Here is a 54,043-nt window from a genome sequence, read left to right as displayed (position 1 = left end):
CCACGACCTGGAATTCGCCCAGCTCCAGCCATTCGCCGACGGCGCGGGCAGCGCGCTCGGCCATGGCGGGCAGGCCGGCATCCTCCCAGCGATCGTCCTCCAGCACGATGTCGACCACCTGCTGCGCCGCGTGGCGGGCATCCGCGGCCTCAGCCATCGCCCTGCCCCCGGCCGGCCAGCCGCGGTTCGCGACGCGGGATGCGCTGGCCGCGTTCGTCGAAGGGCTCGCCGCGGGCCAGCGCCGCCTCGGCCTCGGCGTCATAGGCCTCGATGATGCGGGCGACCAGGTGGTGGCGCACCACGTCCTTGGCGGTGAAATAACTGAAGCTGATGCCTTTGATATCCTTGAGGATCTTCTCGGCGTCGGTCAGGCCGGAATGGACGCCGCGCGGCAGGTCGATCTGGGTGCGGTCGCCGGTCACGACCATGCGTGAGCCCTCGCCCAGACGGGTCAGGAACATCTTCATCTGCATGGTGGTGGCGTTCTGCGCCTCGTCCAGCACCACGAAGGCATTGGCCAGCGTGCGGCCGCGCATGAAGGCCAGGGGCGCGATCTCGATGCGCTTTTCCTCCATCAGCTTCTGCAGCTGCTTGGCCGGCAGAAAGTCGTTCAGCGCGTCGTAGAGCGGCTGCATGTAGGGGTCGACCTTCTCCTTCATGTCGCCGGGCAGAAAGCCCAGCCGCTCGCCCGCCTCGACGGCGGGACGCGACAGGATGATCTTGTCGACATGGCCGCCGATCAGCATGGTGACACCGACCGCGACGGCCAGATAGGTCTTGCCGGTGCCCGCCGGGCCGATGCCGAAGGCCAGCTCATTGGCGAAAAGATTGCGGACATAGTCCTTTTGCGCGTCGGTGCGCGGCTCGACGGTCTTTTTCCGGGTGCGCAGCTCGATGGGGCCGGTCTGGAACATTTCCAGCTGCTCGGCCGGACTGGGCCCTTCGGGCGCGGTCTCGACGCCCATGCGCAGCGCGGCCTCGACCTCGGCCGCCTCGACGGGGCGGCCCTGCTCCAGCCGCGCGTAAAGCCCGCGCAGCACCTGCGCCGCCTCGGCCTGGGCATCGGTGGGGCCGACGATGGACAGAAGGTTGCCGCGGCGCAGGATATGCACCTTCAGCGCCTCTTCGATGCGGGCAAGGTGGCGATCATGGGGGCCGCAAAGATCGATCAGCAGCCTGTTGTCGTGGAATTCCAGCAAGGTTTCGCCGGGTTGCGTGGTCGCGGGGGGCGGCGGGTTCAGACCCAAATCTCACTCCGGGTTCGGGGTTGTCGTAACCCATGGTTGCAACTGCGCGGGATTCGCACAAGGGGGGCCGTCCCGATATCGGCCATTTGCCAAGGCTTGGGCGGAAAAACGGGTATCACGCCTCCGGCACCCGCGCCATCGGCCGGGGCCGGCCGGCGATGAAATCGCGCAGGTAGTCGTCGGCGGCCGTGTCCATTTCGGCCACGCCGCCCTGCCAGCGCAGCCGGCCCTGGTCCAGCAGCGCCACCCGGTCGGCGATGGCGCGGACCGAGCTCATGTCATGGGTGATGGTGATCGCCGTCGCGCCGGTCTCATCGACGATGTCGCGGATCAGCGCGTTGATGGTCGCGGCGCGGATCGGGTCCAGACCGGTCGTCGGCTCGTCGAAGAAGATCACCCGCGGGTCGGCGGCGATGGCGCGGGCCAGCCCCGCGCGCTTCCTCATGCCGCCCGACAGCGCGGCGGGGTAAAGGTCGGCGACCTCGGGGCCCAGGCCGACGCGGGCGAGCTTTTCGACGGCGATGGCGCGGGCCTGGGCTTTCGGCATGGTGCGCAGCAGCCGAAAGGCGACATTGCGCCAGACCGGCAGGCTGTCGAACAGCGCCGCATTCTGGAAGAGCATGCCGAAGGCGTCCATGAAACCCGGGCCGATCGGCGCGCCATTCCACATGATGGAACCGGCATCCGGCACCTCGAGCCCGAGGATGCAGCGCAAGAGCACCGATTTCCCGGTGCCCGAGCCGCCGATCACCACCAGGCTTTCGCCGGAGCTCAGGTCCAGGTCCACGCGGTCCAGCACCCGCTTGGCGCCGAAACTCTTGCACAGGCCGCGCACCGCCAGCATCAGAAGAACAGCCCCGTCAGCGCGAAATTCGCGGCCAGGATCCCGACCGAGGCCGCGACCACGGCGCTGGTCGTCGCCCGGCCCACCCCTGCCGCGCCGCCGCCGGCGGTCATGCCGAACCAGCAGCCCGACAGCGCCACGATCAGCCCGAATACCGCGCCTTTCAGCAGCCCGGAGACCACGTCCCAGCTTTCCAGATAGGCCCAGGAATTCGCCAGATAGGTGGTCGAGTTGAACCCCAGCGCGTTCACCCCGATCAGCCAGCCGCCCATGATGCCGATGACGTCGCCCACCCCCACCAGCAGCGGCACGCACAGCACCCCCGCCCAGAGCCGGGGCGAGACCAGCCAGGCCACCGGGTCGGTCGAGAGCGTGACCAGCGCGTCGATCTGCTCGGTCACGCGCATGGTGCCGAGTTCCGCCGCGATGGCGCCGGCGACGCGGGCCGCGACCATCAGCCCGCCCAGCACCGGGCCAAGCTCGCGCGCCATGCCGATGGCGACGATGGCGGGGACCACGTCTCCGGCCTGGAACCGCTCGCCGCCGGAATGGATCTGCAGGGCCAGCGCCGCGCCGGTAAACAGCGCGGTCAGGCCGACGACCGGCAGCGACAGCCAGCCCAGATGCAGAAGCTGCCGCGCCAGTTCCGCCGGGTGCCGGCCGCCGCAGGCCAGGCCGCGCGCCGCGAACAGCGTGACCCCGCCGATGGCGCGGGTCAGCCCCAAGGCGGCACGGCCGGTCAGTCGGACTGGGTTCACCGATACGTCCGCGCGTAGCGCCGGCCGAGCGAGGTCAGGATCTCGTATCCGATGGTGCCCGAAAGTGCCGCCACCGCGTCGACGCCCTGGCGGGCGTTCAGGATCTCCAGCGCCTCGGGGACGAAGGGCAGCCCGGTCACGTCGGCGGTGATCAGGTCCATCGAGATGCGGCCGACCACCGGCACCGCATGCTCGCCGGCCCAGAGCGTCAGCTTGCCCTCGCGCGCCAGCGCCCGCGCCAGCCCGTCGGCATAGCCCGCCGCCAGCGTAGCGATGCGCGCGGGCCGCTCGGCGGTCCAGCTGTAGCCATAGCCGACCGACTCGCCGGGGCGAACCTCGCGGGTCTGGATCACCGGCAGCGCCAGCGTCACCACCGGCTGCGCATCCAGGAACGGCTCGCCGCCATAAAGCCCGATGCCGGGCCGCACCAGGTCGAAATGATAATCCGGCCCCAGCAGGATGCCGCCCGTCGCCGCCAGCGAACGCGGCACGCCGCAGCCGTCGGTCATGGCGCGGAAGGCCGCCAGTTGCTGGGCATTGGCCGGGTGATCCGGTTCATCGGCGCAGGCCAGATGCGACATGATCAGTTGCGGGCCGGCGGCCAGCGCCTCGGCGCGCACGGCGGCCCATTCGCCGGGCTCGAAGCCCAGCCGGTTCATGCCGCTGTCGACCTGGATGCCGAAAGCCCCGCCCGGCCGCAGCGCGCGATCGCGAAAGAATTGCTCGGGGCTGTTCAGCAGCGGGATCAGGCCCGCCAGATCCTCGCCCTCCATATGACCCGAGAGCACGAAGATACGCGCATCGTCGGGCAAGAGCGGCCGGATCTCGCGCCCCTCGCCGGCCAGCGCTACGAAGAAATCCCGCGTGCCCGCGTCGTAAAGCGCCGGCGCGACCCGCGCCGCGCCCAGGCCATAGGCATCCGCCTTGACGACGGCCGCAGCACCCGCGCCGGGGGCCTTGGCCGCCAGCGCCTTCCAGTTGGCCACGATGGCCGGAATGTCGATCACGAGTCCCATGGCAGCGGCATGGCGCCTGCATGGCCGCGCGTCAAGAGCCTTGCGGCCGGACGCATTTTGCATGTTTTCTATTTGCAGCTGATTTGCCTTGCATATTTTGCAAATATTCGCCTTTCCGCTTTTCCCTGCCGAGCCGAACCGATAGTTTGCCGCAAACCGAAAGGGAGACGGCTGATGAAGGATATCCTTGGCGAGCTGGAATCGCGCCGCCGCGACGCGCGGCTGGGCGGCGGGCAGCGGCGCATCGACGCCCAGCACGCCCGCGGCAAGCTGACCGCGCGCGAGCGGCTGGAGCTGCTTCTGGACGAGGGTTCCTTCGAGGAATTCGACATGTTCGTCCGCCACCGCTCGACCGATTTCGGCATGGAGGACGACCGGCCCTATGGCGACGGCGTCGTTACCGGCTGGGGCACGATCAACGGCCGCATGGTCTATGTCTTTTCGCAGGACTTCACCGTCTTCGGCGGCTCGCTGTCGGAAACCCATGCGCAAAAGATCTGCAAGATCATGGACATGGCGGTGCAGAACGGCGCCCCGGTGATCGGGTTGAACGATTCCGGCGGCGCGCGGATTCAGGAAGGCGTCGCCAGCCTCGCCGGTTACGCGGACGTGTTCCAGCGCAACATCATGGCAAGCGGCGTGGTGCCGCAGATCAGCGTCATCATGGGCCCCTGCGCCGGCGGCGCGGTCTATTCACCGGCGATGACCGACTTCATCTTCATGGTCAAGGACACCTCCTATATGTTCGTGACCGGCCCGGACGTGGTCAAGACGGTGACGAACGAGGTGGTGACCGCCGAGCAACTGGGCGGCGCCTCGACCCATACCAAGAAGTCCTCGGTCGCCGACGGCGCCTTTGAAAACGACGTCGAGGCGATGACCGAGATCCGCCGGCTGGTGGACCTGCTGCCGCTGAACAACCGCGAAAAGGCACCGACCCGGCCCTTCTTCGACGATCCGAACCGCGTCGAGCCCAGCCTCGACACGCTGATCCCCGACAACCCGAACCAGCCCTACGACATGAAGGAGCTGATCCTGAAGGTCGCGGACGAAGGCGATTTCTACGAGATTCAAAAGGATTACGCCGCCAATATCATCACCGGTTTCATCCGCATCGAGGGCCAGACCGTCGGCGTGGTCGCCAACCAGCCGATGGTGCTGGCGGGGTGCCTGGACATCGACAGCTCGCGCAAGGCGGCGCGTTTCGTGCGCTTCTGCGACGCCTTCGAGATCCCGATCCTGACCTTCGTCGACGTGCCGGGCTTCCTGCCGGGCACCGGCCAGGAATATGGCGGCGTCATCAAGCACGGCGCGAAGCTGCTGTTCGCCTATGGCGAGGCGACCGTGCCCAAGGTCACCGTCATCACCCGCAAGGCCTATGGCGGCGCCTATGACGTCATGGCCTCGAAGCACCTGCGCGGCGACTTCAACTATGCCTGGCCCACGGCCGAGATCGCGGTGATGGGCGCCAAGGGCGCGGTCGAGATCCTGTATCGCAGCGAGTTGGGCGATGCCGGCAAGATCGGCGCCCGGACCAAGGATTACGAGGACCGTTTCGCCAATCCCTTCGTCGCCGCCGAAAAGGGCTTCATCGACGAGGTGATCCAGCCGCGCTCGACCCGGCGCCGGGTGGCGCGGGCATTCGCCAGCCTGCGCGGCAAGAAGCTGTCGAACCCCTGGAAGAAGCACGACAACATCCCGCTGTGACGGCGGGGTGTCGGGAGGAACCATGTCGAGACTTGCCGCGATCGGCCTTGCGCTTTTCTCTCCGGCCCTTGCGGCCGGGGGGCCGGTGGCCGGCGGCAAGCCGGCCGGGATCAGGCTGCCCTCGGGCGCCACGGCCACCTGGCAGGAAACCCGGCACGACAGCTCCGGCGGCCTGGGGCTGATCTATCGCTTTCGCTTCGTCATGCCCGACTTGGCGGCACGGATGCCGGCAAACGACGGCCCAGGCCCGGATTTCGCGCCGGCCGAGGCCGGTCGCGGCCCCATCGACATCGATACCGAAACCGGCGAGGTCCTGGGCGCCGAGGCCGAGGCCGAACCCGCGCCGCCCCCCGAAACCGGCGAGGAGATGCCCGACGAGGCCGCCGAACAAGAGGCCGATGCGCTGGTCGAGGGCGCCGTGGCGCCGCCCGCGCCCGACGAACTGGCGCAGGACCCGATCCACGCGGACATCGTCTGGCTTTGCGAGAACTGGGTCCTGCCCCGCATCGCCAGCCCGGCGCCGCGCCCCAGCCAGATCGTCATCAGCCTGGCCAGCAAGGAGATCGCCTTCGGCGCCTACGACCCCGAAGCGGTGCAGCTTTTCGAGGCCTTCCGCCTGCCGCCCGACCGCGACGCCTGCGAATGGGAGCCGTGGTGATGGCCCATTTCAACACCTTGCGCCCTGATGCAAGCCTGCCACAGGACCCGATGCGCGCGCCTCTGGCCGAATCGCGTCCCTGTCGGGCCTCGGCGGTGCTGGCTATCATGCCGGCGCGGCCGCGCCACGCGGCCGAATCTCAACCGAGCAGTCGGGACGCCCGCGTCCCGCGAAACAGGAGCACGACCCCATGTCGAAGAAAGTTGCCCTCGCCCTCGTCCTGGTTGGCCTGGCCGCCGCTTGCGCCAAGAAAGAGCCGGAAGTCATCACCCCGGTCGCCGTTCAGCCCGAGCCGGTCTATCAAGGCAAATACGGCGCCAACTAAGCCATTCGCCGCGCGCGGGCTGCCAGGCGGCCCGCGCCAACCGCGCCCCTGCCCGCCCCCGCGCGTCACCACCGACAAAGGGGGCACATGACATGCTGAAGCACCGCGGCTTTCCGGGCCGCCTTCCCGGCACCGATTTCCAGTTCACCATCCGCCGCGCCAACAAGAAGGGCGCCAGGCCCCTGGTCCGGCGCGAGCGGTTCCGCGACCGCAAGGCACCCGACCGCCGCGCCGACACCGCCTTCCTGGCCGCGCTGATCGTCCATTTCGGCGACGAGCCCTTCGAGCGCGGCAACCTGGACGCCGGGCGCCTGTCCTGGCTTCTGGGCCGCGAGGTGGTGGCCGTCGGCAAGCTGGACCCCACCGACTATCACCAGCTGCTGCGCGTCGACATGAAGCGCGCCGAAGCCGGCTTCCCCGAGCTTTTCGCCGAGGAGCCGCCGGAATTCGACTGGGAGGACGCCGACTGGGACGACGAGGACCCCGAGGACGGGGACGCGTCCTGATGCCTTGCCAAGCCATGGGCGGATTGCCGCGTAGCCTTGTTTTTTCACACCCTTGTCAGTTTCTTCCGGCAAGGGCGCGTGCGATATTGCGCGCACCTCTATCAGCAACGGCCCGCGAACGGGCCCACAATACAGGCAAAGAGTTATGCAAAATTCCGTCATCCTCCGTCTCTCGGCTGCGGCGCTTCTGGTCGGCGGCCTGGCCGCCTGCGACCAGGGCTATGGCAGCGGCCTTTCGCCCGACGCGCAGCGCGCGGCGGGTGGTGCGCTGGCCGGTGCTGCGGTCGCCAAGATCGTCGACGGCAATGTCGGCACCGGCGCGCTCATCGGGGCGGCGGGTGGCGCGCTTTGCGACGACGTGGGCGTCTGCCAGTCGCGCGGCTACTAATTCCAACCGGACCGCGCAGGCCGGATTCGGCCTGTGCGCCGCCCCCCTCACGGAGCTTTCGACATGTCGAAGAAACTCGTCCTTGCGCTGGGCCTTGGCCTGTTGGGCCTTGCCGGCTGCACCCAGAACATCAACCCGACCGATCTGGATCGCGGCCTCATCGGCGCGGGCGTCGGCGCGACCGTCGCCCATGTCGGCGGCCATGACGTCGCCAAGGGCGCGGCGATCGGCGCCGCTGCCGGCGCGCTCTGCGACGACGTGCGGCTGTGCCAGCCGACCCAGCCGCGCTATCGCGGCTACTGATACGCCGCATCGCGGCACCGCCGTCCTTTCAAGCCGTCCCGGCAGCCTGCCGGGACGGCTTTTCCACGTCCGGGATCTGCCCCAGGGGAAACAAGCATGTTCAAGAAAATCCTGATCGCCAACCGGGGCGAGATCGCCTGCCGGGTCATCAAGACCGCGAAAAAGATGGGCATCGCCACCGTCGCCGTCTATTCCGACGCCGACCGCAACGCGCTGCATGTCAAGATGGCTGACGAGGCCGTCCATATCGGCCCGCCGCCGGCGAACCAGTCCTATATCGTCATCGACAGGATCATGGACGCGATCCGCCAGACCGGCGCCGAGGCGGTGCATCCGGGCTATGGCTTCCTGTCCGAAAACATGAAATTCGCCGAGGCGCTGGAGAAGGAGGGCGTCACCTTCGTCGGCCCGCCCAGCCCGGCCATCGAGGCCATGGGCGACAAGATCACCTCGAAGAAGCTGGCGCAGGAAGCCGGCGTCAGCACGGTTCCGGGCTACATGGGCCTGATCGCCGATGCCGAAGAGGCGGTGAAGATCTCGAACGAGATCGGCTATCCGGTGATGATCAAGGCCAGCGCCGGCGGCGGCGGCAAGGGCATGCGCATCGCCTGGAACGACCAGGAGGCGCGCGAGGGCTTCGAATCCTCGAAGAACGAGGCCGCGAACAGTTTCGGCGACGACCGCATCTTCATCGAGAAATTCGTCACCCAGCCGCGCCATATCGAGATCCAGGTGCTGGCCGACAAGCACGGCAATTGCGTCTATCTGCACGAGCGCGAATGCTCGATCCAGCGCCGCAACCAGAAGGTCATCGAAGAGGCGCCCTCGCCCTTCCTGGACGCGGCGACGCGCAAGGCCATGGGCGAGCAGGCCTGCGCGCTGGCCAAGGCCGTCGGCTATACCAGCGCCGGCACGGTCGAATTCATCGTCGATGCCGACAAGAACTTCTATTTCCTGGAAATGAACACCCGGCTGCAGGTGGAACATCCGGTGACCGAACTGATCACCGGCGTCGACCTGGTCGAGCAGATGATCCGCGTCGCGAATGGCGAACCGCTGCCCTTCACCCAGGACGACCTGACGATCAACGGCTGGGCCATCGAAAGCCGGCTCTACGCCGAGGACCCCTATCGCAACTTCCTGCCCTCGATCGGCCGGCTGACCCGCTATCGCCCGCCGGCCGAGACGGCGGCCGGGCCGCTGCTCGACGCCGACCGCTGGGTGCCGGCGCGCCCGGGCGATCATCCGCCGGCCGCCGCTGCGGGGGTCAGGAACGATACCGGCGTCTATGAGGGCGGCGAGATCAGCATGTATTACGACCCGATGATCGCCAAGCTCTGCACCTGGGCGCCGACCCGCGAGGCCGCCATCGAGCAGATGCGCCTGGCGCTGGACGAGTTCGAGGTCGAGGGCATCGGCCACAACCTGCCGTTCCTCTCGGCGGTGATGGACCATCCGAAATTCGTCTCGGGCGATATTTCCACCGCCTTCATCGCCGAGGAATATCCCGAGGGCTTCCTGGGCGCGACGCTGCCCGAGGCCGAGATCCAACGCATCGCCGCCTCGGTCGCGGCCATGCATCGGGTGGCCGAGATCCGGCGCACCCGCATCTCGGGCCGGCTCGACAACCACGAGCGCCATGTCGGCGAGCGTTGGGTGGTGACGGTCGCGGGCCAGGAATTCCCGGTCCGCATCACCGCCGACAAGCAGGGCTCGACGGTCGAGATCGCCGGCCGCAAGCTGCGCGTCGAAAGCGACTGGCTGCCCGGGCAATCGCTGGCGCGGCTGTCGGTCGACGGCAGCCCGCTGGTGCTGAAGGTGGACCGCCTGCCCTCGGGCTTCCGGCTGCGGGTGCGCGGCGCGGACCTGAAAACCTATGTCCGCCGTCCGCGTGCCGCCGAACTGGCGCGGCTGATGCCCGAGAAGCTGCCGCCGGACACCTCGAAATTCCTGCTCTGCCCGATGCCCGGGCTGGTGGTCAAGGTGAACGTGGCCGCCGGCGACGAGGTGCAGGAAGGCCAAGCGCTGGCCACCGTCGAGGCGATGAAGATGGAAAACATCCTGCGCGCCGAGCGGCGCGGCGTAGTGAAATCCGTCAACGCCTCGGCCGGCGAAAGCCTCAAGGTCGACGACGTGATCATGGAATTCGAGTGATCCATGTTCCAGGGCACGGGCAGCATCCTCAATCCCACGGTGGTGGCGGCGCTGGTCGCCGCCGTCGTGGCGATGCTGGCCCGGCCCGTCGATGACTGGCTGAACCGCCGCCGCGCCCGCATCCTGCGGGTCGAGCGGGTCAGCGACGTGCAGCGCGCCCTGCTGGCCGAGATCCGCGCCCATGTCGTGGCGCTGGAAAGCCAGCGGCTGGACGCCGAGGGCGCCGCCGCCCTGCTGGCCCGGCTGCGCGAAAGCGGCCGGTTCCCCTTCATCCCGACCCAAGCAAACGACCGCATCTTCACCGCGATCATCGAAGAGGTGCATATCCTGCCGGCCGATGTCATCGACCCGGTGGTGACCTATTACCGGCAGCTGTCGATCATGGCCTCATTCGCCGAGGCGATGCGGGACGAGGCCGAAAAGGATCAGGCGCGCGCCGTCGAGATGTTCGCGGATTACCTGGAACTGACCGAATCGGCGCTGGAAAGCGGGCAGGAAGCCGTGCGCCTGCTGATGACCAGCGTGTTCTTCGGCGAGGCTGCCCTGCGGCAGATGCTGGAGCGGGAAAGCGCCGCGGCTCTGGCCGCGCGTCAGGCCCAGATCGCCGGCCTGGCCCGCAGCCTTCCGGGCGAGCTGGTCGAGCTGCGCCAGCGGCTCAATAAGCGATCTTCGGACCGGAGCGACCTTTGATGGGCTTCAATCCGACGATCTCGGCCATTTCATTCGCGGTGCGGGCGCTGCGCAGCCGTTCGACCAGCTGTTCGGTGGCCGAGTCCAGCCGGGGCGGTTTGGGCGCGGCCGGACGTTCCGTCACGCGCGGCAGGGGCGGATTCGACATGGCGGGCCTCCTTGGCAGCGGGCAGCGGGGCTGCCCTGTTCCCAAGATAATGGCTCGGGGGCCGGCCCGCAACGAAGTCGTTGCGATTTTCGCAACAAGGCTGGGCGCGATTCCCTATGGCAGCGCGGCGCGGCCGATCTCGCGCTGGCGCAGCGGGAACTTGTCGATGGCGCGGGAAATCTCGCGCACCGACCAGGGCGCGGGCTTGCGCTGCTTGACCTGGCCGTCCTTGTCCAGAAGCACCAGCGAGAACCCCTCGGGGCGCAGCTGCCGGCGCCAGCTGCTTTCGACCGCGGGATCGGTGTCGGTGATCACCACCACGTCGCGCACCAGCAAGGGCACCGGATCGCGCTGCAGTTCGGCCAATTGCCGCATGAAGGCCGGGTCGGCGGGGGTATCGGCAAAGATCACCACCGGTCGCGCCTGCCAGAGATACTGCGCCGGATCGGCCTCGGCCGCCGGCAGCACCGTCAGTTCGCGGGGCGCCTCTGCCGCAGGCCCGGCCGGCGCGGCGGCGCCCTGGTCGCGGGCCGCCGGCACTTCGCCCCGGACATATGGCCGGTGGCCCTCGGCCTCGCCCTGGGGCTTGGGCCCCATCGCCGCCAGCAAAAGCGGCGCCACCATCAGAAAGATCAACCGTTTCAGTTTCATCGTGCCCCCGTCCTTTCTTTCATATAGGGCACGGCGGGCCATGGGAAAGGATGCAAGATGAGCGAAAGCACCAAAGCCGAACTGGAGACATGGCGCAAGCTCGCCAGCAAGGAGTTGAAGGGCGCCGATCCCGACAGCCTGAACTGGCACACGCTGGAAGGGATCGAGGTCAAGCCGCTTTACACCGAGACCGACCTCGACGGCCTGCCGCATCTGGGCAGCCTGCCCGGGATCGAGCCCTTCACCCGCGGCCCGCGCGCGACCATGTATGCCGGCCGGCCCTGGACGATCCGGCAATACGCGGGCTTTTCCACCGCCGAGGAATCGAACGCCTTCTATCGCCGCAACCTAGCGGCCGGGCAGCAGGGCGTCTCGGTCGCCTTTGACCTGGCCACGCACCGGGGCTATGACAGCGACCATCCGCGCGTCGAGGGCGATGTGGGCAAGGCCGGCGTCGCCATCGATTCGGTCGAGGACATGAAGATCCTGTTCGACGGTATCCCGCTGGACAAGGTCTCGGTCTCGATGACCATGAACGGCGCGGTGATCCCGGTGCTGGCCAGCTTCATCGTCGCGGGCGAGGAACAGGGCCATCCGCGTTCCGCGCTGTCGGGCACGATCCAGAACGACATCCTGAAGGAATTCATGGTGCGGAACACCTATATCTATCCGCCCGAGCCTTCGATGCGCATCGTCGCCGACATCATCGAATACACCTCGAACGAGATGCCGCGGTTCAACTCGATCTCGATCTCCGGCTATCACATGCAGGAGGCGGGCGCGAACCTGGTGCAGGAGCTGGCCTATACCCTGGCCGACGGCCGCGAATATGTCCGCGCCGCGCTGAAGACCGGCATGGACGTGGACCAGTTCGCCGGACGGCTGAGCTTCTTTTTCGCCATCGGCATGAACTTCTTCATGGAGGTCGCCAAGCTGCGCGCCGCGCGGCTCTTGTGGACGCGGATCATGAAGGAATTCGAGCCCAAGAAGGATTCGAGCCTGATGCTGCGCACGCATTGCCAGACCTCGGGCGTTTCGTTGCAGGAACAGGACCCCTACAACAACGTCATCCGCACCGCATACGAGGCGATGGCGGCGGTGCTGGGCGGCACGCAGTCGCTGCACACCAACGCGCTGGACGAGGCCATCGCGCTGCCGACCGAGTTTTCGGCCCGCATCGCGCGCAACACCCAGCTGATCCTGCAGGAGGAAACCGGCATCACCCATGTCGTCGATCCGCTGGCCGGTTCCTATTACATCGAGAACCTGACGGCCGAACTGGCCGAGAAGGCCTGGGCGCTGATCGAAGAGGTCGAGGCCATGGGCGGCATGACCAAGGCGGTGGCCTCGGGCATGCCCAAGCTGCGCATCGAGGAAAGCGCCGCCCGCCGGCAGGCGATGATCGACCGCGGCGAAGAGGTGGTCGTCGGCGTGAACAAGTACCGGCTGGCCAAGGAGGAGCCGCTGGATATTCTCGACATCGACAACATGAAGGTGCGCGAGTCCCAGATCGCCCGGCTGGAGCGCATCCGCGCCACCCGCGACCAGGCGGCCTGCGACGCGGCACTGCTGGAACTGGGCCGGCGCACGGTCGAGGGCGGCAACCTGCTGGAGGCTGCGGTCGAATGCGCCCGCGCCCGCGCCAGCGTGGGCGAGATCAGTCTGGCGATGGAAGGCACGTTCGGGCGCCACAGGGCGGAGGTGAAGACTTTGGCAGGGGTTTACGGAGCGGCCTATGAGGGCGACGAGGATTTCGCCCGCATCCAGCAGGATGTCGAGCAATTCGCCGAGGAAGAGGGCCGGCGCCCGCGGATGCTGGTGGTGAAGATGGGCCAGGACGGCCACGACCGCGGCGCCAAGGTCATCGCCACCGCCTTTGCCGACATCGGCTTCGACGTGGACGTGGGGCCGCTGTTCCAGACCCCCGAGGAAGCCGCGCAGGACGCCATCGACAACGACGTGCACGTGATCGGGATTTCCTCGCAGGCGGCGGGCCACAAGACGCTGGCGCCGAAGCTGATCGCGGCGCTGAAGGACCAGGGCGCCGGCGACATCATCGTGATCTGCGGCGGCGTGATCCCGCAGCAGGATTACGATTTCCTGAAGGGCAGCGGCGTCAAGGCGATCTTCGGCCCGGGGACCAATATCCCGGCGGCGGCGCGCGACATCCTGTCGCTGATCCGCCAGGCCCGGGCGGCGGCCTAGCGGCGGCCGGGACGGCCGTTCTGCGACGGCGGGGCTTGCCGGCGCGGCCGCATGGGTATTTGTAAAACGGAAAAAGGCTAGTCGCCGCGCGAGGGATCGGGCGGCGGCCTTAACCGGAGCAAGCCCATGGACATCCGCCCTGCCGAAGATCGCGATCTCTCCGCCATCCTGGCCTTCTGGAACCCGATCATCCGCGAGACCACGATCGTCTTTTCCAGCGAGGAGCGCACGCCGGAGAGTCTGGGTACGATGATTTCGGCCCGGCGCGCCGCCGGGCGCGAGATGCTGGTCGCCGAGGACGCGGGCGAGGTGCTGGGCATCGCCACCTATGACCAGTTCCGTGGCGGCCTGGGCTATGTCCATGCGATGGAGCACACCGTCATGCTGGCCCCGGACGCGCGGGGGCGCGGCGTCGGGCGGGCGCTGATGGCGGCGATCGAGGACCATGCCCGCGCGCGCGGCGGCCATACCATGGTCGCGGCCGTGGATGCGGCCAATGCCGAGGGCATCGGCTTTCACGAGGCCATCGGCTATGCCCGCGTCGGCTATCTGCCCGAGTCCGGCCGCAAGTTCGGGCGCTGGCTGGACCTGGTGCTGCTGCAGAAGATCCTGTGAGTTCTTGCCGCGATGCGGTGCGCGTGCGAATGTCGCCGCAAAACGCGAGGCGGCGATGGACGACGGGCGCAACGGCACGGTCAAGCAGATCATCTGCATCAAATGGGGCACGAAATTCGGGCCGGAGTTCGTGAACCGGCTGCACGCCATGGTGGCGCGCAACATCACGCCGCCGTTCCGGCTGTATTGCTTTACCGATGACGGCGCCGGCCTGCATCCCGACATCGCCGTGCGGCCCCTGCCCGAGTTCGAATACCAGGCTCCGGTCAACACCAAGGGCAAATGGCCGAAGTCGCGGCTGTGGGGCGACCTGGGCGACGTGCAGGGCGTGGTGCTGTTCCTGGACCTCGACGTCATCGTGACCGGCAGCCTCGACGATTTCTTCGCCTTTGGCGATCCCGACGACACCGTGCTGGGGCTGAACCCGAACACGCCCTTCGAGAAGATGGGCCAGACCTCGGTCTATCGCATGCGGGTCGGCAAGCTGAAGCCCCTGCAGGACATCTTTCGCGCCGATCCGCAGGCCGCCGCCGACAAGTTCCGCTATGAGCAGCGCTTCGTCACCCGCAATGCGCCGGGTGGGGTGAAGTTCTGGCCCAAGGGCTGGCTCGCGCATTTCCGCATGCATTGCGTGCCGAATTTCCCGCTGAACTATTTCCGCGAGGCGCAGGTGCCGGCGGGGACGCGCATCGTGATCTTTCCGGGCGACCTGAACCCGCCCGACGCCATTCTGGGCCGCTGGAGCGAGAAGGACCGGCACCGTGCGCCGCTGGACCATCTGCGCGCCGCCTTCGACGGCCGCCGGCGCGAGAGCCTGTCGAAGCATCTGCGCCACTACCTGCGTCCCGTCGGCTGGGTGGGCGCGCTATGGCGCGAATAGGCGCCCCGCCCGAAACGCATTACGACCTGCCCGCCGAACTGGCGGCGGCGCTGGGGCAATGCGTGGCCAGCTTCGGCTGGCTCGAGGAAATCATCAAGCGCACCATCTATGCGCTGGACCGCGCCCGGCTGGCCGACGACCTGACCGAGGAAGAGCTGCAGGCCTGGCTGGCCCGCATCGGCGGCATCGCCGACGATTCCATGGGCACGCTGATCGAGCAGCTGGACGCCGCCATGCGCCGCCACCCCGGCTTGCGCGACCGCAACAAGATCACCGACCGGCTGGGCGAGATCCGGCTGGAGCGCAACCTGCTGTGCCATGCCTCGTGGCGGCCGACCGAGCGCAAGACGCATTGGCACCCGGCCTTCGTCAGCTCCAGGGGCGAGGTGCAGCGCCAGCCGCTGAGCATCGAGGATCTGGAGCGCATCCGCGAGGCCACGGTCGAGGTCGGCACCCGGGTGCTGCGGGTCATGCGCGCCACCGGCGAAGAGGGTTACTGGGCCGGCGACGACGAGCCGTGAAGCCTTGCGTTGCAAGCCCGCGCCGCATCCGCTAACACCGGCTCGTCCATAGATAAGAGTTTCGCATGTCCGCCCAGAACCAGGGGCAAAACGCCTCTCCGCTTCGTCTTGGCATCGCAGGTCTGGGGACGGTCGGCATCGGCACCGTCAAGATCATCCAGAAGCACGCCGCGCTGCTGTCCCAGCGCGCCGGCCGGCCCATCGCCATCACCGCCGTCAGCGCCCGCGACCGGATGAAGAACCGCGACGCGGACCTCTCCGGCTATGGCTGGGAGGAGGACGCCCGCGCCCTGGCGCAGCGCGAGGACGTGGACGTTTTCGTCGAGCTGATCGGCGGCGACGAGGGCGTCGCCCGCGAGGCGGTGACCGCCGCGCTGAAGGCCGGCAAGGACGTGGTGACCGCGAACAAGGCGCTGCTGGCGATCCATGGCCAGGAGCTCGCGGAACTGGCCGAGGCGCATGGCCGGGTGATCCGCTTCGAGGCAGCCGTCGCCGGCGGCATCCCGGTGATCAAGGCGATGACCGAGTCCTTGGCCGGCAACGAGATCCGCCGCGTCATGGGGGTGATGAACGGCACCTGCAACTATATCCTGACCCGGATGGAGAATGCCGGCCTGCCCTATGAGGAGGTGTTCGAGGAGGCCCGGCAGCTGGGCTATCTGGAGGCCGATCCGACGCTGGACGTGGGCGGCATCGACGCCAGCCACAAGCTGGCGATCCTGGCCGCCATCGCCTTCGGCACCCGACCCAGCTTCGACGCGGTCGAGATCGAGGGCATCGAGCGCGTCAGCATCGACGACATCCGCCGCGCCGCCGACATGGGCTATCGCATCAAGCTGCTGGGCGTAGCGCAGATGACCGGGCGCGGGCTGGAACAGCGCATGTCGCCCTGCCTGGTGCCGGCCGACAGCCCCTTGGGACAATTGCAGGGCGGCACCAACATGGTGGTGATCGAGGGCGACTCGGTCGGCCAGATCGTGCTGCGCGGTGCCGGTGCCGGCGAGGGCCCGACCGCCAGCGCGGTCATGTCCGACGTGGTCGAGATCGCACGCGGCGTGCGCATGCCGAGCTTCGGCCAGCCGGCCTTGGCACTGGCCCGGCCGCAGCCGGCGCGGACCGCCGTGCCCGCCGCCTATTACATCCGGCTGGCGCTGACCGACAAGCCGGGGGCGCTGGCCAAGGTCGCCTCGGTGCTGGGCGACAGCGGCATCTCGATCGACCGGATGCGGCAATACGGCCATCAGCAGACCGCGGGCGTCGCCCCGGTGCTGATCGTGACCCACAAGACCACGCCCGAGGCCATCGACCATGCCATCGAGGCGCTGCCGAAGACCGGCGTCATCGCCGGCGAGCCGGTGGAGCTGCGGATCGAGGAAGTCTGAACCGTCCACGCCCGCCCGCGCCGCCGGGTTGGGTATTTGGAAAACGGAAAGGGACTGGCGCCGTGCCCTCTGGGGTGCGGCGTTTGTCTTTGCCGGCGAGAGATCGGCCGCGGCGGCGGCTTGGGTCGCGGCCGGGTCCGGGTATTCGGGCAACGGAGAAAGCCGGAGGCCGGTGCTTCTCGGGCAGCGTCAGGCCGTCGAGAGGTGGCGCAGCCCGTGGGTCACGTCGGCGCGGACGGCCAGGCGCAGGCTGGGCTCGTCTCCGGCGCGCAGCGAGGCCAGGATCATGCGGTGGTGGCGCGGCGGCTCGTTGCGCTTGACCCGGCCGTAGAGCGCCCGCATCGTCGGGCCGAGTTGCAGCCAGATGGTCTCGGCGATGGCCAGCATCGCCGGCGCCTGCGCCCGCAGGTAGAGGATGCGGTGAAACTCGAGATTGGTGCGGATGTAGCCGATGGCGTCATGGCCCTCGGCCACCTCGCCGATGGCGGCGTTGATCACCGCCATGCGTTCGATCAGCGCCTGGTGCGCCCGGGGCAGCGCGCGGGCGGCCAGTTCCGGCTCGATCAACCCGCGCAGGGCGGCGAGTTCCTCGATGCGCTCGACCGACAGTTCCGGCGTGGTGATCCGCCCCGAGGAAGAGAGCGACAGCGCGCCCTCGGCCACCAGCCGCCGGACCGCCTCGCGCGCCGGGGTCATCGAGACGCGATGCTCGGCCGCGATGCCGCGCAGGGTCATCGGCAGGCCCGGCGGCAGTTCGCCCAGCATGATGCGCTGGCGGAGGCTGCGATAGAGCCGCTCATGCGCGGCGGTTTCGGAATTGCGCGACATCGTCATGCGCAAGCTGTGATCACAAAATTCGCCGGCGTCAATCCGTCAGTTGCGGAAACGCCAGGCCAGCAACTCGTGGCCGTGGCTGCGCAGCCAGGCGCGATGGCGGGCATGGTCGGGCATCAGCCGCGCCGTGGCGGCCCAGAAGGCGGGGGAGTGGTCCATATGCGCCAGATGCGCGACTTCGTGCGCGGCGACATAGTCCAGCACCTCGGGCGGCGCCATGGCGAGGCGCCAGGAGAACATCAGCCGGCCGTCATGGGTGCAGCTGCCCCAGCGCGAACGGGTGTCGCGCAGCGCCAGCGCGCGAAAGCGGCGTCCCAGCGCCGCCGCATGGCGATCGCAGGCGGCAATCAGTCGGGCCTGGGCCAGATGCTTGAGCCAGGCCTCGACCACCACCCCTGCCGGCCGGTTCTGCGGCACCATCAGCCGGTCGCCGGCCAGTTCGACCCGGCGGGCGTCTGTGGGCACGATCAGCCGCGGCAGCCCCTCGACCGGCAGGGCGGCGCCGGGCGCGACCGCCTGCAGCAGGGTCATGCCGGCGCGGGTCTGGCGCAGCCATTCGGCCCGCGATTCGGCAAAGGCCTGGCCGTCGCGCAGGCTGGCGCGGCTGGGCAGCGTCAGCACCACCTCGCCCCCGGCCCGCGCCACGCGCAACGTCATCCGCCGCGCCCGGGCCGAGCGGCGCAGCGTCACCGGGATGTCGCCCCCGACCAGAATCCTGTCCATCTTCTCCTGCATCTTGCGACGGCCTGCCTTGGGGGCCATGTTTCCATCGCCCGGCCGCCCCTGCGCAAGGGGAAAAGCCTTTGACAGCCCCGCGCGGCTATGGCAGGGGACAGCGGATTTACCTGAACGCGGCAGAAAGAGAATACCATGCCCAAAGAGGAATGGGGCACGAAACGCCTTTGCCCCCATTGCGCCACGCGCTTCTACGACCTGACCAACGACCCGATGACCTGCCCCGCCTGCGGCGCCACCTTCACGGCGGAAAGCCTGACCAGCGGCCGCTCGCGCTCGCTCATCTCGGAAAAGACCGCCGCGCGCGACCAAGAGCAGAACGATCTGGTCGATGAAGAGGATCTGGACGACGACGCCGATTCCGGCGATCTGGACGACGATCTGCTGGACGACGACGACGACGACGGCGACGTGTCGCTGGACGACATCGCCGACGTGCCGGATTCGGACGACGAATAGGCCGGCGCCGCCCAAGGCACCGCCCGCGCGCCCCGGACGGCACCCGCCGTGCCGGGGCTTTTTCATGGCGAGGACAGCATGCGGATCATCGACCGCCAGGCCATGCGGGCCATCCTGCTGACGCCCCAGGACCGGGTGCTGCTGATGCGGGTCGATTACGGCAGCGGCGACTGGTGGATCACGCCCGGCGGCGGCACCGAGCCCGGCGAGACGCCCGAAGCGACACTGCGGCGGGAGTTGCACGAGGAACTGGGCTTCGCCCTGCCGGCGCCCGGTCCCCTGGTCTGGCGGCGTCGGGTGCTGATGCGCTTCGGGCCTCAGTGCTGGCGCCAAGCCGAGGATTATTTCCTGGTCGAAACCGCCCAGTTCCAGCCAGAGATCCAGAACGCGCCCGAGGCCGGCCGCATCCGCGAATTCCGCTGGTGGAGCCTGCCCGAGATCCGCCACAGCTCGGAACGGCTGGCGCCGGAGCGGCTGGCCCGGATCGTCATGGACTATCGCGAGAACGGCCCTCCGGACGGACCGCTCGGGTTGGAGATCGTCGAGGAGTGACGGAGAGGGCCTGCGGCCTCATGAAACAGGAGTTAGCTCCGCAAGGTGGCAGGCCCTTGACATAGTGGCCCGGATCAAGACAGCGGGACTCCGCACCGATCCTCATTGGCGGGCGCTCGATCTCCCGGCCCGCATGATCTCCTGCAGCCGCGCCCGCGCCAGCGCGGCTGTCAGCAGATTGCCGTAATCTGGATAGGCCCGGTATCCTCATCCTAGACTTCAGGCTCATTGATGGTCAAAGTCAGAAGAGGATAGTTGTGGCGATGGCGATGGCGGAGAGGAAGGTCTTTGCCCATTGAAAGTCGTGGGTGGCGATGTATGAGGCGGGTCGGAAAACAGTCCGGGGGACTGTTTTTCCGACGATAGGCCAGTCCTTCAACCTGCCGAACATGATTGCGATGCGGTCGCGGCGCTTGCCGTATCTGACGGCCTTGCCGCACGACTTCCGACCGAGGATGCAGGGCTTTCTCCCCTTGTCTTTCAAGGCTTCCCTGAACCGGTCGGCATCGTAGCCCCGATCGGCGATCAGCCATTCGGCACCAGGCAGGCTGCCGAGCAGGGCCGCAGCACCGGTGTCGTCCCTCTGACTTGGCCCGCCGCCATGAAGAACCTCAGCGGCCGGCCCTGCGCATCCGTGTCGGCGTGCAGCTTTGCGTTCGGCCCGCCCGTCTTCGGGGAAACAGTCCCCGGACCGTTTTCCGGCCCTCGGACTGCGACCGATCAGACGGCCGCGTTGTCGTCGCCCCCCTTTTTCGCCCGCAGGCTCGAAGCCGTGCGGTGCACCTTCAGGCAAGTCGCGTCGATCATGACGACCTTCTCCTTGCCACCTTCGGAAGCCAGCCCCTCCACGGGCGAAGACGCCCCTGTCGCCCATCGCTTCCAACGGTTGCAGAGGGTCTTGGGCGGGGCCATGCTCTCGGGGGGCGTCACACCATCTCGACCCGTTGCGATTGACGAAGATCATGCCGCTCGGCACGCGTCGATCATCAACGCGGGGCTTGGCATGGCTTTCCGGAAAGAACAGGCTCGAGCCGTACCATCTGCTCGTGGGTGGGACAGAAAAGGTTGTTCATCATCTCTCCCTATCAGGGCGGGAGCTGGAATCACCGCGAACGGGAAGCCTCACTTAGATCAAAGGGTCATGAGCCGGGACAGGGCATGGCCGTCACGCCTGCGATATGCGGCAGGGCCAAACCCGCGCCAAGCCGCCGCGGGGCAAGGACACCCGCCCGCCCGGCGCCATTCCGGCTTGCAGCCGCGGGCGATCTGTTATCTCGTTGCGGCACGACGCGCCGCCGCGGCGCCGGACAGGACCGGAGACAATGACGACAGGCGAAATGCCGGAAACAGACCCAGATCCCCAGATCGCTTCCACGCGCGGCCTTTCGCGCCAGCCGCGCCAGACCGGGCTGCGGCTGCACCGCCCGCCCCTGGTGACCAATATCTCGGCCGCGCGCTGGCTGCTCTTGGCCATCGTCGTGGCCTCGATCTATTTCTTCCACGGCTTCCTGGTGCCGGTGCTGGCAGCGATCGTCATCGCCCTGGCCAGCTGGCCGCTGCGCAACCGCGCCGCCTTCGGGCTGAACCTGGGCCGGACCGGAGCGGCGGCGCTGATGGTGCTGGTGCTGGTCTGCTTCCTGGTCGTGCCCATCGCCATGGCGCTGGTCTATGCCTTCCGCGAATTGCGCGACTGGATCAGCTGGGCGATCATGGTGAATTCCGCGGGCACGCCGACGCCGCGCTGGATGGTCGAGCTGCCGCAGGTCGGCGACTGGCTGGACGTCAACTGGCAGACCTATATCGGCCGGCCCGGCGGCATTTCCGAGATCGTGCAGCTGGTCTCGGGCTCGAACATCGGTGCCATCTACCGCGGCGCCATCACCGCAGGGTCGCTGGCCTTTCACCTGGCGCTGACGCTGCTCTTCATGCTGATCACGCTGTTCGTGCTCTATCGCGACGGCGACAAGTTCGTGGCGCAGCTGGACCGCATCGGGCTGCGCATCCTGCCCGACCGCTGGGGCCGACTGTCGCGGGTGGTGCCGGCGACCATCAGCTCGACCGTGACCGGGATGACGCTGATCGCCATCGGCGAGGGGGTGATCCTGGGCGTCGCCTATTGGCTGGCCGGGGTGCCCTCGCCGGTGACCTTCGGCGTCATCACCGGCTTCATGGCGCTGATCCCGGGGGGGGCGCCTTTGTGCTTCACGCTGGTCTCGGCCTATCTGGTGGCCAGCGGCTCGCCGGTGCAGGGCACGGCGCTGTTCGTCTGGGGCACCTGCGAGCTGTTCGTGGTCGACAAGACCATCCGGCCGGTGTTGGTCGGCGGGCCGGTCAAGATGCCCTTCCTGCCGACCTTCTTCGGGCTGATCGGCGGGGTGAAGACCATGGGCATCGTCGGGCTGTTCGTCGGGCCGGTGCTGATGGCGCTGCTGGTCGCGATTTGGCGCGAATGGCAGCGCGAGGTCGCCGAGGACGAGGCGCGGCGCGCCAGCCTGCCGGCCGAGCCCGAATAGTACCGCCGATACCGGCATGAGAAAGGCGGGGCGCCGCTGGGGGCGCCCCGCCTTTTCATTTTCCCAATTCCGCGACCCGCGCTCAGTTCGCCGGGGCGGCCTCGGGCGCCGGAGGCACCACCGGCTCTTCCTGCGGCGGGCTGGCCAGGGTTTCCGGCAGCGGCGTCAGGGTGACACCGGCGCTGGAGCCCAGGGGCTCGCCCTCGCGGTTGGTTTCGGTGGGCGCCGGCGTCTCGCCCGGCTGCAGCGCGCCTTCGGTGCCGGCATCGGCCGAAGGTTCCGCCGCCGGTGCCGGCACCGGCACCGGATTGGCGCGGTCGGCGCCGTCGCTGCGCAGATAGTCGAAGAACTCTCCTTCCGGCTGGATCACCAGCGAGCTGTTCTCGCCCTTCAGCGCCCGCTCGTAGGAGGTCATCGAGCGGGTGAAGCTGAAGAACTCGGGGTCGCGGCCGAAGGCGGCGGCATAGATCGCGTTGCGCCGCGCATCCGCCTCGCCGCGCACCACCTCGGCGCGCTTGCGGGCCTCCGAGGTCAGCTCGACCACAGTGCGGTCGGCGGCGGCACGCACGCGCTGCGCCGCCTCGCCGCCGCGGGCGATCTCGTCGGCGGCCTCGCGTTCGCGCTCGGCCCGCATCCGCGCATAGGTCGCGGTCAGGTTCTGCTCGGGCAGGTCGGTGCGGGTCAGGCGCACGTCGATGACGCGGATGCCCAGGTCCCTGGCGTCGTCGCGCGCCAGGTCGCGGATGCGGTTCATCAGCGGCGTCCGGTCGTCCGACAGCACCGTGGTCGAGGGCACCGAGCCCAGCACCTGCCGGATGGCATTGGTCACGATGGGTTCAAGCCGACGCTGCGCGAATTCGATGCCGCCCGCGCCCACCGCGCGGCGGAACTGCACCACGTCGGTGATCTGCCAGCGCGCGAAGGCGTCCACCACTAGGCGGCGGTCGTCCAGCGGCGTGACCTCCATCGGCGGAGTCGGCAGGCCCAGGATGCGGGCGTCGTATTTCACCACATTGTCGAGGAAGGGCACCTTGATGCCGATGCCCGGCTCTTCGCGCACCTCGACCACTTCGCCGAAGCGCAGGACCAGCGCCTTTTCGCGCACGTCGACGATATAGAGCGACGAGACCACCAGGACGGCCACCACCACCAGGAAAGGCAGCGCCAGAAGGGAAATCGCACGGTTCATCACTGGTTCCCCCCGCCGGTATTGCCGTTGCCGTTCGCCGCCGCGCCGCTGCGCAGCTGATCCAGGGGCAGATAGGGCACCACGCCCTGGCCCGCCTCGCCGTCGAGGATGACCTTGTTCACCCCGCCCAGAACCTTCTCCATGGTTTCCAGATACATCCGGCGCCGCGTCACCTCGGGCGCCTTGACATATTCGTCATAGACCGAGTTGAAGCGCGCGGCCTCGCCCTCGGCATTGTTAACGGCTTCGGCGCGATAGGCCTCGGCGCGTTCGATCACGGCCGCGGCCTCGCCGCGTGCGTTGGCCAGCACGCGGTTCGCATAGGCGTCGGCCTCTTTTTCCAGCCGGTCGCGTTCCTGCTGGGCGGCCTGCACCTCGCGGAAACTGTCGATCACCTCGCGCGGCGGGTCGGCGCGGTCCAGGTTGACGCGCAGCACGTTGATGCCGGCCTCATAGTCGTTCAGCGTGTTCTGCACCGCCAGCTTCAGGTCGTCGGCAATGGCGCCGCGGTCGCGGTTCAGGATCGGCGCCAGTTCCGAGCGCGCCACGATGTCGCGCATCGCCGATTCCGCCACGGCGCGGATGGTGTCGTCCGGATCGGCCAGGTTGAACAAGAATTTTTCCGGATCCGAGATGTTCCACACCACCTGATAGGCCATGTCGACGATGTTCTGGTCGCGGGTTAGCATCAGCCCCGAATCCATCGGTCCGGCGCGGCCGGTGCCGATTTCCGTCGTGCGCTCGCCCGAGACCTGCACCACCTCGGCGGTCACCACCGGCCAGGGCGCGAAGTTCAGGCCGGGCTCGCCGGTGCCGACGGGCTTGCCGAACAGCAGTTCGACCGCGCGTTCCTCGGGCTTGACGGTGTAGAAGCTGCTGAAGGCCCAGACCGCCACCACCGCCAGCGCGGCAATGCCCCAGGCGCCCCGGCTCATCTGGAACTGCGGGCCCGACCGGCGCGGGCCCGAGCCGCGCGGACCGCCGCCGCCGCCCTTGCCGCCCATCAGCACGCGCAGCTTGTCCTGGCCCTTGCGCACCAGCTCCTCGATCTCGGGCATCTGCTCGCCCCGGCGCGGGCCCTGCGGGCGGTCGTCGCGGCCGCCCTGGTTGTTGCCGCCGGCACTGCCCCAGGGGCGCGGACCGCCCTTCTGATCGCCCTCCTGCGGCGGCTGCTTGCCGCCCTTGCCGTCATCTCCGCCGCCGCCCCAGGGGCCTTGTCCTGCCATGCGTCTCGTGCCTCGCTCTCGTTCTCTTGTATCTCTGGTTGGAAACTGGTGCCTTCGGCCGAAAAATCAAGCCGATGCGGCATGTTTGTCGGTTTTGTCATCGCCGATGCGCCGCGTGGGCTTGCGCATGGTGACCAGTTCCTCGGCCAGGGTCGGATGCACGGCGATGGCGGCGTCGAAATCGGCCTTGGTGGCGCCCATGCCCATGGGCACCGCGACCATCTGGATCATCTCGCCCGCCTCGGGGCCGAAGATGTGGCAGCCCAGCACCTTGTCGGTTTCCGCATCGACGATCAGCTTCATCACCGCCCGCGCGTCCGAACCCGCGAAAAGCGAGCGCATCGGCCGGAAGCTGGCGACATAGACCAGCGCGGGTCCGCGCGCCGCGGCCTGTTCCTCGGTCAGGCCGACCGAGGCCAGCTCGTGCGGGCGGGTATAGACGGCGCTGGCGACCAGCCCGTGATCGACCTGGCGCGGCTTGGCACCGAAGACGGTGTCGGCAAAGCTGTGCCCCTCGCGGATCGCGACCGGGGTCAGGTTCACCCGGTCGGTCACGTCGCCAACGGCGAAGATCGAGGGCACCGAACTTTGCGACCATGCGTCCACCACGATCTCGCCGCGGCCACCCAGACGGACGCCGGCCTCTTCGAGCCCCAGCCCCTTGGTATAGGGCGCGCGGCCGGTGGCGAACATCACCGCATCGAAGGTCTCGCTGCCGCCGTCCTCGAAATCGACGCGCAGGGCCTCGCCCTCGCGCTGCAGCCGCGCCGGGTTGGTGCCCAGCCGGACGTCAACGCCGATCATGCGCAGCTGCTCGGTGACATGGCGGCGCATCTCGGCGTCGAAGCCGCGCAGCACCGCGTCGCCGCGATAGGCCAGCACCGTCCGGCTGCCCAGCCCCTGCAGGATGGTGGCGAATTCGCAGGCGATGAAGCCGCCGCCGACCACCAGCACCCGGCCCGGCAGCGTGTCGAGCGTGAACAGGTCGTCCGAGATCAGCCCCAGCTCCTCGCCCGGGATGCCGGGCAGCGAGGGCCGGCCGCCGACCGCGATCAGGATGTGCTTGGCGGTCAGGCGCTGGCCGTCGGCCAGTTCCACGGTATGGGCGTCGGCCAGCCGGGCGCGGCTCTTGTGGACATCGACATCGGCCGCGACCAGCCCGCCGGTATAGGCGCCCTCCAGCCGGGTCAGTTCGGCATCCAGCTTGTGGCGGAAGGCCTGCCAGTCGAAACGGCCAGCCTCCGCGCCCTGCCAGCCATAGCCGCGCGCCTCGGCGGCATGGGCCTCGGCCTGGCTGGCGAAGATCATCAGCTTCTTGGGGACGCAGCCGCGGATGACGCAGGTGCCGCCCATGCGGCTTTCCTCGGCCAGCCCGACGCGGGCGCCGTATTCGCTGGCCGCGATCCGCGCCGCCCGCACCCCGCCCGAGCCGCCGCCGATGACGAAAAGATCGTAGTCGAAAGTCATGCCATGTCCTCGCGCCGCAGTTCCACCACCGAGCCGTCCGGGCGGCCGATGATCGCCAACTGGCAGATATTCAGGAAAAGCCCGTGTTCAACCATGCCGGCGATGGAGGACAGCTCCGCCGCCAGCGCCTCGGGATCGGGGATCGCCTCCAGCGCCAGGTCCAGCACAAAATTGCCCTCGTCCGTCAGCAGCGGCTGGTCGCCGCGCTTGCGACGCAGGATCGGGCGCTGGCCCAGGTCCAGACGCTCCAGCGCCCGCTGGATCAGCGTCCGGGTGGCCTGCCAGCCGAAGGGAATCACCTCGACCGGCAGGTGAAAGGCGCCGAGCCGGTCCACGACCTTGCCCTGGTCGGCGATCACCACCATCCGGTCCGAGGCGGTGGCGACGATCTTTTCGCGCAGATGCGCGGCGCCGCCGCCCTTGATCAGGTTCAGGTCCGGGTCCACCTCGTCGGCGCCGTCGATGGTCAGGTCCAGCCAGCCGATCTCGTCCAGCTCCTCGACCTTCAGACCCAGCGAGGTCGCAAGCTCGGCCGTGGCCTTCGAGGTCGCGGCGCAGCGCAGATCGAAACCCTCGGCCGCGACGCGCTGCGCCAGGCGGCGCACGAAGATCGCGGCGGTCGAGCCGGTGCCCAGCCCCAGCCGCATCCCCGGCTGGACCAGCGCCGCGGCGGCGCGGGCGGCGGCATCCTTGGAAAGATCGGTGGCGGCGGGGTCGGTCATGGGCGGTTCCTTCGCGGGGATCGGGCGCCCGTGGCGGGCGGTCGGCAACCTTATACGCGCAAGCTTGGCCCTGGGCCATGGCCGGCGACGATTTTCCCCCCGACTTTCCCGTGCGGCGAAAGGCTGCGGCGGGGGTGATTGCCTCGCCCGCGCGGCTGACCTAAAGCTGGCGGGCATGACGATACCCGACACATATGCCGCCATCATCACCGCCGCCGGCCGCGGCTCCCGCGCGGGCGAAGGGCCGCCCAAGCAGTGGCGCAGCCTGTCGGGGCAGTCGGTGCTGGCCCGCAGCATCGCGGCCTTCGCGGATTTCCCGCGCATCGTGGTGACGCTGGCGCCCGAGGACATGGCCCAGGGCATCGCGGAACTCTCCGGCCCGGTGACGCTGGTCGCGGGCGGCGCCACGCGCAGCGAAAGCGTGCGCGCGGCGCTGGAAAGCCTGGAAGGCAGTGGCGTGACCCATGTGTTGATCCACGACGGCGCCCGGCCGCTGGTGCCGGACGCGGTGATCCGGGGCGTGGTCGCCGCGCTGCAATCCGGTGCCCCCGCCGCCGCCCCTGCCCTGCCCGTCACCGATGCGCTGTGGCGGGCCGAGGACGGGCGCGTCACCGCCACCGCCAGCCGCGACGGGCTGATGCGCGCCCAAACCCCGCAGGGTTTCGCGCTGGACGCGATCCTCGCCGCGCATCGCGCCGCCCCCGAGGGCGCCGCCGACGACGTGGAACTGGCGATCCGTGCCGGCCTGCCGGTGACGGCGACCCCGGGCGACGAGGACAATCTGAAGATCACCTATGGCGCCGATTTCAAGCGCGCGCGCCGGATTCTGGAGGGGACCATGGACATCCGCCTGGGCAACGGCTTCGACGTGCACGCCTTCACGGCGGGCGATCATGTCTGGCTGTGCGGGGTGAAGATCGCGCATGACAAGGCGCTCCTGGGTCATTCCGACGCCGATGTCGGCATGCACGCGCTGACCGACGCGATCTATGGCGCGCTGGCGCAGGGCGACATCGGCCGGCATTTCCCGCCCTCGGACCCGCAATGGAAGGGGGCCGAGAGCCATATCTTCCTGCGCCACGCCGCGGAACTGGCGCGGCAGATGGGCTATGAAATCTCGAATGCCGACGTGACGCTGATCTGCGAGCGGCCCAAGGTCGGCCCCCATGCCGGCGCCATGGCGCTGCGCCTGTCCGAGATCGTCGGCGTCGAATTCGACCGCATCAGCGTCAAGGCCACCACCTCGGAACGGCTGGGCTTTACCGGGCGCGAGGAAGGCATCGCCGCCATCGCCACTGCAACCCTGATCCGCAGGTGACGCCATGGAAAACCTGATCGCCACCTTCTTCGGCATCGGCCGGCTGCGCCCCGCGCCCGGCACCTGGGGCTCGGCCGCCGCCGTGGTGCTGGGGGTCGCGGCTTACGAATGGCTCAGCCCGTGGCTGGTGCCGGCGGGCTTCGTGCTGGCCACACTCGCCGGCTTCTGGGCGGTGCCGAAGGTGCTGGCCCGCAGCGCCGACAAGGATCCGTCCTGGGTGGTGATCGACGAGGTCGCCGGGCAATGGCTGGCGATGTGCTTCACGGTGATCCCGCTGGCGCGGCACGGCGTCTCGATCCTGGACGCCTGGCCGGGCTATGTCGCGCCCTTCCTGCTGTTCCGGCTGTTCGACATCTGGAAGCCCTGGCTGGTCGGACGCGCCGACCGGCGCGGCGACGCGACCGGGCTGATGCTGGACGACCTGTGGGCGGGCTTGTTCGCCGGCGTGGTCGCGGTCATCCTGGCCGGGCTTTACCACGGGTTCCTGGAGCCGATGCTGTGACCGATCCCGCCCTTGTCCTCGACCTGGCACGCCGGCGCGGCGTGATGATCGCCACCGCCGAAAGCTGCACCGGCGGGCTGATCGCGGGACGGCTGACCGATGTGCCGGGGTCGTCGGATGCGGTCGATCGCGGCTTCGTCACCTATTCCAACGCCGCCAAGATCGAGATGCTGGGCATCCGCCCCGAGACGCTGAAAGCCCATGGCGCCGTCAGCGAAGAGATCGCCGCCGAGATGGCGGCCGGCGCGCTGGCGCGGTCCCGTACCGGCATCGCCGTGGCGGTGACGGGCATCGCCGGGCCCGGCGGGTCCGAGCACAAGCCCGAGGGCCGGGTCTGTTTCGGCATCGCCGATGCGGCAGGCGTCAGGACCGAGACGGTCGAGTTCGGCCCGCGCGGCCGGGCCGAGGTCCGGGCCGCGACGGTCGCGCATGCGCTGGCACTGCTGGCGGCGGCGCTGCGCTAGGAGAGCGCCCTCAGCGCCCCCTCGACATCCTCCAGCCGCGTGTCCCAGCCGCAGACCAGCCGAATGCTGACCGGATCCTCGCCGGTCTCGTCCTGGGTATGCGGCCAGAGGTGATAGCAGATGCCGCTGGCGCAGGCCCGGCGATGCAGATCGCGCGGGATGGTGGCAAAGACCGAATTGGTCTCGACCCGCTGGTCGATGCGCACGCCCGGCAGCCGCGACAGCCCCAGCGCCAGCTCATGCGCCATGGCATTGGCGTGGCGCGCCAGTTGCAGCCACAGGTCGCCCTCGAGCCAGCCCAGCACCTGCGCCGACAGGAAGCGGTGCTTCGAGACCAGCCCGCCGCCGCGCTTGCGGCGAAAGCCGAATTCCTCGGACTTGGCCGGGTCGAAGATCACCACCGCCTCGACCGCCATGCAGCCGTTCTTGGTCGCACCCAGGGACAGCATGTCGACGCCGGCGCGCCAGGTCAGGTCGGCCGGCGCCACGTCGAGGCCCGCCAGCGCATTGGCGAAACGCGCGCCGTCCATGTGGACGCCCAGGCCGGCCTCGCGGGCGATGGACGCCAGCGCCGCGACCTCGTCGGGGCTGTAGGCGGTGCCCCATTCGGTGGCATTGGTCAGGGACAGCGCGGCATTGACCCCGGCATGCACGCCCTCGCGGCCATGGACGACCAGCGTCTCGGCCAGCGCCTCGGGGGTGATCTTGCCGCCGATGCCGGGGATGCCCACCAGCTTGGCGCCGCCGGTAAAGAACTCGGGCGCGCCGGTCTCGCTGGTCTGGATATGCGCGGTCTCGTGGCAGAAGACCTTGCCCCAGCCCGGTGCCAGCAGCGACAGCGCCAGCGCATTGGCCGCCGTGCCCGAGGTCAGGAAATGCACCGCCGCCTCGGGCGCGTCGAACAGTTCGCGCACCCGGTCCTGCGCCGCGTGGGTGATGCGGTCCGCGCCGTATGAGGGGACATGGCCCTCGTTCGCCGCCGCCAGGGCCGCCATGATCCGGGGATGCACGCCGCCGGCATTGTCCGAGGCAAAATTCATGACAGATCCTCGATGATGTAATCGTCCCAGTCGTCCTCGGTCACCGAGGCCTCGCTGACGGTCCAGCCGCGCACCGAGGCGCCGGCGCGATGGATCGATTCGCGGTCCCCCGAGATCAGGTAGTGCCAGTCGTAGAGCGGCTTGCCCTCGGCACGCAACCTGTAGGCGCAGGTCGAGGGCAGCCACCAGGTGATCTCGCGCAGCTTCTTGGGGGTCAGGACGACGCAATCGGGAACGAAATCATGACGGTTCGGATAGCTCGAACATTGGCAGCTTTCGCCGTCCAGCAACCGGCAGGCGACCCGGGTAAAGGCCAGCTCGCCGGTGTCCTCGTATTCGATCTTGTTGAGGCAGCATTTGCCGCAGCCGTCGCACAGCGCCTCCCATTCGTCGCGGGCCAGCGACTTCAGCGGCAGTTCCCAGAACCGGGGGCGCATCAGCGCGTCGCCAGGATCTCGCGCGCACCCTGGCTGTCGCGGTTCATCTGCGCGACCAGTGCGTCGAGGCTGTCGAACCTGGCCTCGGGGCGCAGGTATTCGACCAGCGCCACCGACAGGTGCTGGCCATAGAGATCGGCGTTGAAGTCGAAGATATGCACTTCCAGGTTCGGGCGGTTCTCGCCGAACATCGGCCGCACGCCCAGGCTGGCCACGCCCTTGTAGCTGCCCCGGTCGGCGCCGGTCAGCACATCGACCAGCACGGCATAGACGCCGAAGCGCGGCAGGTGCAGCCCCTCGACCGCCATGTTCGCGGTCGGATAGCCCAGGTCGCGGCCGCGCTTGTCGCCGTGCAGCACCTCGCCGTCGATGCGGTGCCAATGGCCCAGCATGCGCTCGGCGTCGCGGCTGCGGCCCTCGGCCAGCGCCTTGCGGATCGCGGTCGAACTGTATTCGACCTCGCCGTCGCCGATCAGCGGCGCGACGGTGGTGCCGAAGCCCAGGTCGCGGCCCAGCCGGGCCAGCGTCTGGGCATCGCCGGCCCGCTTGTGGCCGAAATGGAAGTCGGCGCCGACGGTGACATGGCGCACGCCCAAGCCCCCCACCAGCACCTCGCGGGCGAAATCCTCGGGCGACAGGCCCGCCAGCACCGCGTCGAAGGGCAGTTCGTACAGGTGATCGACCCCCAGCCGCGCCAGGCGGTTCGCCCGCGATTCCGCGTTCATCAGCCGGAAGGGCGGCGTGGCCGGGACCAGGAACTGGCGCGGATGCGGCTCGAAGGTGATGACGCCCAAGGGCGCGTCGCAGGCCGCCCGGGCGGCGTCGATTACCGAACGGTGGCCCAGGTGGATGCCGTCGAAATTGCCCATGGCGACCGTGGCCCCGCGGGCATCGAGCGGCAGAGCTTTCCAGTCGTGATGGATGCGCAAGGGGCCCCCGTGGGCCGCAGACCGGCCCGTCAGTCGAATTTGCGGCTTGGCGCCAGAACGACCGCCTCGCCTTTCAGGACGACCGTATCGCCGACGAGGCAGCGGGTTGCAAGGGTCACGCGGCGTTTCGCATGGTCGATGGCCTCGACCGTGACCTCGGCGCGCACCAGATCGCCCGGACGCACGGGGGCCATGAATTTCAGCGTCTGACCCAGATAGACCGTGCCGTGGCCGGGCAGCTGTTCGCCGATCACCGCCGAGATCAGCCCGGCGGTCAGCATGCCATGGGCGATGCGGCCCTCGAAGATGGTGTCCTGGGCATATTCCTCGTCCAGATGCACCGGATTGCGGTCGGTCGAGACCTTGGCGAACATCTCGATATCCTCGTCGGTGACCACCTTTTGCAGGTAGCGCATCATCCCGACCTCGAGATCCTCGATGACGATCGTGCCGCGCGGAAGATTGTCCAGCATCATTCACTGCCCCTGGTGAGTAGCTTCATGCTGCATAGCAGCAATGAAGCCGTCGCGCAATAAAATAATGTCTCCAGGCAGGAATGGGATCGATTGTTACCGGCTAGCGCAGCCGGCCCATGGCAAAGCGCGGGGCCTGCATCCGCATCGCCAGCCATTCCTGCAGCCGGGCGGGATCGGGATTCTCGACATCGGTGCCGAATTCGGTGGCGGCAAGGCCGCCGGTGACGAAGATCGCGTCGATTCCCTCGCCCGCGGCGCCCGCAATGTCGGTGGCGATGCCGTCGCCCACCGCCAGGATGCGGGCCGCGTCGTCAAGACCCAGCCGGCGCCGCGCCAGGTCGTAGATCGGCGCATGCGGCTTGCCGAAATACAGCACCTCGCCGCCCAGCCCCTCATAGAGTTCGGCCAGGGCGCCGGCGCAATAGAGCCGCTTCTCGCCCAGGTCCACCACCACGTCGGGATTGGCGCACAAGAGCTTCAGCTTGCGCTCGCGCGCCAGGAACAGCCGGGTGTGATAGTCTTCCGGCGCCTCGGTCAGATCGTCGAAGAGACCGCAGCAGACGATGCCCTCGGCCTCGGTCAGCGGCACCCGCTGGATCGGCGGGGCGTCCTGCCATTCCTCGGGGATGTCGGCGAAGAAGCCCTCGTCCTTGGGCTGGGCGATGGCCCAGACCCGGCGGCCGACGGCGCCCGCGAACATGGCATCCTGGGCCGCGTCGCCCGAGCTGACGATCTCGTCCCAGGCGTCGCGCGGCACGCCCATGCGGTCGAGTTGCTCGGCCACGTATTTGCGCGGCCGCGGCGCGTTCGTCATCAGCACCACGCGCCCGCCGCCGCGGCGGAAGTCCTGCAGCGCGGCGACGGCGGCCGGGTATGGCGCCCGGCCGTTGTGCAGGCAGCCCCAGAGATCGCAGAACAGCACGTCGTAACCGGAGCCGATCTCGTCGAGCGAGCGGATGATCTGGGTCATCGGGGACCTTTCCTGTCGGTGTGGATCAGACCGCCAGCGCGGGGATGATCTGTTTCTTGCGCGACATGATGCCCGGCAGAACCACGAGGTCGCCCGAGACGGTAGCGTTGAAGCTTTTCTCGGCCACGGCCTTCACGAAGTCGTTCGGGACCAGCAGCGTGGCCTGTTCGTTCAGGATGTCGACGATGAACAGCAGCACCTCGTCGGCGCCGTCGGCCGCCGCGACGCCCGGCATGGCCGCCATCAGCGCGCCCTTGCGGTCCAGAAGCACCTGCGGCGCCGTGGTCTCCAGCACCGAGACGCGCAGCTGCTTGCCGCCGAGTTCGTATTCCTTGCTGTCCATGCGCAGCAGGGCTTCCTCGGTAAAGGCGGACACGTCGGACTTGGCCGCGAACATCTCGGCCGCGTATTCGGGGATCGAGACGTCCAGGTCCCTGGCGATCTTCTCGGCCACGAAACGGTCGTGCGGCGTGGTGGTCGGGCTGCGGAACTCCAGCGTGTCCGACAGGATGCAGGTCAGCATGGCGCCCTTGACGCCGCGGGGGGCGCGGGCCAGGTCCTCGTCGCCGATCAGGTCGTGCATGATCGTCGCCGTGCAGGCCAGCGGGCGGATGGTGACGTTGATCGGCAGCCGGGTCTTGATGCCGCCGGCCAGCAGGTGGTGGTCGATGATCTCGATCACCTCGGCGGCGTTGATCGAATCGGGCAGCTCGGCCGGGTTGTTGGTGTCCACGACCACGCATTGCTCGCCCGGCGCGACGTCGGCGATGATCTCGGGCTTGTCCAGGTTCCACCTGGTCAGCATCCAGGCGGCCTCGGTGTTCGGCTCGCCCTGCAGGACGGCTTTCGCCGGCTGCTTGCGCACCTCGGACAGATACCAGGCCCAGATGATGGGCGAGCCGGTCGAGTCGGTGTCGGGGGCCTTGTGGCCGAAAACCTTGATCATGCTGATCCCCTGATGTTGGGCGGAAATTTTGCGCGGGTTATAGGCCGCGGGCCGGGGAATGTCTATCAACCCAGGCTGATCGCGGCGTTCACCGCCAGCGCCAGCAGCACCGTGTTATAAAAGAACGAGAAGGCCGAATGGAGCACCGTGACCCGCCGCATCCGCGTGTCGAGCGCGCTGACATCCGCCGTCTGCGCCGTCATGCCGATGGTGAAGCTGTAATAGATGAAGTCCCAGATCCCGGCCTCGTCCTCGGACTCCATGCCGGGAAAGCCCAAGGCGCGCCTTTCGCGCCCGTCCGGGCCGCGGGCATACCAGAGGCTGGCGTAGTGAAAGGCCATGACCGTGTGGATCATCGCCCAGCCCAGCGGCACCGAGACCAGCGCGAAGGCCGGCCGCAGCCAGAAGCCGGAATGCGGATCGCGGATCGTCAGCAGGATCGCGAGCAGGCTGATCGCCACCGTGCCGAAGGCGATGGGAACGATCACGCTCATGCCCTCGTCGTCCAGGTCGGCATGGCCGCGCATGATCTCGACGGTCATGCGCCGGATCAGAAGCCCGGTCAGCAGCAGGTAGCTGAGGCAGAAGGTGACCGAAAACAGCAAAAGCCGGTCCAGCGCCTGCATCCGCCACGCCCCCAGGCCCACCGCCAGCCCCAGCGCGAAGCTGAGCAGGAAGCGCAGGTGTCGCCGCAGGTCGGCGAGCATCAGAGCGGCGTCTGCTGATGCTGGACGATGCGCCAGTCGCCGTCGCGGCGGATCCAGGTGGTGGTGCAGAGCGCGCGATAGGTCTCGGCCCCGGCGCGGCGCGCGGTGGCGCGATAGGCCAGCACGCAAAGCTCGTCGGTCTCGATGCTGGCGCGGTCGCTCATGGTGACCTCTTGCCAGCGCGGGGCCGAGGCCAGGCTTTCCACCGCCCGGCGCCGGGTCAGGATACCGGCGGGCGCGAAGGCCATCAGGCAGGCCTCGTCCAGCTTGCGCGCCGTCTCGGCCGCGCCCGCCAGCCAGAAATCGCGTTCCTCGCGCCAAAGCTCATCGGCCATCGCCTGTCCTCTCCACCGTGACCGGGCTGATGGTCCAGCCCCTTTGTTCCAGCAGCCGCAGCACGCCGTGCCGGCCCGGCAGGTGCAGCGCGCCGAAGCCCGCGACCACCGCCTTGCCTTCCCCGGCCGCCTGCCCCGCTGCCTTCTCAATGGGTTCGATCCAGCTTTCGTTCCGCTGGTCCATCAGCTTTTCCTGCGCCAGCCGCATCTGCGCATCCACCTGGGCCCGGGTCAGGCCGGAGTTGTCATAGGCGTCGAAGCGGCCGAATTCCCAGATCATCCAGCTGTCGCCGGCAAAATAGGCGTCGGCCAGGGTGGTGGCATAGTCGTCGGCATATTGGGCGGCGGGCATGGCGGCGCGGATCATGTCCTCTTCCTCTTCGGCGCTCATGCCCTCGAAAAGCGAGAAGACGGTGTCCCAGGGCTCCAGCGCCCGCACCGGCACCTGCGCCGCCTGGGCGCGGGCGATCAGCAGGTGGTCGAGGCCGCCGGCATCGCCGCGGGTCTCGACGATCCGCTTCATGCAGGGCGAGATGCCCAGCATCACCGCGACATACCAGGGCCGCAGCCGGCTGGCGATCACCGCGGGCAGGCCCCGCTCGTCCAGCGCCTGGGACAGCGCCTTCCATTCCTGCGCGTCCAGCCGCTCGGGCAGGGTCGGGCCGGTCGCATCCAGGATCAGCGTCGGATCGGCGGTCATCGCCTCGGCCAGCTTCGCCTCTTCCTCGGGGCCGGCCTCGACCAGCAGGGCGGAGGCGCGGTCGATCTCGGGGCCGAAGCGGGCCATGGTCAGGTCGTGGCGCGGATCGGCGAAGTGATAGGTGCCCAGCAGCAGCACCCGCCGGCCGTCCTTTTCCGCCTGCCAGAACAGGCCCTTGTGGTTCGGGATGTCTTCGGTGGCGCCGCGCAGTTCGGCCAGCCGCGCGGGCGGCATGGCGTCGAAAAGATTGCGGCCCGCGCAGTCCTGCGCCGCCGCCGGCAGCGCCAGCGCCATGGCGGTGACGAGTGCGGCGAGGTGCCGGCGCAGGCTCAATCGTAATCCCCCCGGTCGCGCACCGGCCGCCCGGCCAGCAGGTCGCGGTAATAGAGCATCGTCTCCTGCGCCTTGCGGTCCCAGGGATACAGCGTTTCGGCATAGGACTGCCCCGCCGTCGCCTGAGCCGCCGCCGTCGCCGGATCGGCCACCGCCCCGGCCAGCGCCTGCCGGAACGCCGCGACATAGCCCGGGTGCTCGCGGATCGGCACGGTCACGCCGCGGCCGCGCCCGGCCAGATGCCCCGGCGCGCCGTAATCGGCGACGAAGCAGGTCATGCCACAGGCCATGGCCTCGATCACCACGCCCGCACCCAGTTCGCGAATCGACGGGAACACGAAGCCGTCGAAGTCGCGCATCATCTGCGCAAGTTCGGCCTGGCTGCGGCGGCCCTCGAAATGCACAATGTCCTGCAGCCCGCGGCTGGCCACGATCTCGCGCAGCCGCGCCATCTCGGGACCGTCGCCGACGATATGCAGGCTGTGACCGGCAAGTTCGGGCGCATCGGCAAAGGCCAGCACCGCCACGTCGGGCAGCTTGTAGGGCACCAGCCGGCCCGCGAAGAGAAAGCGATAGGGGCCCGGCCCGACAAAGGCCGGCGCCTTGCGCGCGGCGTGAAAGATCGCCGGGTCGTAGCCGATCTCGGGAAAGTTCACCACGCGGCCCGGCGCCAGCGGCCGCAGCTCCTGCATGGTATGTTCGAACCCCGCCAGCACCAGCGCGGCGCGGGCATAGGTCTTGCGGGCATAGGGCAGATGCTTGGCGACGTTGCGCAGGACGCGCAGCCGCTCGCGCTCGCGCTTCTGTTCGCTGCGGAATTCGCGCGGCCAGGGCAGGTTGCCGTTCAGCGGACCGATGACGAAGGGCACCGCCAGCTTGCCGGCGATGTAGCTGGGCAGGGTCGGCGTCATCGGCGTGATGCGATGCACCAGGTCGAAGCCCCCTGCCCGCAGTTCCTTGCGGAAATGCTTCCACGCCTCGCGCTCGAAGGCCAGATAGGGCAGGTATTGCATGATCATGTTGGTGGACCAGGCCACCTCGGAGCCGCCGCGCAGCCAGGTCGCCAGCCGATAGATCGGCGCGGCGACGCGTTCGTTGTCCAGAAAGACGAATTCGACGCCCGGCTGCGGCCCGGCCTTTTCGATGTTCTCGCGGTTGCGGACATGGGTGGCGACCACGACCCGCGCCACCCGGCCAAGCGCCAGGGCGTATTTGTAGCCCACGATCGGCAGCGACGGCCATTCCGGGTTGCAGTCGTCCGCCAAGAGCAGGATCGACAGCCTTTTATCGTTCCCGCCCGATTCCCGCGCCAAATCCGTCCCGGCCATCCGCAACCCTTACTGGGGCCCGCGCCCCCTGCTGAGATTTTTCGCCGCGACGCGGCGATACCCCTTGAAAATCCGACCAAAATCCCCTGATCCCGGCGCCGGCAGCCTAGCACGCGGAACAAATCGCGGTAAAGCCGCCAAGGGCGTTGACAGCCGCGGCGACGATGCCTAGATGGGCAGCACTGGCACTCATCAAGACCGAGTGCCAACACCTTAAACCAACCTGTAACACCGGAGTGTTCACATGGCTTTCAAACCGCTGCACGACCGCGTTCTGGTCCGTCGCGTCCAGTCGGACGAAAAGACCAAGGGCGGCCTGATCATCCCCGACAGCGCCAAGGAAAAACCCGCCGAGGGCGAGATCGTCTCGGTCGGCGAAGGCGCGCGCAAGGATTCGGGCGAACTGATCGCCCCGGCCGTCAAGACCGGCGATCGCGTGCTGTTCGGCAAATGGTCGGGCACCGAGGTCACCGTCGACGGTGAAGAACTGCTGATCATGAAGGAAAGCGACATCCTGGGCATCATCGCCTGATCTCGCCTTCCCCATAACCCATTACAGGAGTAGATAGAATGGCTGCGAAAGAAGTCCGGTTCAACACCGACGCCCGCGACCGCATGCTGAAAGGCGTGAACATCCTCGCCGACGCCGTGAAGGTCACGCTGGGCCCGAAAGGCCGCAACGTGGTGATCGACAAGTCCTTCGGCGCCCCGCGCATCACCAAGGACGGCGTCTCGGTCGCCAAGGAAATCGAACTGTCCGACAAGTTCGAGAACATGGGCGCCCAGATGGTCCGCGAAGTCGCGTCGCGCACCAATGACGAGGCCGGCGACGGCACCACCACCGCCACCGTGCTGGCCCAGGCCATCGTGAAAGAGGGCATGAAGGCGGTCGCCGCCGGCATGAACCCGATGGATCTGAAGCGCGGCATCGACCTGGCCACCGCGAAAGTGGTCGAGGCGATCAAATCCGCCGCCCGCCCGGTCAGCGACAGCTCGGAAGTCGCCCAGGTCGGCACCATTTCGGCCAACGGCGAAGCCTTCATCGGCCAGCAGATCGCCGAAGCCATGCAGCGCGTCGGCAACGAGGGTGTGATCACCGTCGAAGAAAACAAGGGCATGGAGACCGAAGTCGAAGTCGTCGAAGGCATGCAGTTCGACCGCGGCTATCTCTCGCCCTATTTCGTGACCAACGCCGACAAGATGGTCGCGGAACTGGAAGACGCCTATATCCTGCTGCACGAGAAGAAGCTTTCGTCGCTGCAGCCGATGGTGCCGCTGCTGGAATCCGTGATCCAGTCGCAGAAGCCGTTGCTGATCGTCGCCGAGGACGTCGAAGGCGAGGCGCTGGCCACGCTGGTCGTCAACAAGCTGCGCGGCGGCCTGAAGATCGCTGCCGTGAAGGCTCCGGGCTTCGGCGACCGCCGCAAGTCCATGCTGCAGGACATCGCGATCCTGACCGGCGGCCAGGTGATCAGCGAAGACCTGGGCATGAAGCTGGAGAATGTCACCATCGACATGCTCGGCCGCGCCAAGAAGATCTCGATCAACAAGGACAACACCACCATCGTCGACGGTGCCGGTGAGAAGGCCGAGATCGAGGCCCGCGTGTCGCAGATCCGCCAGCAGATCGAGGAAACCACCTCGGACTACGACCGCGAGAAGCTGCAGGAGCGTGTTGCCAAGCTGGCCGGCGGCGTCGCCGTCATCCGCGTCGGCGGCATGACCGAAGTCGAAGTAAAAGAGCGCAAGGACCGCGTCGATGACGCGCTGAACGCCACTCGTGCGGCGGTTCAGGAAGGCATCGTCGTCGGCGGCGGTGTGGCTCTGGTGCAGGGCGGCAAGGCGCTGGAAGGCCTGACGGGTGCGAACTCGGATCAGGAAGCCGGCATCGCCATCATCCGCCGCGCGCTGGAAGCCCCGATGCGCCAGATCGCCGAGAACGCCGGCGTCGACGGCGCCGTGGTGGCCGGCAAGGTCCGCGAATCCTCGGACAAGGCCTTCGGCTTCAACGCCCAGACCGAAGAATATGGCGACATGTTCAAGTTCGGCGTGATCGACCCGGCGAAAGTCGTCCGCACCGCGCTGGAAGACGCGGCCTCAGTGGCCGGCCTGCTGATCACCACCGAAGCGATGATCGCCGAGAAGCCCGAGCCCAAGGCTCCGGCCGGCGGCATGCCCGACATGGGCGGCATGGGCGGCATGATGTAATCAGCCGCCTTTGGCGAGAGAATGGAGGCCGTCCCGCTTGGGGCGGCCTTTTCGGTTTGGGTATTTGGGGAACGAAGAAGGCGAGGGGCTTGGGTGGTGATTGGGCCGTTTCGGCCGGTGCGGCATGTTTCGTTTGAGCTTCCTGAGTTACCCCTGGAAAATTGCGTCGGGAGCGCATTAACGCGACCGCATGTCGAAGGCGGTATTCATCGAATCCAGCCACTCGCATTACGCCAACCGCTCAGGCGAGGTTTACCATTTCCCCAACAGCTGCTTGTCTCGGGTGGCCCAGACCGTCGGCGATTGGGTCATTTTCTATGAGGGCCGACGCGGTGACGGGAAGGGCTATCACCGTGTGCAGAAGGTCGCGGCCATCCGGCCGGATCCAACCGATGCCTCTCATAGCTTTGCCATTCTAGACCGTGGATCGGCCCTGGATTTCGAAACCAACCTGCCTCGCCAAAGGGCGGGGAAAGAGCTTTGGGAAAGTGGTCTGGCCTGGGTCGGTGGCAACAACACTTCTGCGATCAGGTTGATATCGGACGAAGATTTCGCCGCCATCATCAATGCCGGGCTGTCTTACGAACCGGCGCCAGATGCGCTGCCTCGTCAGGAAGACGTCGCGGGATTCGCCGAAACCCAAGCCAGGTTTGCCGGGCCGCTGCAGCACGACAGGACACGCATTCTTTCCTCGCGCGTGCTGCGGGATCAAAGCTTTGCCCGAAGCGTGCGGCGGGCCTACGGCGGACGTTGCGCCATTTCGGGGTTGGAGTTGCGCAATGGAGGCGGCCGTCCGGAGGTAGAGGCGGCCCATATTCTTCCCGTCGCCGAGCGCGGTCCCGACACGGTGAACAACGGGCTGGCTCTCAGCGGCACCATTCACTGGATGTTCGACCGTGGCATGCTCGGGGTTGATGAGGACAACACTATTCTAGTTGCCAGGGACAGCATCGCCGACGAAACCGCCCGTCGTCTGCTTCATTCTTCCGGCAAGATCATCGTTCCGTCCCGGCCCGGCGACCGGCCGCATCAGGCCTATCTGGAATGGCATCGCAATCATTGCTTCCCCGCCACGCGACACGATGGACAGAAAGCGGGAAGCTCACCTCGAACTGTCCGCAAATACACTGTTCTTCAGCTGATCGGGGTCGGGCTCAGAACGATTTTCCGTCCCGACGCCCTCTTGGAGCTCTTTTTCAGCAGTCTGTTAGTGCTCGTTATCGCCCGTCACAAGGGCCTGCACCAGAACACCTGCGTCAGCAACGCTTGGTGCACCTGGCGCGCGTCGCAGCATGAGCCCCGCGTTTCAGGGGAAAGGACAAATCCATTACCGAGCACAGCTTCGGAACAGCTATCGCATCAGAAAGGCGATGGTCCCGCCGCCCCTACCCGTCCCGCTCGGCCAATTCCAGCCATTCCTCCTCGGCGGCGGCCAAAGTGGCCTGCCGCTCGGAAAGCCCCTCGCTCGCCTTTTGGAACTTCGCCGGGGCGGTCTGGAACAGGTCGGGCTGGGCCAGGAATTCGGTCAGCTTGCCGATCTCGGCTTCCAGCCGCTCCATGATCGCGGGCAGGGCTTCGAGACGCTTTTTCTCGGTGAAGCTCAGGCCCGCGCGTTCCGGAACGGGTTTCGCCTCGGACACGGGCTTCTGGGCCGGGACTTTTGCCGTCTCGACCACCGGCGCGTCCTCGGGCCGCTGCCGGCGATAGTCGGACCAGCCGCCGGGATAGATCACGGCGCGGCCGTCGCCCTCCATCGCCACGGTGGTCGTGGCCACCCGGTCGATGAAGTCGCGGTCGTGGCTGACCAGCAGCACGGTACCGTCGTAGTCGCCCAGGATGTCCTGCAGCAGGTCCAGCGTTTCCACGTCCAGGTCGTTGGTCGGTTCGTCCAGCACCAGCAGGTTCGAGGGCCGCGCCATGATCCGCGCCAGCAGAAGCCGGGCCTTTTCTCCGCCCGACAGGCTGCCGACGGGTGCGCGCGCCTGCGCCTCGTCGAACAGGAAATCCTTGAGATAGGCCACGACATGGCGCGGATTGCCCCGCACCATGACCTGATCGGCGCGGCCCGAGACCCGCATCGCCGGATCGCCCGCCAGCGCGTCCCACAGGCTGACGGTCTCGTCGATGGCCGAGCGGGCCTGGTCGAAGACCGCGATCTCCAGGTTGGTGCCATGCTTGACCGTGCCGGTATCGGGGGCGATCTCGCCGGTCAGCATCTTGATCAGCGTGGTCTTGCCGGCGCCGTTTGGACCGACGAAGGCCACGCGGTCGCCGCGCAGCACCCGCAGGTCGAAGGGTTTCAGGATCACCCGCTCGCCGAAGGCCTTGGAGATGCCCTTGGCGTCGATCACCCGCTTGCCGGATTGCTGGCCGGCGTCCAGTTCCATCGCCGCGGTGCCCTGGCGGCGGATCTGGCCGGCACGCTCGTCGCGCAGCGCGGCAAGCGCCCGCACGCGGCCCTGGTTGCGCTTGCGCCGGGCCGAGATGCCCTCGACCGCCCAGCGGGCCTCGGCCTTGATCTTGCGGTCCAGCTTGTGGCGGGCCTCGTCCTCGGCCGCCCAGACCGTCTCGCGCCAATCCTCGAAATGCTCGAAGCCGCGGTCCTGGCGGCGCACCTCGCCGCGGTCGATCCACAGCGTCGCCCGGGTCAGCGCCCGCAGGAAGGCGCGGTCGTGGCTGATCAGGACGAATCCGGCCGAGGTGGCCGAAAGCTGTTCCTCGAGCCAGCCGATGGCCTGGATGTCCAGATGGTTCGTCGGCTCGTCGAGCAGCATCAGTTCCGGCGCCTCGGCCAGCAGCCGAGCCAGCGCGGCGCGGCGGCGCTCTCCGCCCGAGGCGGTGGCCACCGGGCGGTCGGGGTCGAATTTCAGCCCCTCGGCCGCCATCTCGACCCGGTAGCCCTCGCCCTCGGCCAGCGAGGCGCCGGCGAAATCGCCCAGGGTAGCGAAGCCCGACAGGTCCGGGTCCTGCTCCATATAGCCGACATGGGTGCCCGAGGGCGTGATCACGGCGCCACCGTCGGGCTCGACCAGCCCGGCCATGACCTTCATCAGCGTGGACTTGCCCGAGCCGTTGCGGCCGACCAGCGCCAGCCGGTCCCCCTGCTGGACGGTCAGGTTCAGCCCGTCGAAGACGGGGGTGCCGCCGAAGGTCAGCGAGATGTCGGTCAATTGCAAAAGCGGTGCGCGTGCCATGGCCCGCAGATATGCCGGGCGCCCGGCGCGGTCAACGGGGTGTGCCCCAGCGTTCCGGATTGACAAGCCGCCGGCACGGCGCGCTTTCTGCGCCGGTAACGATGTGGAAAGGTTAATCAATGCAGAAACGACTCATGGCCGAGGTCATCGGCACCTTCTGGCTGGTCTTCGGCGGCTGCGGCAGCGCCGTGCTGGCCGCAGCCTTCCCGGAGCTGGGCATCGGCTTTACCGGCGTCGCCCTGGCCTTCGGCCTGACCGTGCTGACCATGGCCTATGCGGTCGGCGGAATCTCGGGCGGGCATTTCAACCCCGCCGTGACCGTCGGCACCGTGGTCGCGGGCCGCAACCCGGCCTCGATCCTGGTGCCCTATATCCTGGCGCAGCTGGTGGGCGCGATCCTGGCCGCCTGCGTGCTCTATGTCGTCGCGACCGGCAAGGCCGGCGTGGACCTGGGCGGGTTTGCCGCGAACGGCTACGGCGAACACTCGCCCGGCGGCTATTCGATGCTGGCCGGTTTCGTGATCGAGGTGGTGCTGACCGCCGGCTTCCTGATCGTGATCCTGGGCGCCACCCATGGCCGCGTGCCGGCGGGCTTTGCGCCGCTGGCCATCGGCCTGGCGCTGACGCTGATCCACCTGATCGCGATCCCGGTCACCAACACCTCGGTGAACCCGGCGCGCTCGACCAGCCAGGCACTGTTCGCCGGCGGCTGGGCGATCCAGCAGCTGTGGCTGTTCTGGGTGGCGCCGATCCTGGGCGCGGTGATCGGTGCCACGCTCTGGAAGATCATGGGCGAGCACGACTGACGATCCCGCCGCGCCCCGGTTGAATGCGACCCGGGCGCGGTTATATCCAAGGGGTTCGCGCGGCCTGCCGCCGCGCCTTCCCACCGTCCGCCAGCCTGCGCCAGCCGGACCCAGACCGACAGGAATTCCCATGTCCCGGACGATCACCCATTCCACCTGCTCTGTCCCGACCGCGCATGCCAGCCGCTATCTGCAACAGCTTTGCAAGCACTGGGCGCATAAGTTCGAGGTCCACTTCGACGCCGCCCAAGGCCGCATCGCCATGCCCGAGGATCGCGTTGTCAGCCTGACCGCCACCCCCACGACGCTGGAGATCGCGCTGGACGCCCCCGAGGACGCCACCGCCCACATGCGCCACATCGTCGACAGCCATGTCGCCCGCTTCGCCTTCCGCGAGGAGCTGGTCTTCAACTGGACGCCGTGACCCGGTTGCCGGCCCCGCCGCGCGCCGCTAATCTCGGCCGGTCACGAAAGGCCGGCGGATGAGCGAAGAACAGACCTATCAAGTACTGGCGCGGAAATACCGCCCCGAGACCTTCGCCGACCTGGTCGGCCAGGATGCGATGGTGCGCACGCTGAAGAACGCCTTCGCGGCCGACCGGATCGCGCAGGCCTTCATCATGACCGGCATCCGCGGCACCGGCAAGACCACCACCGCCCGCATCATCGCCAAGGGGCTGAACTGCATCGGCCCCGATGGCGCGGGCGGCCCCACGACCGAGCCATGCGGGGTCTGCGAGCATTGCGTCGCCATCTCGGAAGGCCGCCACGTCGATGTGATGGAGATGGACGCCGCATCTCGAACCGGCGTGAACGATATTCGCGAAATCATTGAATCGGTTCACTATCGCGCAGCCTCGGCCCGCTACAAGATCTATATCATCGACGAAGTCCACATGCTCTCGACCAGCGCCTTCAACGCGCTTCTGAAGACGCTGGAGGAACCGCCGCCGCATGTGAAATTCATCTTCGCCACTACGGAAATCCGCAAGGTGCCGGTGACGGTGCTGTCGCGCTGCCAGCGCTTCGACCTGCGCCGGATCGAGCCGGAGGTGATGATCGCGCTTCTGCAAAAGATCGCCGGCCGCGAGGGGGCCCAGATCGCCGAGGACGCCCTGGCGCTGATCACCCGCGCCGCCGAAGGCTCGGCCCGCGACGCGACCAGCCTTCTGGACCAGGCGATCAGCCATGGCGCGGGCGAGACCACCGCGCCCCAGGTCCGCGCCATGCTGGGCCTTGCCGACCGCGGTCGGGTTCTGGACCTTTTCGACATGATCCTGCGCGGCGCCGCGGCCGAGGCGCTGGCCGAGCTGCAGGCGCAATATGCCGATGGCGCCGACCCGATGGCGGTCCTGCGCGACTTGGCCGAGATCACGCATTGGGTCAGCATCGTGAAGATCACCCCCGAGGCGATCGAGGATCCGACCATCGGCCCGGACGAACGCGCCCGCGGCCAGCAGATCGCGGAACGCATCCCGATGCGCGCCCTGACCCGGCTCTGGCAGATGCTACTGAAGGCGCTGGAAGAGGTCGGCCTTGCGCCGAACGCGATGATGGCGGCGGAAATGGCCATCATCCGCCTGACCCATGTCGCCGACCTGCCCGACCCCGAGGCGCTGATCCGCAAGGTCCAGGCCAGCGCGGCGGCGGGCGAGTTCAACCGCGCCGCCGCCCCCGGCGCTGCGCGCAGCGAGGCCCCGCGCGCAGCCGCGCCCCGCGCGCCCATCGCCGCCCGCCCCGACGGCAGCGCCGCGGCCATCGCGGTCTCGCCCGACGCGCTGGCCGGTTTTCCCGATTTCGCATCCGTCATCGAACTGATCCGGCGCATGCGCGACATGAAGCTGCTGCTCGATGTCGAGGATCACCTGCGCCTGGTCCGCTATGCCCCCGGTCGGATCGACTTCAACCCGACCGACGACGCGCCGCGCGACTTTGCCCAGCGGCTGGCCGAGCGGCTGCGCGGCTGGACCGGCGGGCAACGCTGGGCGGTGGTCGTGGTCTCGGAACCCGGCCAGCCCACGATCTCGGAACAGCGCACCGCGCGCGAGGCGCAGGCGCGCGCCCGGGCCATGGAAAACCCTGCGGTGCAGGCGATCTTTGCCCATTTCCCCGCGGCGAAGATCATCAAGATCCGGCCCGCGCCGCAGCCGGTCGCGGTTGAAAAACCGGCGGGCGAGGATACATCCCCGCATGAGCTGACCGAAGGCCCGGTGGCCGAGGTCGAGGAATGGGATCCTTTCGAGGACGAGGAGTAAGCGATGTTCAAAGGCTTGGGAGACATGGGCGACCTGTCGAAGATGATGGAAGCCGCCCAGCAGATGCAGACCAAGATGGCCGAGATGCAGGAGGAGCTGACCCGCCTGACCGTCACCGGCGAATCCGGGGCCGGCCTGGTCAAGGCCACGGCGACGGCCAAGGGCGAGCTGACCGCGCTCGACATCGACCCCTCGATCTTCAAGGCCGAGGACAAGGAGGTGGTCGAGGACCTGATCTTGGCCGCGATCAAGGACGCGCAGCGCCGCGCCCAGGACCGCGCGGCCGAGGAAATGGCCCGGCTGACCCACGAGTTGGGCCTGCCCGCCGACATGAAGATGCCGTTCTGAATGGCCTCTTCGGGCGATGAGATCGAGACGCTGATCGCCACCATGGCGCGGCTGCCGGGCCTCGGCCCGCGCTCGGCGCGCCGCATCGTGCTGCACCTGATCCGCAAGCGCGCCGGCCAGATGGCGCAACTGGCCGGGCTGATGGGCCATGTCGCGGAAAATGCCCGCGAATGCCTGGTCTGCGGCAATGTCACCGGCGCCGACATCTGCCCGATCTGCGAGGATCCCGCCCGTGCCACCGGCGAGATCTGCGTCGTCACCGATGTCGCCGACCTCTGGGCGATGGAGCGCGGCCGCGCCTTTCGCGGCCGCTATCACGTCCTGGGCGGTAGCCTGTCGGCGCTGGACGAGATCGGCCCCGAGGACCTGCGCATCCCGCAGCTTCTGGACCGCATCGCCGAGGAAAACATCGCCGAGGTCATCCTCGCCCTTTCGGCCACGGTCGAGGGCCAGACCACGGCGCATTACATCGCCGAGGCGTTGGCCCCCACCGGCGTCGTCGTCACCGGCCTGGCCCAGGGCGTGCCCATCGGCGGCGAGCTCGACTATCTCGACGACGGCACCATCGCCGCCGCGCTGCGCGCCCGCCGCAAGCTGTGAACCCAAAAGGGCGCGGCCCCGCGGCCACGCCCTGCTTTCTCCGTTTTCCAAATACTCCGGGGGTGCGGGGGCAGAGCCCCCGCGCGGTGCGACCGGAGCTCAGGCGTCCAGCTTTTCCACCGCTTTCGCCGGCTTCGCGATCTCGATCTTGCGAGGCTTCAGCGCCTCGGGGATCTCGCGCAGCAGGTCGATGTTCAGCATGCCGTCCTCATGGCTGGCGCCATGGACGCGGACATGATCGGCCAGGGTGAAGCGACGTTCGAAGGCGCGGGTGGCGATGCCGCGATGCAGGTAGGTCCGGCCATCTTCCTCGGCGGCTTTCTTGCCCGAGACGATGACGGCGCCGTCCCGAACCTCGACGGTCAACTCGTCGGCCGAGAACCCGGCCACGGCGATCGAGATGCGATAGGCGTTCTCGCCGGTCTTCTCGATATTGTAGGGGGGATAGGTCGCAATATCGGCCGACAGGGCACGGTCCATGACATCCGCCATGCGGTCGAAGCCGACCGAGGCACGATAAAGCGGGGTCAGATCAAAGTTGCGCATTTTTCGCATCCTTCACAAGCGATACAAAGGCTTGCTCCCCTTGCGGGCGAGCAGGTCCGTCGGCGCCGCATCGGCCCTCCGACAGGATTTCAGGTAGGAATGCGGGCGTGGGGTTTCAAGACCGCCGCCGCTGCGTCTGGGCCATCTGGAAAACGGTGAAACGCTCGTCCGCGAGGGCGGGCCGCCCCGGCGCCGGCAGCGCCCTCCGCAGCCGCGCCGAGATGGCGCCGCGGCGGGCGATGACGCCGGCATCGGGACGGGCATCCGCATCAGGCGCGCGCGCCGGTCAGCATGCGCGCGATCTCGTCCTTCAGCGCGGCGCGCTGCTTGCGCAACGCGGTCTCGGCCTCGGCCGACATCGGCGTGTGGCGGCTTTCGGCGCCGAAGACCTTGTCGTTCACTTGGTCATATTCATCGAGCAGGCGGGCGAAATGCGCGTCCGAGACCTTCAGCTCGTGGATGCGCGCGGCATCGTTCGGAAATTCCTCGTGAATGGCATGCGGTGCGGCCATGTTACCCTCCGGGTTGCTCGTTACACCGACAAGGTAGGCACGCCGCGACGGACTGGCAACATGCCCGCCGCGGCGATAGAAAAGCGGCATGCATATCGACACCTCTCTTCCCGGCGCCTTCACCACGGCCGACCTCTGCGCCGTAGCCTGGCTTTTCCTGGCCTGGCTGGGCATAGGCTGGGTCACCGAGCATCCGCCGAAGGGCCGGCCGTCGGTCTCGGTGCTGATGAACGAATACCGCCGGGAATGGATGCGGCATTTCGTCGCCCGCGATCCGCGCATCTTCGACGGCAATATCCTGACCACCCTGCGCGAGGGCACGGCCTTTTTCGCCTCGGCCTGCCTGATCGCGGTGGGCGGCGGGCTGGCGCTGATCGGCAAGACCGACCAGCTGGCCGGCGTGGCGCGGCAGTTCGATCTGGGTCATGTCCCGGCGCTGAAATGGGAAATCAAGATCGTCGTGGTGCTGTTCTTCGTCGCCAATGCGCTGCTGCGCTTCGTCTGGTCGCACCGGCTGTTCGGCTATTGCGCGATCATGATGGCCTCGGTGCCGAACAGTGCAGGCGATCCGCGCGCCCTGCCCGCGGCCCTGCAGGCGGCCGAGATCAACATCACCGCGGCGCGCAGCTTCAACTCGGGGCTGCGCTGCGTCTATTTCGCGCTGGGGGCGCTCGGTTGGCTGGCCGGGCCGCTGGGGCTGTTTCTGGCGACCAGCTACGTGCTGTTCATCTCGTGGCGGCGCGAGTTCGCGTCAAACTCGCGCCGGGTGATCCTGCACGGTGCCCCCGGTGTTGCGCGCGTGCCACCAGGCGAGCCCCAGCGCCAGCATCCCGGCGATTGACAGCGCCACCGCCACCAGTCCCGAGGAGCGCCAGCCCCAGCCCGCCGTCAGCGCCAGCCCCGCCAGCCAGGGCCCCAGCGCATTGGCGGCGTTGAAGGCGGCGTGGTTCATCGCGGCGGCCATGCTTTGCGCGCGTCCGGCCACGTCCATCAGCCGGGTCTGCAGCGGCACCACCATGCCCGAGCCCAGGCCCAGCAGGAAGGACGAGGCCAGCATCAGCCCCCAGCTGCCCACCGCATAGGCGGCAAAGCCCTGGGTCAGCGCCATGAAGACCATCAGCCGCAGGGCCGCGCCCCAGGTGCCGAAGCGGATGGTCAGTCGCGCCGCCAGGATGCTGCCCAGCGTGCCGCCGATGCCGAAGGCGGACAGCATCGCCGGCACCGCCCAGCCCGGAGGCTGCGTCGTCGCCAGCATCGCGGCCGAAAGATAGGAATAGACGGCGAAAAGCCCGCCGAAGCCGATGGCGCCCACCAGCAGGATCAGCATCACCGCCGGATTGCCCAGGGCCTTCAGCTCGTCCAGCGGCCGCGCATCCTTGGCGGCACCGACCCGCGGCGCCAGCCGCAGGATCAGCCAGCCCGCCAGCAAGGCCAGCACGCCGGGCAGCGCAAAGCCCCAGCGCCAGCCGAAGCCCTGCCCCAGCACCCCGGCCAGCGGCACCCCGGCGATATTGGCGACGGTCAGGCCCAGCAGCACCTGCGTCACCCCCTTGGCACGCTGCTCGCGCGGCAGGGCATCGGCGGCGAACAGCATGGCCACGCCCAGGAAGCCGCCATGCGGCAGCCCGGCCAGAAAGCGCGTCACCACCAGCGTGCCATAGCCCGGCAGCACCGCCGCCAGCAGGTTCATCACCCCATAGGCGGCGATCAGCGCCGCCAGATAGCGCCGGCGCGGCAGCCGCGCGCCCAGGATCGAGGTGATCGGCGCCCCCACGACCACCCCCAGCGCATAGGCGCTGACGACATGGCCCGCCTGCGGCTCGGTGATCCCCAGGTCGTTCGCATACCAGGGCAGCAGCCCCATGGCGGCGAATTCCGAGGTGCCGATGGCGAAGGCTCCGAGCCCGAGCGCGAGAATGGCGAGTTTCAGGTTCGGCTGCGGCGGCATGGGACCTTCCGGGGCTGGCGTAGAGGGGAAAGCGGGTTTGCGAGCGTTAACAGATGCGACCATATGCCGCCAAGCCGTTCGTGGCGAAGTCCAGACATGCAAAGGGCGCAAGCCTGGCATGAGGCGCCTTGCCCGCCTTCACCGGCTCCACGCGTGCCATTTGCGCCCATTTCCGCGATTTTGCCTTGCGCATCGCCCCCAAGAGCCCGCTCCAGCCCAGATTCCCCTTGAAAAATGCCCCGTCTGGACGCATGTAGCTTGCGCCCGCCACGGCGCGGGTCACCCCTACAGGAGAAGACATGGCCAAGGAAGAAATGCTCGAATTTCCCGGCGTCGTGAAGGAACTCCTGCCGAATGCGACATTCCGGGTCGAGCTAGAGAACGGCCATGAGATCATCGCGCATATGGCAGGAAAGATGCGAAAGAACCGCATCAGGGTCCTTGCCGGCGACAAGGTGCAGGTGGAAATGAACACCTACGACCTGACCAAGGGGCGGATCAATTACCGCTTCAAATAAAGCCGCGACCGCCATGACGGCCCGGGATATGCCGGCAACGCCCGCCTCTGCCTCGGAGTCGCAGCCCTCTGCACCCGAGCTGATCCTCGGGTCGGCCAGCCCGCGCCGGCTGGAGCTTCTGGCCCAGATCGGCATCGTCCCCGCCCGCATCCTGCCGGCCGAGATCGACGAGGCCCCGCGGCGGCAGGAAGACCCGCGCGACTATGTCCGCCGCATCGCCCGCGAAAAGGCCGAGGTCCTGGCCAGACAGGCCGATGGCCCGATTCTCTGCGCGGATACTGCCGTGGTCGCCGGCCGCCGCATCCTCGGCAAGCCGGCCGACGCGGCCGAGGCGCGGCAGTTCCTGCAGCTTCTCTCGGGCCGCCGGCACCGGGTGCTGACCGCGGTCGCGCTGCTGCATGACGGCCGGCTGCGCGAACGGCTGGTCGCGACCACCCTCCGTTTCCGCCCGCTGACGGCCGCCCAGATCGACGCCTATCTCGATTCGGGCGAATGGCGGGGCAAGGCCGGCGGCTATGCGATCCAGGGCCGCGCGGGCGCCTTCGCGATCTGGCTGCAGGGCTCGTACAGCGCCGTCGTCGGCCTGCCCCTGGCCGAAACCGCCGCCCTGCTCGCCGCCATCGGTATCCGGGAGCAGACGCCATGAAGGGCCGCCAGATCGTGCTGGGCCAGATTTTCGGCCGCGACGCCGCCGCGTTGATGCAGGACGGCCGGCTGGAGGACCTGATTCTCGACGCCGCGGGTGCGACGCCGCTGTCGCCCGGCGCGATCTGCCGCGCCCGCGTCGACCGCCTGGTCAAGGGCCAGGGCGGCGTCTTTCTGCGCCTGCCCGACGGCGCGCGCGGCTATCTGCGCGATCGCGCCGGCCTGCGCGAGGGCCAGTCGCTGATCGTCCAGGTCAGCGGCAGCGCCGAAGAGGGCAAGGCGATCCCGGTCTCTTCGCGGCTGAATTTCCGGGGCCGCAGTGCCATCGTCACGCCGGGCGCCCCGGGGGTGAACGTTTCGCGCCGCATCCGCGACACCGCGTTGCGCGACGACCTGACCCAGCTGGGCGAAACCGCCCTGGCCGGCCAGGGCGATCCCCCCGGCATCGTTTTTCGCAGCGTGGCCGCCGTGACCGACGGCGAAGAGATCGCCGCCGAGTTGGGCGAGTTGCTCGACCTCGCCCGGGCGGTCTGCACGGATCGCGAGGGCGGACCGGAACTGCTGCTCGATGCGCCCGAGCCCGCCGCGCTGGCCTGGCAGGACTGGTCCGATCCGCCCCCCGACGGCATCGAGGAAGGCCCGGACGCCTTCGAGACGACCGGCGCCGCCGAGGCCGTGCGCCAGCTGCTGCACCCGCGTCTGGACCTGGGCGGCGGTGCCTGGGCCGAGATCGAGGCCCTGCGGGCGCTGGTCGCGATCGACGTGAACACCGGCAGCGACCATTCCCCGGCCGCCGGGCTCAAGGCCAACATCGCCTTGGCGCGCGACCTGCCCCGGCAGTTGCGGCTGCGCGGGCTGGGCGGACAGATCGTGGTCGATTTCGCCCCCTGCCCCAAGCGCGACCGCGGCACGCTGGATCAGGTGTTGCGCGCCGCCTTTCGTGCGGAATCGGCCGAGACGGTGTTGATCGGCTGGACCGCGATGGGGCTTTACGAGATCAGCCGCAAGCGGGACCGCCTGCCGCTGTCGCGCCTGGCCCGCGAGGAGCCTACGCCATGAAATGCCCGATCTGCGGCAAACCCGCGGCCGAACGCTATCGGCCGTTCTGTTCGCGCCGCTGCGCGGATGTGGACTTGGCACGCTGGTTCCGGGGCGATTACCGCATCCCCGCCGAACCGGTGCCGGACAGCGACGACAAAGAGTAAAAACTTCACTTTTGGCTCTGGACAGCAGGGCACGGCTGCCATAACAACGCGCCTACCCGCAGCAGACGCTCCGGCGCCCGGATAGCTCAGTTGGTAGAGCAGCGGATTGAAAATCCGCGTGTCGGCGGTTCAAATCCGTCTCCGGGCACCATTTCCCCTTTCCATCCAGCACCAAATCGTATCAAGCGACTGAAATTTCGGGACTTCTATGTCTCCCGGTTCTTCATATCGCTTCATCCATATCCAACACATACCAACGATTTGTTGGTAAGATTTCGAGGTGTCGTATGTTGACGGCTCAGGAGGTCAAAGCGGCCAAGCCCGCCAAGACCACAAGGTTCTGAAGCTTTCGGATTCAGGAGGGCTTCAGCTTCACGTTTCTCCCGACCGGCTCGAAGGATCTGGCGCCTGGTTTACCGGTTCGAGAGGCGGCAGAAGACGCTGACCATCGGGCCATACCCAGCGATCTCGCTCTCGGACGCACGTCTGGCGAGGGAACAGGCCAAGGCGGCCCTGTGTGGCGGCGCTGACCCTTCGGCGTCCTTCGAGGCAGAAGGTGGCGATCCCACAGGCACCTTCGACGCGGCGGCTACGGTCTGGCTGGAGAAGATCCGGCAGGACGGCCTGACGGACGCCACCATCGAAGCACGAACCTACCAGCTCGAGCCGCTACGCCGCGCACTGGGGGATAAGCAGATCGGCGACATCAGGGCGAGGCAGATCCTCGACTGTCTGCGAATCGCATCTCGTTTGAAATCGTCGCTGTGTGTCGTTGCCATAAGGGCGCCGGACGACACGAATGAAGCCCTCGAAGAAGGCCCATTCATCGTCGGATATCAGGTGGCGCGTAGGTCGCGGCATGAACCATTCGAGTACAAGTCAATTCCGTCAGCTGGCGAACAGAATGGTGACAGTGCTGGGGATGGCAGTGCGCTATGAGGCCTGAATAGCCATCAGCTTTTCGGCGATACCCCTGTAATTCCTGACGTAAGCGTCTCTCGTATACCTGTCCAGCAGATGACTGGTATTGCGCTGGAACTTCTTCGGCTGCTTGAGCACCCGCCGCAGCGCACCCGCGATAGCCGCAATATCCCTGGGGGGAACCAGGTCGCCGTTCTTGCCCGGCTTGATCAATTCCCGGGGGCCGTAGTTGACGTCATACGAGACGACGGGGCATCCGCATGAAAGCGCCTCCAGAATGGATAGGCCGAAGCCTTCGGTCATCGTCGGATATATGGAAGCGAGGGCACCGCGAAAAACGTCAAGCGGCGTGGTCGTATAGCCCATCAGCCTGACCCTATCCGCAAGACCCAGCTCATTGATCTGGTTCTCCAGCTGGTCTCGCCCGGCACCTTCGCCATAGATCAGATAGTTTATGCCCGGAAACTCATCCTTTATCCGGCTGAAGGCCTGAATGCATTCATGAATCGGCTTTCCTTCAAGATCGAGCCGGGAAATCGTCACAAGATCCTTGCGGGCGGTTTCCTTTTTCGCAGCAATCTCGCAGAAATGTGGTAATACGTGAACCTCGGCGGATGGCTTCAGGTCGCTTGCTATCTGCTGCCTATGGGCATCGGTGGCGGTTATGATGGCCTCTCCAGCAAAGCCCTCGATGAGTAGCTTCGCCCTGTGAAGAATTTTTCCATCCGGATTCATGTGATCGGCATGGAGAAACAGGGCGCGCGGAGATTTCGTCGCCACGGAAAGATAGGCGGAGGTAATTCCGTCAAAGAACGTTATCGCCGGCCCCCAGGGCACCATCTCATAGAAGCTTCTCACGAAGGCCCGGTCCATGCGGTATGTCTTGCCGTCGATGAAGTTTCGACCCAGGAGAAACTTGTCGCCCTTGGTCCGCGTCCATCGGATTGCCCTATTTCGCGCATAATCCGTGATTTCGCGGGTTCCATCGGATTTCGTGACGGACAGCTGGAAGATTTCGTCATCGACCAGCGTATAGGTGCGGCGTCTGTCTTTTTCCCGTATCCTGTATTTGGCGATACGTCCGAGTTCGGTGGTTTTGATACGCACAGAGGCTTCGGCCTCTCCTATTTCCGCGGCAAGATCGAAAAGCGGCAGTG

At 68.0% G+C, this 54,043-nt stretch carries 59 protein-coding genes, 1 tRNA gene and 3 pseudogenes (2 of these 63 cut by a window edge); 34 read left to right on the top strand and 29 right to left on the bottom strand.

Annotated elements, in window-relative coordinates; all coding sequences use genetic code 11:
• From ybeY to alr, 5 genes are all read right to left on the bottom strand, one after another.
• Positions 1–157: the 5' end (the start) of an rRNA maturation RNase YbeY gene (gene ybeY / locus JCM7685_RS07995; protein ID WP_074966259.1), read on the bottom strand. It extends 368 nt beyond the left edge of the window; the window shows 157 of its 525 coding nt (coding positions 1–157); its start codon is at positions 155–157; its stop codon lies beyond the left edge, outside the window.
• A complete protein-coding gene (locus tag JCM7685_RS07990) occupies positions 150–1,247 on the bottom strand; it encodes a PhoH family protein (protein WP_074966258.1) in 1,098 nt (365 codons plus the stop codon). Before JCM7685_RS07990 ends, ybeY begins: the two co-directional genes overlap by 8 nt.
• A 115-nt stretch (positions 1,248–1,362) precedes the next feature.
• Entirely contained in the window at positions 1,363–2,091 is a 729-nt protein-coding gene (locus JCM7685_RS07985; protein ID WP_074966257.1) for an ABC transporter ATP-binding protein, read from the bottom strand.
• A complete protein-coding gene (locus tag JCM7685_RS07980; RefSeq protein WP_074966256.1) occupies positions 2,091–2,849 on the bottom strand; it encodes an MlaE family ABC transporter permease in 759 nt (252 codons plus the stop codon). Before JCM7685_RS07980 ends, JCM7685_RS07985 begins: the two co-directional genes overlap by 1 nt.
• Positions 2,846–3,865, bottom strand: coding sequence for an alanine racemase (gene alr, locus JCM7685_RS07975; RefSeq protein ID WP_074966255.1), 1,020 nt, complete (start codon positions 3,863–3,865; stop codon positions 2,846–2,848). The genes JCM7685_RS07980 and alr overlap by 4 nt, the downstream gene beginning before the upstream one ends.
• Positions 3,866–4,039: 174 nt before the next feature.
• On the opposite strand from alr, the gene JCM7685_RS07970 reads away from it, so the two are divergent.
• From JCM7685_RS07970 to JCM7685_RS07940, 8 genes are all read left to right on the top strand, one after another.
• Positions 4,040–5,572, top strand: coding sequence for an acyl-CoA carboxylase subunit beta (locus tag JCM7685_RS07970; RefSeq protein WP_074966254.1), 1,533 nt, complete (start codon positions 4,040–4,042; stop codon positions 5,570–5,572).
• Between the two features lie 22 nt (positions 5,573–5,594).
• Positions 5,595–6,230 carry a DUF6497 family protein gene (locus JCM7685_RS07965; RefSeq protein WP_074966253.1) on the top strand — a complete coding sequence of 212 codons (636 nt, stop codon included), beginning with the start codon at positions 5,595–5,597 and terminating at the stop codon, positions 6,228–6,230.
• Between the two features lie 190 nt (positions 6,231–6,420).
• A complete protein-coding gene (locus tag JCM7685_RS20530; RefSeq protein WP_269458814.1) occupies positions 6,421–6,555 on the top strand; it encodes a hypothetical protein in 135 nt (44 codons plus the stop codon).
• Positions 6,556–6,647: 92 nt separating this feature from the next.
• Positions 6,648–7,061, top strand: coding sequence for a hypothetical protein (locus JCM7685_RS07960; RefSeq protein ID WP_074966252.1), 414 nt, complete (start codon positions 6,648–6,650; stop codon positions 7,059–7,061).
• Positions 7,062–7,206: 145 nt separating this feature from the next.
• The gene (locus tag JCM7685_RS07955) at positions 7,207–7,449 is read left to right on the top strand and encodes a hypothetical protein (protein ID WP_074966251.1); all 243 of its coding nucleotides are present in this window, start codon (positions 7,207–7,209) and stop codon (positions 7,447–7,449) included.
• Positions 7,450–7,512: 63 nt separating this feature from the next.
• Entirely contained in the window at positions 7,513–7,752 is a 240-nt protein-coding gene (locus tag JCM7685_RS07950) for a hypothetical protein (RefSeq protein WP_074966250.1), read from the top strand.
• Between the two features lie 96 nt (positions 7,753–7,848).
• On the top strand, positions 7,849–9,906 hold the full coding sequence (locus JCM7685_RS07945; protein WP_074966249.1) for an acetyl-CoA carboxylase biotin carboxylase subunit: 2,058 nt from the start codon (positions 7,849–7,851) through the stop codon (positions 9,904–9,906).
• Between the two features lie 3 nt (positions 9,907–9,909).
• Positions 9,910–10,596: a hypothetical protein gene (locus JCM7685_RS07940; protein ID WP_074966248.1), complete on the top strand. Its 687-nt coding sequence runs from the start codon at positions 9,910–9,912 to the stop codon at positions 10,594–10,596.
• Here the strand turns inward: JCM7685_RS07940 and JCM7685_RS07935 are convergent.
• Both JCM7685_RS07935 and JCM7685_RS07930 read right to left on the bottom strand, forming a co-directional pair.
• Positions 10,562–10,744: a hypothetical protein gene (locus JCM7685_RS07935; RefSeq protein ID WP_074966247.1), complete on the bottom strand. Its 183-nt coding sequence runs from the start codon at positions 10,742–10,744 to the stop codon at positions 10,562–10,564. The genes JCM7685_RS07940 and JCM7685_RS07935 overlap by 35 nt on opposite strands.
• 114 nt (positions 10,745–10,858) lie before the next feature.
• Positions 10,859–11,395 (bottom strand): DUF4174 domain-containing protein, encoded by a 537-nt coding sequence (locus JCM7685_RS07930; protein ID WP_074966246.1) that lies wholly within the window; start codon positions 11,393–11,395, stop codon positions 10,859–10,861.
• A 57-nt stretch (positions 11,396–11,452) separates the two neighbouring features.
• Between JCM7685_RS07930 and scpA the strand changes: the two genes are divergently transcribed.
• The 5 genes from scpA (at position 11,453) to JCM7685_RS07905 (ending at position 16,998) form a co-directional block, all read left to right on the top strand.
• Positions 11,453–13,600, top strand: coding sequence for a methylmalonyl-CoA mutase (gene scpA, locus JCM7685_RS07925; protein WP_074966245.1), 2,148 nt, complete (start codon positions 11,453–11,455; stop codon positions 13,598–13,600).
• Between the two features lie 126 nt (positions 13,601–13,726).
• Positions 13,727–14,215: a GNAT family N-acetyltransferase gene (locus JCM7685_RS07920; RefSeq protein ID WP_074966244.1), complete on the top strand. Its 489-nt coding sequence runs from the start codon at positions 13,727–13,729 to the stop codon at positions 14,213–14,215.
• Between the two features lie 55 nt (positions 14,216–14,270).
• Complete coding sequence (locus JCM7685_RS07915; protein ID WP_074966243.1) at positions 14,271–15,095, top strand: glycosyl transferase; 825 nt, start codon at positions 14,271–14,273, stop codon at positions 15,093–15,095.
• Positions 15,083–15,616: a hypothetical protein gene (locus tag JCM7685_RS07910; RefSeq protein WP_074966242.1), complete on the top strand. Its 534-nt coding sequence runs from the start codon at positions 15,083–15,085 to the stop codon at positions 15,614–15,616. Before JCM7685_RS07915 ends, JCM7685_RS07910 begins: the two co-directional genes overlap by 13 nt.
• Positions 15,617–15,681: 65 nt before the next feature.
• Entirely contained in the window at positions 15,682–16,998 is a 1,317-nt protein-coding gene (locus JCM7685_RS07905) for a homoserine dehydrogenase (RefSeq protein ID WP_074966241.1), read from the top strand.
• 189 nt (positions 16,999–17,187) lie between these two features.
• Here the strand turns inward: JCM7685_RS07905 and JCM7685_RS07900 are convergent, their stop codons facing one another.
• Both JCM7685_RS07900 and JCM7685_RS07895 read right to left on the bottom strand, forming a co-directional pair.
• The gene (locus JCM7685_RS07900; RefSeq protein ID WP_074966240.1) at positions 17,188–17,832 is read right to left on the bottom strand and encodes a GntR family transcriptional regulator; all 645 of its coding nucleotides are present in this window, start codon (positions 17,830–17,832) and stop codon (positions 17,188–17,190) included.
• Between the two features lie 39 nt (positions 17,833–17,871).
• A complete protein-coding gene (locus JCM7685_RS07895) occupies positions 17,872–18,555 on the bottom strand; it encodes a M48 family metallopeptidase (protein ID WP_074966292.1) in 684 nt (227 codons plus the stop codon).
• 147 nt (positions 18,556–18,702) lie between these two features.
• On the opposite strand from JCM7685_RS07895, the gene JCM7685_RS07890 reads away from it, so the two are divergent.
• Both JCM7685_RS07890 and JCM7685_RS07885 read left to right on the top strand, forming a co-directional pair.
• Positions 18,703–19,026 carry a TIGR02300 family protein gene (locus JCM7685_RS07890; RefSeq protein ID WP_074966239.1) on the top strand — a complete coding sequence of 108 codons (324 nt, stop codon included), beginning with the start codon at positions 18,703–18,705 and terminating at the stop codon, positions 19,024–19,026.
• Between the two features lie 48 nt (positions 19,027–19,074).
• Complete coding sequence (locus tag JCM7685_RS07885) at positions 19,075–19,578, top strand: NUDIX hydrolase (protein ID WP_408634306.1); 504 nt, start codon at positions 19,075–19,077, stop codon at positions 19,576–19,578.
• Between the two features lie 241 nt (positions 19,579–19,819).
• Here JCM7685_RS07885 and JCM7685_RS07880 read toward each other — a convergent pair.
• Positions 19,820–20,651 (bottom strand): annotated as a pseudogene (locus JCM7685_RS07880) (IS5 family transposase).
• Positions 20,652–20,900: 249 nt separating this feature from the next.
• Between JCM7685_RS07880 and JCM7685_RS07875 the strand changes: the two are divergent.
• Entirely contained in the window at positions 20,901–22,091 is a 1,191-nt protein-coding gene (locus JCM7685_RS07875) for an AI-2E family transporter (RefSeq protein ID WP_083412555.1), read from the top strand.
• A gap of 82 nt (positions 22,092–22,173) precedes the next feature.
• Here JCM7685_RS07875 and hflC read toward each other — a convergent pair whose 3' ends face one another.
• The 4 genes from hflC to rpiA form a co-directional block, all read right to left on the bottom strand.
• The gene (hflC, locus tag JCM7685_RS07870; RefSeq protein ID WP_074966238.1) at positions 22,174–23,280 is read right to left on the bottom strand and encodes a protease modulator HflC; all 1,107 of its coding nucleotides are present in this window, start codon (positions 23,278–23,280) and stop codon (positions 22,174–22,176) included.
• Positions 23,280–24,506: an FtsH protease activity modulator HflK gene (hflK, locus tag JCM7685_RS07865; RefSeq protein ID WP_074966237.1), complete on the bottom strand. Its 1,227-nt coding sequence runs from the start codon at positions 24,504–24,506 to the stop codon at positions 23,280–23,282. The genes hflC and hflK overlap by 1 nt, the downstream gene beginning before the upstream one ends.
• A gap of 66 nt (positions 24,507–24,572) precedes the next feature.
• Positions 24,573–25,973, bottom strand: a complete 1,401-nt coding sequence (gene gorA / locus JCM7685_RS07860) for a glutathione-disulfide reductase (RefSeq protein ID WP_074966236.1) — start codon at positions 25,971–25,973, stop codon at positions 24,573–24,575.
• Positions 25,970–26,716, bottom strand: a complete 747-nt coding sequence (gene rpiA / locus JCM7685_RS07855; protein WP_408634327.1) for a ribose-5-phosphate isomerase RpiA — start codon at positions 26,714–26,716, stop codon at positions 25,970–25,972. The genes gorA and rpiA overlap by 4 nt, the downstream gene beginning before the upstream one ends.
• Positions 26,717–26,870: 154 nt before the next feature.
• On the opposite strand from rpiA, the gene JCM7685_RS07850 reads away from it, so the two are divergent.
• Genes JCM7685_RS07850 through JCM7685_RS07840 form a run of 3 tightly spaced genes read left to right on the top strand, consistent with a single transcriptional unit; the run spans position 26,871 to position 28,979 of the window.
• Positions 26,871–28,013: a bifunctional 2-C-methyl-D-erythritol 4-phosphate cytidylyltransferase/2-C-methyl-D-erythritol 2,4-cyclodiphosphate synthase gene (locus JCM7685_RS07850; protein ID WP_074966234.1), complete on the top strand. Its 1,143-nt coding sequence runs from the start codon at positions 26,871–26,873 to the stop codon at positions 28,011–28,013.
• Between the two features lie 4 nt (positions 28,014–28,017).
• Positions 28,018–28,515 (top strand): phosphatidylglycerophosphatase A family protein, encoded by a 498-nt coding sequence (locus tag JCM7685_RS07845; RefSeq protein WP_074966233.1) that lies wholly within the window; start codon positions 28,018–28,020, stop codon positions 28,513–28,515.
• The gene (locus JCM7685_RS07840; protein WP_074966232.1) at positions 28,512–28,979 is read left to right on the top strand and encodes a CinA family protein; all 468 of its coding nucleotides are present in this window, start codon (positions 28,512–28,514) and stop codon (positions 28,977–28,979) included. The genes JCM7685_RS07845 and JCM7685_RS07840 overlap by 4 nt, the downstream gene beginning before the upstream one ends.
• Here the strand turns inward: JCM7685_RS07840 and JCM7685_RS07835 are convergent.
• The 10 genes from JCM7685_RS07835 to JCM7685_RS07790 form a co-directional block, all read right to left on the bottom strand.
• A complete protein-coding gene (locus JCM7685_RS07835; protein ID WP_074966231.1) occupies positions 28,976–30,019 on the bottom strand; it encodes a threonine aldolase family protein in 1,044 nt (347 codons plus the stop codon). The two genes, JCM7685_RS07840 and JCM7685_RS07835, sit on opposite strands and share 4 nt — an antisense overlap.
• A complete protein-coding gene (locus tag JCM7685_RS07830; RefSeq protein ID WP_074966230.1) occupies positions 30,016–30,456 on the bottom strand; it encodes a YcgN family cysteine cluster protein in 441 nt (146 codons plus the stop codon). The genes JCM7685_RS07835 and JCM7685_RS07830 overlap by 4 nt, the downstream gene beginning before the upstream one ends.
• The gene (locus JCM7685_RS07825) at positions 30,456–31,385 is read right to left on the bottom strand and encodes a bifunctional riboflavin kinase/FAD synthetase (RefSeq protein WP_074966229.1); all 930 of its coding nucleotides are present in this window, start codon (positions 31,383–31,385) and stop codon (positions 30,456–30,458) included. The genes JCM7685_RS07830 and JCM7685_RS07825 overlap by 1 nt, the downstream gene beginning before the upstream one ends.
• A gap of 29 nt (positions 31,386–31,414) precedes the next feature.
• Positions 31,415–31,858 (bottom strand): MaoC family dehydratase, encoded by a 444-nt coding sequence (locus JCM7685_RS07820; RefSeq protein WP_074966289.1) that lies wholly within the window; start codon positions 31,856–31,858, stop codon positions 31,415–31,417.
• 103 nt (positions 31,859–31,961) lie between these two features.
• Entirely contained in the window at positions 31,962–32,831 is an 870-nt protein-coding gene (locus JCM7685_RS07815; RefSeq protein ID WP_074966228.1) for a TIGR01459 family HAD-type hydrolase, read from the bottom strand.
• Positions 32,832–32,856: 25 nt separating this feature from the next.
• The gene (locus JCM7685_RS07810; RefSeq protein WP_074966227.1) at positions 32,857–33,777 is read right to left on the bottom strand and encodes a manganese-dependent inorganic pyrophosphatase; all 921 of its coding nucleotides are present in this window, start codon (positions 33,775–33,777) and stop codon (positions 32,857–32,859) included.
• Positions 33,778–33,842: 65 nt separating this feature from the next.
• The gene (locus JCM7685_RS07805) at positions 33,843–34,484 is read right to left on the bottom strand and encodes a DUF1345 domain-containing protein (RefSeq protein WP_074966226.1); all 642 of its coding nucleotides are present in this window, start codon (positions 34,482–34,484) and stop codon (positions 33,843–33,845) included.
• Complete coding sequence (locus JCM7685_RS07800) at positions 34,484–34,819, bottom strand: nuclear transport factor 2 family protein (protein ID WP_074966225.1); 336 nt, start codon at positions 34,817–34,819, stop codon at positions 34,484–34,486. The genes JCM7685_RS07805 and JCM7685_RS07800 overlap by 1 nt, the downstream gene beginning before the upstream one ends.
• Positions 34,809–35,852, bottom strand: a complete 1,044-nt coding sequence (locus JCM7685_RS07795; RefSeq protein WP_083412553.1) for a TraB/GumN family protein — start codon at positions 35,850–35,852, stop codon at positions 34,809–34,811. Before JCM7685_RS07795 ends, JCM7685_RS07800 begins: the two co-directional genes overlap by 11 nt.
• Entirely contained in the window at positions 35,849–37,180 is a 1,332-nt protein-coding gene (locus JCM7685_RS07790; protein ID WP_074966223.1) for a glycosyltransferase family 4 protein, read from the bottom strand. The genes JCM7685_RS07795 and JCM7685_RS07790 overlap by 4 nt, the downstream gene beginning before the upstream one ends.
• Before the next feature lie 244 nt (positions 37,181–37,424).
• Between JCM7685_RS07790 and JCM7685_RS07785 the strand changes: the two genes are divergently transcribed.
• From JCM7685_RS07785 to JCM7685_RS07775, 3 genes and pseudogenes are all read left to right on the top strand, one after another.
• A complete protein-coding gene (locus tag JCM7685_RS07785; protein WP_074966222.1) occupies positions 37,425–37,712 on the top strand; it encodes a co-chaperone GroES in 288 nt (95 codons plus the stop codon).
• Between the two features lie 38 nt (positions 37,713–37,750).
• Positions 37,751–39,388 (top strand): chaperonin GroEL, encoded by a 1,638-nt coding sequence (gene groL / locus JCM7685_RS07780; protein WP_074966221.1) that lies wholly within the window; start codon positions 37,751–37,753, stop codon positions 39,386–39,388.
• 190 nt (positions 39,389–39,578) lie between these two features.
• Positions 39,579–40,292 (top strand): annotated as a pseudogene (locus JCM7685_RS07775) (HNH endonuclease); the annotation flags it as partial.
• 481 nt (positions 40,293–40,773) lie between these two features.
• Here JCM7685_RS07775 and JCM7685_RS07770 read toward each other — a convergent pair.
• Positions 40,774–42,582: an ABC-F family ATP-binding cassette domain-containing protein gene (locus JCM7685_RS07770; protein WP_074966219.1), complete on the bottom strand. Its 1,809-nt coding sequence runs from the start codon at positions 42,580–42,582 to the stop codon at positions 40,774–40,776.
• Positions 42,583–42,701: 119 nt separating this feature from the next.
• Here JCM7685_RS07770 and aqpZ point away from each other — a divergent pair, with 119 nt between their 5' ends.
• From aqpZ to recR, 5 genes are all read left to right on the top strand, one after another.
• On the top strand, positions 42,702–43,388 hold the full coding sequence (aqpZ, locus tag JCM7685_RS07765; RefSeq protein ID WP_074966218.1) for an aquaporin Z: 687 nt from the start codon (positions 42,702–42,704) through the stop codon (positions 43,386–43,388).
• 130 nt (positions 43,389–43,518) lie between these two features.
• Positions 43,519–43,812 (top strand): DUF2218 domain-containing protein, encoded by a 294-nt coding sequence (locus JCM7685_RS07760; protein ID WP_074966217.1) that lies wholly within the window; start codon positions 43,519–43,521, stop codon positions 43,810–43,812.
• 58 nt (positions 43,813–43,870) lie between these two features.
• Positions 43,871–45,643, top strand: a complete 1,773-nt coding sequence (locus tag JCM7685_RS07755; RefSeq protein WP_074966216.1) for a DNA polymerase III subunit gamma/tau — start codon at positions 43,871–43,873, stop codon at positions 45,641–45,643.
• A 3-nt stretch (positions 45,644–45,646) separates the two neighbouring features.
• Entirely contained in the window at positions 45,647–45,991 is a 345-nt protein-coding gene (locus tag JCM7685_RS07750) for a YbaB/EbfC family nucleoid-associated protein (RefSeq protein WP_074966215.1), read from the top strand.
• Positions 45,992–46,591 carry a recombination mediator RecR gene (gene recR / locus JCM7685_RS07745; RefSeq protein ID WP_074966214.1) on the top strand — a complete coding sequence of 200 codons (600 nt, stop codon included), beginning with the start codon at positions 45,992–45,994 and terminating at the stop codon, positions 46,589–46,591.
• 99 nt (positions 46,592–46,690) lie between these two features.
• Here recR and JCM7685_RS07740 read toward each other — a convergent pair whose 3' ends face one another.
• A complete protein-coding gene (locus JCM7685_RS07740) occupies positions 46,691–47,137 on the bottom strand; it encodes an Hsp20 family protein (protein WP_074966213.1) in 447 nt (148 codons plus the stop codon).
• A 269-nt stretch (positions 47,138–47,406) separates the two neighbouring features.
• A complete protein-coding gene (locus JCM7685_RS07735) occupies positions 47,407–47,649 on the bottom strand; it encodes a YdcH family protein (RefSeq protein WP_074966212.1) in 243 nt (80 codons plus the stop codon).
• Between the two features lie 88 nt (positions 47,650–47,737).
• On the opposite strand from JCM7685_RS07735, the gene JCM7685_RS07730 reads away from it, so the two are divergent.
• Positions 47,738–48,490: a DUF599 domain-containing protein gene (locus tag JCM7685_RS07730; protein ID WP_074966211.1), complete on the top strand. Its 753-nt coding sequence runs from the start codon at positions 47,738–47,740 to the stop codon at positions 48,488–48,490.
• On the opposite strand, the gene JCM7685_RS07725 is transcribed toward JCM7685_RS07730, so the two are convergent.
• Positions 48,401–49,597 carry an MFS transporter gene (locus tag JCM7685_RS07725; protein ID WP_074966210.1) on the bottom strand — a complete coding sequence of 399 codons (1,197 nt, stop codon included), beginning with the start codon at positions 49,595–49,597 and terminating at the stop codon, positions 48,401–48,403. The genes JCM7685_RS07730 and JCM7685_RS07725 overlap by 90 nt on opposite strands.
• A 299-nt stretch (positions 49,598–49,896) precedes the next feature.
• On the opposite strand from JCM7685_RS07725, the gene infA reads away from it, so the two are divergent.
• The 6 genes and pseudogenes from infA to JCM7685_RS20735 all read left to right on the top strand — a co-directional run.
• On the top strand, positions 49,897–50,115 hold the full coding sequence (gene infA / locus JCM7685_RS07720) for a translation initiation factor IF-1 (protein WP_010397442.1): 219 nt from the start codon (positions 49,897–49,899) through the stop codon (positions 50,113–50,115).
• Positions 50,116–50,143: 28 nt separating this feature from the next.
• A complete protein-coding gene (locus tag JCM7685_RS07715) occupies positions 50,144–50,761 on the top strand; it encodes a Maf family protein (protein ID WP_074966209.1) in 618 nt (205 codons plus the stop codon).
• Entirely contained in the window at positions 50,758–51,819 is a 1,062-nt protein-coding gene (locus tag JCM7685_RS07710) for a ribonuclease E/G (RefSeq protein ID WP_074966208.1), read from the top strand. The genes JCM7685_RS07715 and JCM7685_RS07710 overlap by 4 nt, the downstream gene beginning before the upstream one ends.
• Complete coding sequence (locus JCM7685_RS07705) at positions 51,816–51,965, top strand: DNA gyrase inhibitor YacG (protein ID WP_074966207.1); 150 nt, start codon at positions 51,816–51,818, stop codon at positions 51,963–51,965. The genes JCM7685_RS07710 and JCM7685_RS07705 overlap by 4 nt, the downstream gene beginning before the upstream one ends.
• Before the next feature lie 75 nt (positions 51,966–52,040).
• Positions 52,041–52,116 (top strand) — tRNA-Phe (locus tag JCM7685_RS07700).
• 248 nt (positions 52,117–52,364) lie between these two features.
• Positions 52,365–52,496 (top strand): annotated as a pseudogene (locus tag JCM7685_RS20735) (Arm DNA-binding domain-containing protein); the annotation flags it as partial.
• A gap of 402 nt (positions 52,497–52,898) precedes the next feature.
• Here the strand turns inward: JCM7685_RS20735 and JCM7685_RS07685 are convergent.
• Positions 52,899–54,043, bottom strand: the 3' portion of a protein-coding gene (locus tag JCM7685_RS07685) for a glycosyltransferase (protein WP_083412549.1). 244 nt of this gene lie beyond the right edge of the window; the window shows 1,145 of its 1,389 coding nt (coding positions 245–1,389); its start codon lies off the right edge, out of view — the gene reads right to left on this strand; it ends in the stop codon at positions 52,899–52,901.

Source organism: Paracoccus aminovorans (assembly GCF_900005615.1).
In the GTDB taxonomy this organism is placed as follows: Bacteria; Pseudomonadota; Alphaproteobacteria; order Rhodobacterales; family Rhodobacteraceae; genus Paracoccus; species Paracoccus aminovorans.
The sequence above is the reverse complement of the archived record's forward strand: the minus strand, read 5'-3'. Positions and strand labels throughout refer to the sequence as shown.

Coding starts and splice junctions, on each gene's coding strand:
- JCM7685_RS07985 (WP_074966257.1), bottom strand. CDS start 2,091: ATGCTGGCGGTGCGCGGCCTGTGCAAGAGTTTCGGCGCCAAGCGGGTG.
- alr (WP_074966255.1), bottom strand. CDS start 3,865: ATGGGACTCGTGATCGACATTCCGGCCATCGTGGCCAACTGGAAGGCG.
- JCM7685_RS07970 (WP_074966254.1), top strand. CDS start 4,040: ATGAAGGATATCCTTGGCGAGCTGGAATCGCGCCGCCGCGACGCGCGG.
- JCM7685_RS07965 (WP_074966253.1), top strand. CDS start 5,595: ATGTCGAGACTTGCCGCGATCGGCCTTGCGCTTTTCTCTCCGGCCCTT.
- JCM7685_RS20530 (WP_269458814.1), top strand. CDS start 6,421: ATGTCGAAGAAAGTTGCCCTCGCCCTCGTCCTGGTTGGCCTGGCCGCC.
- JCM7685_RS07960 (WP_074966252.1), top strand. CDS start 6,648: ATGCTGAAGCACCGCGGCTTTCCGGGCCGCCTTCCCGGCACCGATTTC.
- JCM7685_RS07955 (WP_074966251.1), top strand. CDS start 7,207: ATGCAAAATTCCGTCATCCTCCGTCTCTCGGCTGCGGCGCTTCTGGTC.
- JCM7685_RS07950 (WP_074966250.1), top strand. CDS start 7,513: ATGTCGAAGAAACTCGTCCTTGCGCTGGGCCTTGGCCTGTTGGGCCTT.
- JCM7685_RS07945 (WP_074966249.1), top strand. CDS start 7,849: ATGTTCAAGAAAATCCTGATCGCCAACCGGGGCGAGATCGCCTGCCGG.
- JCM7685_RS07940 (WP_074966248.1), top strand. CDS start 9,910: ATGTTCCAGGGCACGGGCAGCATCCTCAATCCCACGGTGGTGGCGGCG.
- JCM7685_RS07935 (WP_074966247.1), bottom strand. CDS start 10,744: ATGTCGAATCCGCCCCTGCCGCGCGTGACGGAACGTCCGGCCGCGCCC.
- JCM7685_RS07930 (WP_074966246.1), bottom strand. CDS start 11,395: ATGAAACTGAAACGGTTGATCTTTCTGATGGTGGCGCCGCTTTTGCTG.
- scpA (WP_074966245.1), top strand. CDS start 11,453: ATGAGCGAAAGCACCAAAGCCGAACTGGAGACATGGCGCAAGCTCGCC.
- JCM7685_RS07920 (WP_074966244.1), top strand. CDS start 13,727: ATGGACATCCGCCCTGCCGAAGATCGCGATCTCTCCGCCATCCTGGCC.
- JCM7685_RS07915 (WP_074966243.1), top strand. CDS start 14,271: ATGGACGACGGGCGCAACGGCACGGTCAAGCAGATCATCTGCATCAAA.
- JCM7685_RS07910 (WP_074966242.1), top strand. CDS start 15,083: ATGGCGCGAATAGGCGCCCCGCCCGAAACGCATTACGACCTGCCCGCC.
- JCM7685_RS07905 (WP_074966241.1), top strand. CDS start 15,682: ATGTCCGCCCAGAACCAGGGGCAAAACGCCTCTCCGCTTCGTCTTGGC.
- JCM7685_RS07900 (WP_074966240.1), bottom strand. CDS start 17,832: ATGACGATGTCGCGCAATTCCGAAACCGCCGCGCATGAGCGGCTCTAT.
- JCM7685_RS07895 (WP_074966292.1), bottom strand. CDS start 18,555: ATGGACAGGATTCTGGTCGGGGGCGACATCCCGGTGACGCTGCGCCGC.
- JCM7685_RS07890 (WP_074966239.1), top strand. CDS start 18,703: ATGCCCAAAGAGGAATGGGGCACGAAACGCCTTTGCCCCCATTGCGCC.
- JCM7685_RS07875 (WP_083412555.1), top strand. CDS start 20,901: ATGACGACAGGCGAAATGCCGGAAACAGACCCAGATCCCCAGATCGCT.
- hflC (WP_074966238.1), bottom strand. CDS start 23,280: ATGAACCGTGCGATTTCCCTTCTGGCGCTGCCTTTCCTGGTGGTGGTG.
- hflK (WP_074966237.1), bottom strand. CDS start 24,506: ATGGCAGGACAAGGCCCCTGGGGCGGCGGCGGAGATGACGGCAAGGGC.
- gorA (WP_074966236.1), bottom strand. CDS start 25,973: ATGACTTTCGACTACGATCTTTTCGTCATCGGCGGCGGCTCGGGCGGG.
- JCM7685_RS07850 (WP_074966234.1), top strand. CDS start 26,871: ATGACGATACCCGACACATATGCCGCCATCATCACCGCCGCCGGCCGC.
- JCM7685_RS07845 (WP_074966233.1), top strand. CDS start 28,018: ATGGAAAACCTGATCGCCACCTTCTTCGGCATCGGCCGGCTGCGCCCC.
- JCM7685_RS07835 (WP_074966231.1), bottom strand. CDS start 30,019: ATGAATTTTGCCTCGGACAATGCCGGCGGCGTGCATCCCCGGATCATG.
- JCM7685_RS07830 (WP_074966230.1), bottom strand. CDS start 30,456: ATGCGCCCCCGGTTCTGGGAACTGCCGCTGAAGTCGCTGGCCCGCGAC.
- JCM7685_RS07820 (WP_074966289.1), bottom strand. CDS start 31,858: ATGCTGGACAATCTTCCGCGCGGCACGATCGTCATCGAGGATCTCGAG.
- JCM7685_RS07815 (WP_074966228.1), bottom strand. CDS start 32,831: ATGACCCAGATCATCCGCTCGCTCGACGAGATCGGCTCCGGTTACGAC.
- JCM7685_RS07810 (WP_074966227.1), bottom strand. CDS start 33,777: ATGATCAAGGTTTTCGGCCACAAGGCCCCCGACACCGACTCGACCGGC.
- JCM7685_RS07805 (WP_074966226.1), bottom strand. CDS start 34,484: ATGCTCGCCGACCTGCGGCGACACCTGCGCTTCCTGCTCAGCTTCGCG.
- JCM7685_RS07800 (WP_074966225.1), bottom strand. CDS start 34,819: ATGGCCGATGAGCTTTGGCGCGAGGAACGCGATTTCTGGCTGGCGGGC.
- JCM7685_RS07790 (WP_074966223.1), bottom strand. CDS start 37,180: ATGGCCGGGACGGATTTGGCGCGGGAATCGGGCGGGAACGATAAAAGG.
- JCM7685_RS07785 (WP_074966222.1), top strand. CDS start 37,425: ATGGCTTTCAAACCGCTGCACGACCGCGTTCTGGTCCGTCGCGTCCAG.
- groL (WP_074966221.1), top strand. CDS start 37,751: ATGGCTGCGAAAGAAGTCCGGTTCAACACCGACGCCCGCGACCGCATG.
- JCM7685_RS07770 (WP_074966219.1), bottom strand. CDS start 42,582: ATGGCACGCGCACCGCTTTTGCAATTGACCGACATCTCGCTGACCTTC.
- aqpZ (WP_074966218.1), top strand. CDS start 42,702: ATGCAGAAACGACTCATGGCCGAGGTCATCGGCACCTTCTGGCTGGTC.
- JCM7685_RS07760 (WP_074966217.1), top strand. CDS start 43,519: ATGTCCCGGACGATCACCCATTCCACCTGCTCTGTCCCGACCGCGCAT.
- JCM7685_RS07755 (WP_074966216.1), top strand. CDS start 43,871: ATGAGCGAAGAACAGACCTATCAAGTACTGGCGCGGAAATACCGCCCC.
- JCM7685_RS07750 (WP_074966215.1), top strand. CDS start 45,647: ATGTTCAAAGGCTTGGGAGACATGGGCGACCTGTCGAAGATGATGGAA.
- recR (WP_074966214.1), top strand. CDS start 45,992: ATGGCCTCTTCGGGCGATGAGATCGAGACGCTGATCGCCACCATGGCG.
- JCM7685_RS07740 (WP_074966213.1), bottom strand. CDS start 47,137: ATGCGCAACTTTGATCTGACCCCGCTTTATCGTGCCTCGGTCGGCTTC.
- JCM7685_RS07735 (WP_074966212.1), bottom strand. CDS start 47,649: ATGGCCGCACCGCATGCCATTCACGAGGAATTTCCGAACGATGCCGCG.
- JCM7685_RS07730 (WP_074966211.1), top strand. CDS start 47,738: ATGCATATCGACACCTCTCTTCCCGGCGCCTTCACCACGGCCGACCTC.
- JCM7685_RS07725 (WP_074966210.1), bottom strand. CDS start 49,597: ATGCCGCCGCAGCCGAACCTGAAACTCGCCATTCTCGCGCTCGGGCTC.
- infA (WP_010397442.1), top strand. CDS start 49,897: ATGGCCAAGGAAGAAATGCTCGAATTTCCCGGCGTCGTGAAGGAACTC.
- JCM7685_RS07715 (WP_074966209.1), top strand. CDS start 50,144: ATGCCGGCAACGCCCGCCTCTGCCTCGGAGTCGCAGCCCTCTGCACCC.
- JCM7685_RS07710 (WP_074966208.1), top strand. CDS start 50,758: ATGAAGGGCCGCCAGATCGTGCTGGGCCAGATTTTCGGCCGCGACGCC.
- JCM7685_RS07705 (WP_074966207.1), top strand. CDS start 51,816: ATGAAATGCCCGATCTGCGGCAAACCCGCGGCCGAACGCTATCGGCCG.